Origin of the sequence: Nonomuraea indica, assembly GCF_002850745.1 — a bacterium.
GTDB classification, from domain to species: Bacteria; Actinomycetota; Actinomycetes; order Streptosporangiales; family Streptosporangiaceae; genus Nonomuraea; species Nonomuraea indica.
Window position 1 is genome coordinate 1 of sequence record NZ_KZ559467.1, and the last position, 54497, is coordinate 54497.

67 protein-coding genes are annotated in these 54497 nt (G+C 70.3%); 56 read left to right on the plus strand and 11 right to left on the minus strand.

The window, feature by feature from the left end; all coding sequences use genetic code 11:
* Positions 1-83 precede the first annotated feature (83 nt).
* The 40 genes from CXR44_RS04060 to truA all read left to right on the plus strand — a co-directional run bounded on the left by CXR44_RS04060 (position 84) and on the right by truA (position 28817).
* Positions 84-3959, plus strand: coding sequence for a DNA-directed RNA polymerase subunit beta' (locus tag CXR44_RS04060; RefSeq protein ID WP_101783536.1), 3876 nt, complete (start codon positions 84-86; stop codon positions 3957-3959).
* Between the two features lie 164 nt (positions 3960-4123).
* On the plus strand, positions 4124-4360 hold the full coding sequence (locus CXR44_RS04065) for a hypothetical protein (RefSeq protein ID WP_101783537.1): 237 nt from the start codon (positions 4124-4126) through the stop codon (positions 4358-4360).
* Between the two features lie 381 nt (positions 4361-4741).
* Entirely contained in the window at positions 4742-5116 is a 375-nt protein-coding gene (rpsL, locus tag CXR44_RS04070) for a 30S ribosomal protein S12 (protein WP_020542315.1), read from the plus strand.
* A gap of 2 nt (positions 5117-5118) precedes the next feature.
* Positions 5119-5589: a 30S ribosomal protein S7 gene (gene rpsG, locus CXR44_RS04075; protein WP_020542314.1), complete on the plus strand. Its 471-nt coding sequence runs from the start codon at positions 5119-5121 to the stop codon at positions 5587-5589.
* Positions 5590-5679: 90 nt separating this feature from the next.
* Entirely contained in the window at positions 5680-7728 is a 2049-nt protein-coding gene (gene fusA, locus CXR44_RS04080) for an elongation factor G (protein ID WP_245898931.1), read from the plus strand.
* A gap of 163 nt (positions 7729-7891) precedes the next feature.
* Positions 7892-9085, plus strand: coding sequence for an elongation factor Tu (gene tuf, locus CXR44_RS04085; protein ID WP_101783539.1), 1194 nt, complete (start codon positions 7892-7894; stop codon positions 9083-9085).
* A 271-nt stretch (positions 9086-9356) separates the two neighbouring features.
* On the plus strand, positions 9357-9665 hold the full coding sequence (rpsJ, locus tag CXR44_RS04090) for a 30S ribosomal protein S10 (RefSeq protein ID WP_012887830.1): 309 nt from the start codon (positions 9357-9359) through the stop codon (positions 9663-9665).
* 14 nt (positions 9666-9679) lie between these two features.
* Positions 9680-10333: a 50S ribosomal protein L3 gene (gene rplC / locus CXR44_RS04095; protein ID WP_101783540.1), complete on the plus strand. Its 654-nt coding sequence runs from the start codon at positions 9680-9682 to the stop codon at positions 10331-10333.
* On the plus strand, positions 10330-10992 hold the full coding sequence (rplD, locus tag CXR44_RS04100; RefSeq protein WP_101783541.1) for a 50S ribosomal protein L4: 663 nt from the start codon (positions 10330-10332) through the stop codon (positions 10990-10992). Before rplC ends, rplD begins: the two co-directional genes overlap by 4 nt.
* 5 nt (positions 10993-10997) lie before the next feature.
* On the plus strand, positions 10998-11300 hold the full coding sequence (rplW, locus tag CXR44_RS04105; protein ID WP_219601697.1) for a 50S ribosomal protein L23: 303 nt from the start codon (positions 10998-11000) through the stop codon (positions 11298-11300).
* A 105-nt stretch (positions 11301-11405) separates the two neighbouring features.
* Positions 11406-12242 carry a 50S ribosomal protein L2 gene (rplB, locus tag CXR44_RS04110; protein WP_101783543.1) on the plus strand — a complete coding sequence of 279 codons (837 nt, stop codon included), beginning with the start codon at positions 11406-11408 and terminating at the stop codon, positions 12240-12242.
* A gap of 11 nt (positions 12243-12253) precedes the next feature.
* Entirely contained in the window at positions 12254-12532 is a 279-nt protein-coding gene (gene rpsS, locus CXR44_RS04115; protein WP_101783544.1) for a 30S ribosomal protein S19, read from the plus strand.
* Between the two features lie 28 nt (positions 12533-12560).
* Positions 12561-12914 carry a 50S ribosomal protein L22 gene (rplV, locus tag CXR44_RS04120; RefSeq protein WP_101783545.1) on the plus strand — a complete coding sequence of 118 codons (354 nt, stop codon included), beginning with the start codon at positions 12561-12563 and terminating at the stop codon, positions 12912-12914.
* Complete coding sequence (rpsC, locus tag CXR44_RS04125) at positions 12914-13756, plus strand: 30S ribosomal protein S3 (RefSeq protein ID WP_101783546.1); 843 nt, start codon at positions 12914-12916, stop codon at positions 13754-13756. The genes rplV and rpsC overlap by 1 nt, the downstream gene beginning before the upstream one ends.
* Before the next feature lie 2 nt (positions 13757-13758).
* On the plus strand, positions 13759-14178 hold the full coding sequence (rplP, locus tag CXR44_RS04130) for a 50S ribosomal protein L16 (RefSeq protein ID WP_101783547.1): 420 nt from the start codon (positions 13759-13761) through the stop codon (positions 14176-14178).
* Positions 14178-14414 (plus strand): 50S ribosomal protein L29, encoded by a 237-nt coding sequence (gene rpmC, locus CXR44_RS04135; protein ID WP_080047279.1) that lies wholly within the window; start codon positions 14178-14180, stop codon positions 14412-14414. The genes rplP and rpmC overlap by 1 nt, the downstream gene beginning before the upstream one ends.
* Complete coding sequence (rpsQ, locus tag CXR44_RS04140) at positions 14407-14712, plus strand: 30S ribosomal protein S17 (RefSeq protein WP_101783548.1); 306 nt, start codon at positions 14407-14409, stop codon at positions 14710-14712. The genes rpmC and rpsQ overlap by 8 nt, the downstream gene beginning before the upstream one ends.
* Positions 14713-14901: 189 nt before the next feature.
* Positions 14902-15273, plus strand: a complete 372-nt coding sequence (rplN, locus tag CXR44_RS04145; protein ID WP_043623452.1) for a 50S ribosomal protein L14 — start codon at positions 14902-14904, stop codon at positions 15271-15273.
* Positions 15273-15575 carry a 50S ribosomal protein L24 gene (gene rplX / locus CXR44_RS04150; protein WP_101783549.1) on the plus strand — a complete coding sequence of 101 codons (303 nt, stop codon included), beginning with the start codon at positions 15273-15275 and terminating at the stop codon, positions 15573-15575. The genes rplN and rplX overlap by 1 nt, the downstream gene beginning before the upstream one ends.
* Complete coding sequence (rplE, locus tag CXR44_RS04155; RefSeq protein ID WP_101783550.1) at positions 15575-16150, plus strand: 50S ribosomal protein L5; 576 nt, start codon at positions 15575-15577, stop codon at positions 16148-16150. The genes rplX and rplE overlap by 1 nt, the downstream gene beginning before the upstream one ends.
* Before the next feature lie 2 nt (positions 16151-16152).
* Positions 16153-16338, plus strand: a complete 186-nt coding sequence (locus CXR44_RS04160; RefSeq protein ID WP_020542298.1) for a type Z 30S ribosomal protein S14 — start codon at positions 16153-16155, stop codon at positions 16336-16338.
* Between the two features lie 189 nt (positions 16339-16527).
* Complete coding sequence (rpsH, locus tag CXR44_RS04165) at positions 16528-16926, plus strand: 30S ribosomal protein S8 (protein WP_080043229.1); 399 nt, start codon at positions 16528-16530, stop codon at positions 16924-16926.
* A gap of 16 nt (positions 16927-16942) precedes the next feature.
* Complete coding sequence (gene rplF, locus CXR44_RS04170; protein WP_101783551.1) at positions 16943-17485, plus strand: 50S ribosomal protein L6; 543 nt, start codon at positions 16943-16945, stop codon at positions 17483-17485.
* A gap of 2 nt (positions 17486-17487) precedes the next feature.
* Positions 17488-17871: a 50S ribosomal protein L18 gene (gene rplR / locus CXR44_RS04175; RefSeq protein WP_101783552.1), complete on the plus strand. Its 384-nt coding sequence runs from the start codon at positions 17488-17490 to the stop codon at positions 17869-17871.
* A gap of 25 nt (positions 17872-17896) precedes the next feature.
* Positions 17897-18526: a 30S ribosomal protein S5 gene (rpsE, locus tag CXR44_RS04180; RefSeq protein ID WP_091090115.1), complete on the plus strand. Its 630-nt coding sequence runs from the start codon at positions 17897-17899 to the stop codon at positions 18524-18526.
* A 2-nt stretch (positions 18527-18528) separates the two neighbouring features.
* Positions 18529-18711, plus strand: coding sequence for a 50S ribosomal protein L30 (gene rpmD / locus CXR44_RS04185; protein WP_020542293.1), 183 nt, complete (start codon positions 18529-18531; stop codon positions 18709-18711).
* Positions 18712-18713: 2 nt separating this feature from the next.
* Positions 18714-19169: a 50S ribosomal protein L15 gene (gene rplO / locus CXR44_RS04190; RefSeq protein ID WP_101783553.1), complete on the plus strand. Its 456-nt coding sequence runs from the start codon at positions 18714-18716 to the stop codon at positions 19167-19169.
* A gap of 171 nt (positions 19170-19340) precedes the next feature.
* Positions 19341-20651: a preprotein translocase subunit SecY gene (secY, locus tag CXR44_RS04195; RefSeq protein WP_101783554.1), complete on the plus strand. Its 1311-nt coding sequence runs from the start codon at positions 19341-19343 to the stop codon at positions 20649-20651.
* Positions 20651-21301: an adenylate kinase gene (locus CXR44_RS04200; protein ID WP_101783555.1), complete on the plus strand. Its 651-nt coding sequence runs from the start codon at positions 20651-20653 to the stop codon at positions 21299-21301. Before secY ends, CXR44_RS04200 begins: the two co-directional genes overlap by 1 nt.
* A 111-nt stretch (positions 21302-21412) precedes the next feature.
* Complete coding sequence (gene map / locus CXR44_RS04205; protein ID WP_101783556.1) at positions 21413-22222, plus strand: type I methionyl aminopeptidase; 810 nt, start codon at positions 21413-21415, stop codon at positions 22220-22222.
* Between the two features lie 16 nt (positions 22223-22238).
* Positions 22239-22670 (plus strand): DUF1707 SHOCT-like domain-containing protein, encoded by a 432-nt coding sequence (locus CXR44_RS04210; protein WP_101783557.1) that lies wholly within the window; start codon positions 22239-22241, stop codon positions 22668-22670.
* Between the two features lie 100 nt (positions 22671-22770).
* The gene (locus CXR44_RS04215) at positions 22771-23184 is read left to right on the plus strand and encodes a hypothetical protein (RefSeq protein ID WP_101783558.1); all 414 of its coding nucleotides are present in this window, start codon (positions 22771-22773) and stop codon (positions 23182-23184) included.
* 723 nt (positions 23185-23907) lie between these two features.
* Complete coding sequence (gene infA / locus CXR44_RS04220) at positions 23908-24129, plus strand: translation initiation factor IF-1 (RefSeq protein ID WP_012887858.1); 222 nt, start codon at positions 23908-23910, stop codon at positions 24127-24129.
* Between the two features lie 24 nt (positions 24130-24153).
* A complete protein-coding gene (gene rpmJ, locus CXR44_RS04225) occupies positions 24154-24267 on the plus strand; it encodes a 50S ribosomal protein L36 (protein ID WP_003956441.1) in 114 nt (37 codons plus the stop codon).
* A gap of 235 nt (positions 24268-24502) precedes the next feature.
* Positions 24503-24883 carry a 30S ribosomal protein S13 gene (gene rpsM, locus CXR44_RS04230; RefSeq protein WP_080043219.1) on the plus strand — a complete coding sequence of 127 codons (381 nt, stop codon included), beginning with the start codon at positions 24503-24505 and terminating at the stop codon, positions 24881-24883.
* A 45-nt stretch (positions 24884-24928) separates the two neighbouring features.
* A complete protein-coding gene (gene rpsK / locus CXR44_RS04235; protein WP_020542285.1) occupies positions 24929-25333 on the plus strand; it encodes a 30S ribosomal protein S11 in 405 nt (134 codons plus the stop codon).
* Positions 25334-25353: 20 nt separating this feature from the next.
* Positions 25354-25980, plus strand: coding sequence for a 30S ribosomal protein S4 (gene rpsD, locus CXR44_RS04240; RefSeq protein ID WP_101783559.1), 627 nt, complete (start codon positions 25354-25356; stop codon positions 25978-25980).
* Positions 25981-26080: 100 nt separating this feature from the next.
* Entirely contained in the window at positions 26081-27097 is a 1017-nt protein-coding gene (locus tag CXR44_RS04245) for a DNA-directed RNA polymerase subunit alpha (protein ID WP_101783560.1), read from the plus strand.
* Positions 27098-27241: 144 nt separating this feature from the next.
* Entirely contained in the window at positions 27242-27793 is a 552-nt protein-coding gene (gene rplQ / locus CXR44_RS04250) for a 50S ribosomal protein L17 (RefSeq protein WP_101783561.1), read from the plus strand.
* A gap of 115 nt (positions 27794-27908) precedes the next feature.
* Entirely contained in the window at positions 27909-28817 is a 909-nt protein-coding gene (gene truA / locus CXR44_RS04255; RefSeq protein WP_101784172.1) for a tRNA pseudouridine(38-40) synthase TruA, read from the plus strand.
* Here truA and CXR44_RS04260 read toward each other — a convergent pair.
* Positions 28782-30188 (minus strand): hypothetical protein, encoded by a 1407-nt coding sequence (locus CXR44_RS04260; RefSeq protein WP_144069854.1) that lies wholly within the window; start codon positions 30186-30188, stop codon positions 28782-28784. The two genes, truA and CXR44_RS04260, sit on opposite strands and share 36 nt — an antisense overlap.
* Before the next feature lie 340 nt (positions 30189-30528).
* On the opposite strand from CXR44_RS04260, the gene CXR44_RS04265 reads away from it, so the two are divergent.
* A complete protein-coding gene (locus tag CXR44_RS04265; protein ID WP_101783563.1) occupies positions 30529-30822 on the plus strand; it encodes a hypothetical protein in 294 nt (97 codons plus the stop codon).
* Between the two features lie 959 nt (positions 30823-31781).
* Here the strand turns inward: CXR44_RS04265 and CXR44_RS39270 are convergent.
* Positions 31782-33608 (minus strand): hypothetical protein, encoded by a 1827-nt coding sequence (locus CXR44_RS39270; RefSeq protein WP_101783564.1) that lies wholly within the window; start codon positions 33606-33608, stop codon positions 31782-31784.
* 23 nt (positions 33609-33631) lie between these two features.
* Entirely contained in the window at positions 33632-34390 is a 759-nt protein-coding gene (locus tag CXR44_RS04275; protein ID WP_144069855.1) for a CAP domain-containing protein, read from the minus strand.
* A gap of 309 nt (positions 34391-34699) precedes the next feature.
* Here CXR44_RS04275 and rplM point away from each other — a divergent pair, with 309 nt between their 5' ends.
* The 3 genes from rplM to glmM are packed head-to-tail and all read left to right on the plus strand — an operon-like array spanning position 34700 to position 37039.
* On the plus strand, positions 34700-35143 hold the full coding sequence (gene rplM / locus CXR44_RS04280) for a 50S ribosomal protein L13 (RefSeq protein WP_101783566.1): 444 nt from the start codon (positions 34700-34702) through the stop codon (positions 35141-35143).
* A 26-nt stretch (positions 35144-35169) separates the two neighbouring features.
* Complete coding sequence (gene rpsI / locus CXR44_RS04285) at positions 35170-35691, plus strand: 30S ribosomal protein S9 (protein ID WP_101783567.1); 522 nt, start codon at positions 35170-35172, stop codon at positions 35689-35691.
* A 1-nt stretch (position 35692) separates the two neighbouring features.
* Complete coding sequence (glmM, locus tag CXR44_RS04290; RefSeq protein WP_101783568.1) at positions 35693-37039, plus strand: phosphoglucosamine mutase; 1347 nt, start codon at positions 35693-35695, stop codon at positions 37037-37039.
* A gap of 62 nt (positions 37040-37101) precedes the next feature.
* Here glmM and CXR44_RS04295 read toward each other — a convergent pair whose 3' ends face one another.
* From CXR44_RS04295 to coaA, 6 genes are read right to left on the minus strand one after another with little or no spacing between them, the layout of a single operon-like run.
* A complete protein-coding gene (locus CXR44_RS04295; protein WP_101783569.1) occupies positions 37102-37818 on the minus strand; it encodes an ABC transporter permease in 717 nt (238 codons plus the stop codon).
* 1 nt (position 37819) lies between these two features.
* On the minus strand, positions 37820-38734 hold the full coding sequence (locus CXR44_RS04300; protein ID WP_101783570.1) for an ABC transporter ATP-binding protein: 915 nt from the start codon (positions 38732-38734) through the stop codon (positions 37820-37822).
* Positions 38731-39588, minus strand: coding sequence for an ABC transporter permease (locus CXR44_RS04305; protein WP_101783571.1), 858 nt, complete (start codon positions 39586-39588; stop codon positions 38731-38733). Before CXR44_RS04305 ends, CXR44_RS04300 begins: the two co-directional genes overlap by 4 nt.
* A complete protein-coding gene (locus CXR44_RS04310) occupies positions 39581-40489 on the minus strand; it encodes an ABC transporter ATP-binding protein (protein ID WP_101783572.1) in 909 nt (302 codons plus the stop codon). Before CXR44_RS04310 ends, CXR44_RS04305 begins: the two co-directional genes overlap by 8 nt.
* A gap of 39 nt (positions 40490-40528) precedes the next feature.
* On the minus strand, positions 40529-41455 hold the full coding sequence (locus tag CXR44_RS04315) for a DUF389 domain-containing protein (RefSeq protein ID WP_101783573.1): 927 nt from the start codon (positions 41453-41455) through the stop codon (positions 40529-40531).
* 17 nt (positions 41456-41472) lie between these two features.
* Positions 41473-42375 carry a type I pantothenate kinase gene (gene coaA / locus CXR44_RS04320; protein ID WP_101784173.1) on the minus strand — a complete coding sequence of 301 codons (903 nt, stop codon included), beginning with the start codon at positions 42373-42375 and terminating at the stop codon, positions 41473-41475.
* A gap of 176 nt (positions 42376-42551) precedes the next feature.
* Between coaA and CXR44_RS04325 the strand changes: the two genes are divergently transcribed.
* The 12 genes from CXR44_RS04325 to tsaD all read left to right on the plus strand — a co-directional run bounded on the left by CXR44_RS04325 (position 42552) and on the right by tsaD (position 53097).
* Complete coding sequence (locus CXR44_RS04325) at positions 42552-43961, plus strand: alkaline phosphatase PhoX (RefSeq protein WP_101783574.1); 1410 nt, start codon at positions 42552-42554, stop codon at positions 43959-43961.
* A gap of 23 nt (positions 43962-43984) precedes the next feature.
* Positions 43985-44335 carry a holo-ACP synthase gene (locus CXR44_RS04330; RefSeq protein ID WP_101783575.1) on the plus strand — a complete coding sequence of 117 codons (351 nt, stop codon included), beginning with the start codon at positions 43985-43987 and terminating at the stop codon, positions 44333-44335.
* A gap of 10 nt (positions 44336-44345) precedes the next feature.
* Positions 44346-45803, plus strand: a complete 1458-nt coding sequence (locus CXR44_RS04335) for an NAD(P)H-hydrate dehydratase (protein ID WP_101783576.1) — start codon at positions 44346-44348, stop codon at positions 45801-45803.
* A 59-nt stretch (positions 45804-45862) separates the two neighbouring features.
* A complete protein-coding gene (alr, locus tag CXR44_RS04340) occupies positions 45863-46981 on the plus strand; it encodes an alanine racemase (protein ID WP_101783577.1) in 1119 nt (372 codons plus the stop codon).
* Positions 46982-47047: 66 nt separating this feature from the next.
* Positions 47048-48103, plus strand: a complete 1056-nt coding sequence (locus CXR44_RS04345) for an alpha/beta fold hydrolase (RefSeq protein ID WP_101783578.1) — start codon at positions 47048-47050, stop codon at positions 48101-48103.
* Complete coding sequence (gene tsaE, locus CXR44_RS04350) at positions 48100-48567, plus strand: tRNA (adenosine(37)-N6)-threonylcarbamoyltransferase complex ATPase subunit type 1 TsaE (protein ID WP_101783579.1); 468 nt, start codon at positions 48100-48102, stop codon at positions 48565-48567. Before CXR44_RS04345 ends, tsaE begins: the two co-directional genes overlap by 4 nt.
* A gap of 166 nt (positions 48568-48733) precedes the next feature.
* Positions 48734-49423, plus strand: a complete 690-nt coding sequence (locus CXR44_RS04355) for a hypothetical protein (protein WP_144069856.1) — start codon at positions 48734-48736, stop codon at positions 49421-49423.
* A gap of 3 nt (positions 49424-49426) precedes the next feature.
* Positions 49427-49960: a class F sortase gene (locus CXR44_RS04360; RefSeq protein ID WP_101783581.1), complete on the plus strand. Its 534-nt coding sequence runs from the start codon at positions 49427-49429 to the stop codon at positions 49958-49960.
* A gap of 32 nt (positions 49961-49992) precedes the next feature.
* Complete coding sequence (locus CXR44_RS04365) at positions 49993-50943, plus strand: phosphotransferase (protein WP_219601671.1); 951 nt, start codon at positions 49993-49995, stop codon at positions 50941-50943.
* A gap of 42 nt (positions 50944-50985) precedes the next feature.
* A complete protein-coding gene (tsaB, locus tag CXR44_RS04370; protein WP_101783582.1) occupies positions 50986-51630 on the plus strand; it encodes a tRNA (adenosine(37)-N6)-threonylcarbamoyltransferase complex dimerization subunit type 1 TsaB in 645 nt (214 codons plus the stop codon).
* An 11-nt stretch (positions 51631-51641) separates the two neighbouring features.
* Positions 51642-52073 carry a ribosomal protein S18-alanine N-acetyltransferase gene (rimI, locus tag CXR44_RS04375; protein WP_101783583.1) on the plus strand — a complete coding sequence of 144 codons (432 nt, stop codon included), beginning with the start codon at positions 51642-51644 and terminating at the stop codon, positions 52071-52073.
* A complete protein-coding gene (tsaD, locus tag CXR44_RS04380) occupies positions 52066-53097 on the plus strand; it encodes a tRNA (adenosine(37)-N6)-threonylcarbamoyltransferase complex transferase subunit TsaD (RefSeq protein ID WP_101783584.1) in 1032 nt (343 codons plus the stop codon). Before rimI ends, tsaD begins: the two co-directional genes overlap by 8 nt.
* Here the strand turns inward: tsaD and CXR44_RS04385 are convergent.
* On the minus strand, positions 53078-54022 hold the full coding sequence (locus CXR44_RS04385; RefSeq protein WP_101783585.1) for an NAD-dependent epimerase/dehydratase family protein: 945 nt from the start codon (positions 54020-54022) through the stop codon (positions 53078-53080). The genes tsaD and CXR44_RS04385 overlap by 20 nt on opposite strands.
* Positions 54019-54411, minus strand: a complete 393-nt coding sequence (locus tag CXR44_RS04390; protein WP_101783586.1) for a hypothetical protein — start codon at positions 54409-54411, stop codon at positions 54019-54021. The genes CXR44_RS04385 and CXR44_RS04390 overlap by 4 nt, the downstream gene beginning before the upstream one ends.
* Positions 54412-54497 lie beyond the last annotated feature (86 nt).

Genomic DNA, 54497 nt, shown 5'->3' on the forward strand with positions numbered 1-54497 from the left:
CGCGCCGCGGAGGAGCTCGGTATCGACCTGTCCCGGCGTGAGCCGAGCAGCGTGGAAGAAGTCTGAGGGGGAGATCGCAAACAATGCTGGACGTCAACTTCTTCGACGAGCTCAGGATCGGTCTCGCGACGGCCGACGACATCCGTCAGTGGTCGCACGGTGAGGTGAAGAAGCCGGAGACCATCAACTACCGGACTCTCAAGCCGGAGAAGGACGGGCTCTTCTGCGAGAAGATCTTCGGTCCGACCCGCGACTGGGAGTGCTACTGCGGCAAGTACAAGCGCGTCCGCTTCAAGGGCATCATCTGTGAGCGCTGCGGCGTCGAGGTGACCCGCGCCAAGGTGCGCCGTGAGCGGATGGGCCACATCGAGCTGGCCGCGCCCGTCACGCACATCTGGTACTTCAAGGGCGTCCCGTCCCGCCTCGGCTACCTGCTCGACCTCGCCCCGAAGGACCTGGAGAAGGTCATCTACTTCGCGGCGTACATGATCACGCATGTCGACACCGAGCTGCGTGAGCGTGACCTGCCCTCGCTGGAGGCGAAGATCTCCGTCGAGCGGCAGCACATCGAGCAGCGCCGTGACGCCGACATCGAGGCCCGGCAGAAGAAGCTCGAGTCCGACCTGGCCGAGCTGGAGGCCGCCGGCGCCAAGGGCGACCAGCGCCGCAAGGTCCGCGAGGGCGCCGAGCGCGAGATGCGCCAGCTCCGTGACCGGGCCCAGCGCGAGCTGGACCGGCTGGAGGAGGTCTGGAGCCGCTTCAAGAACCTCAAGGTCCAGGACCTCGAGGGCGACGAGCTGCTCTACCGCGAGATGCGCGACCGCTTCGGCCGCTACTTCAAGGGCGGCATGGGCGCGCAGGCGATCCAGGACCGGCTGATCAGCTTCGACCTGGACGCCGAGGCCGAGAACCTCCGTGAGACCATCCGCAGCGGCAAGGGCCAGAAGAAGGCCCGCGCCCTCAAGCGGCTCAAGGTCGTCTCGGCGTTCCTCAACACCACCAACTCGCCGCGCGGCATGGTGCTCGACTGCATCCCGGTCATCCCGCCGGACCTGCGCCCGATGGTGCAGCTCGACGGTGGCCGGTTCGCGACCTCCGACCTCAACGACCTCTACCGCCGGGTGATCAACCGCAACAACCGGCTCAAGCGTCTGCTCGACCTCGGCGCGCCCGAGATCATCGTGAACAACGAGAAGCGGATGCTGCAGGAGGCCGTCGACGCGCTGTTCGACAACGGCCGTCGTGGCCGCCCGGTCACCGGTCCCGGCAACCGGCCGCTGAAGTCCCTCAGCGACATGCTGAAGGGCAAGCAGGGCCGCTTCCGCCAGAACCTCCTGGGCAAGCGAGTCGACTACTCCGGCCGTTCGGTCATCGTCGTCGGCCCGCAGCTCAAGCTGCACCAGTGCGGCCTGCCCAAGCAGATGGCGCTGGAGCTGTTCAAGCCGTTCGTGATGAAGCGGCTCGTGGACCTCAACCACGCGCAGAACATCAAGTCGGCCAAGCGGATGGTCGAGCGCGCCCGCCCCGTGGTGTGGGACGTGCTCGAAGAGGTCATCACCGAGCACCCGGTGCTGCTCAACCGTGCTCCGACGCTGCACCGTCTGGGCATCCAGGCCTTCGAGCCGCAGCTGGTCGAGGGCAAGGCCATCCAGATCCACCCGCTCGTCTGCACCGCCTTCAACGCGGACTTCGACGGCGACCAGATGGCCGTGCACCTGCCGCTGTCGGCTGAGGCCCAGGCCGAGGCACGCATCCTGATGCTCTCGACCAACAACATCCTCAAGCCGGCCGACGGCAAGCCCGTGACGATGCCCACCCAGGACATGGTCATCGGCCTCTACTGGCTGACCACCCAGAAGGAGGGCGCCCAGGGCGAGGGCCGGGTCTTCGGCTCGATCGCCGAGGCGCAGATGGCCTTCGACCGCCGCGAGCTGGAGATCCAGGCGAAGATCCAGATCCGGCTCAAGGACGTCCTGCCGCCGCGCGACTGGGTCGCGCCCGAGGGCTGGGAGCAGGGCGACCCGATCCGCCTGGAGACGACGTTCGGCCGGTGCCTGTTCAACCAGACGCTGCCGGCGAGCTACCCGTTCGTCAACTTCCAGGTCGGCAAGAAGCAGCTGTCCACGATCGTGAACGAGCTGGCCGAGACCTACCCCAAGGTCGAGGTCGCCAACTCGCTCGACGCGCTCAAGGACGCCGGCTTCCGCTGGGCGACCCGTTCCGGCGTCACGATCTCCATCGACGACGTCGTCGCGCCGCCCAACAAGTCCGAGATCATGGAGAACTACGAGCGCCGCGCCGACAAGGTGCAGCGCGAGTACGAGCGTGGTCTGATCACCGACGAGGAGCGCCGTCAGGAGCTCATCGAGATCTGGACCCACGCGACGGCCGACGTCGAGACCGACATGGTCAACGCCTTCCCGGCGACCAACCCGGTCTGGATGATGGTCAACTCCGGCGCCCGGGGCAACAAGATGCAGGTGCGCCAGATCGCCGGCATCCGTGGCCTGGTGTCCAACACCAAGGGTGAGACGATCCCGCGGCCGATCAAGGCCTCGTTCCGCGAGGGCCTGTCGGTGCTGGAGTACTTCATCTCCACCCACGGACAGCGCAAGGGTCTGGCCGACACCGCGCTGCGCACCGCCGACTCGGGTTACCTGACCCGTCGTCTGGTGGACGTGGCGCAGGACGTCATCGTGCGCGAGATCGACTGCGGCACCGACCGCGCGGTCCCGCTGCACGTCGGTGAGCGTGACGCGTCGGGCAACCTGGTCAAGGCCGAGAACGCCGAGTCCAACGTGCACGGCCGCATCCTGGCCGAGGACGTCGAGGTCGACGGCAAGGTCGTCGTGGCCAAGGGCGTCGACATCAACGACACCCACGTCACGAAGCTGGTCGAGGCCGGCGTCGAGACCGTCCGCACCCGCAGCGCGCTCGTCTGCGAGGCCAAGATCGGTGTCTGCGCGACCTGCTACGGCCGCTCGCTGGCCACCGGCAAGCTCGTGGACGTCGGCGAGGCGGTCGGCATCATCGCCGCCCAGTCGATCGGTGAGCCCGGCACGCAGCTGACGATGCGTACGTTCCACACCGGTGGTGTGGCCGGTGCCGACATCACCCACGGCCTGCCCCGTGTCCAGGAGCTGTTCGAGGCGCGCATCCCCAAGGGTGTCGCCCCGATCTCCGAGGCGGAGGGCCGGGTCCGCATCGACGAGACCGACAAGGCCAGGAAGATCGTCATCACTCCGGACGACGGTTCGGAGGAGATCGCCTACCCGGTCTCGATGCGTTCGCGCCTGCTCGTCTCCGAGGGGCAGCGCGTCGGCGTCGGCCAGCAGCTCGTCGCCGGTGCGGTCAACCCCAACGAGGTGCTGCGCATCCTCGGCCCGCGGGCCGTGCAGCTGCACCTGGTGGCGGAGGTCCAGCAGGTCTACCGCTCGCAGGGCGTGTCGATCCACGACAAGCACATCGAGATCATCGTGCGGCAGATGCTCAAGCGCGTGAACGTGCTCGAGTCCGGTGACACCGACCTGCTGCCCGGCGAGCTCGTCGAGCGTCCGCGCTTCGAGCAGATGAACCGCGAGACGGTGGCGGAGGGCGGCTCCCCGGCCGCCGGTCGCCCGGTGCTCATGGGCATCACCAAGGCGTCGCTCGCCACCGAGTCGTGGCTGTCGGCGGCCTCCTTCCAGGAGACGACCAGGGTCCTGACGGACGCGGCGATCCACGCCAAGTCCGACTCGCTCCTGGGCCTGAAGGAGAACGTCATCATCGGTAAGCTCATCCCGGCCGGCACGGGCATGCCCCAGTACCGCAACATCCGGGTCGAGCCGACCGAGGAGGCCAAGGCCGCCATGTACACGGTGGGCGGCTACGACGGCTCCGCGGCCGACTACACCTTCGGCACCGGCAGCGGCGAGGCCGTGCCGCTGGAGGAGTACGACTTCGGCCAGTACAACCGCTAGTTCGGGACCCGTCCCGTACGTGACGCGCCCGGGCGCCTCCACTGGAGGCCCCGGGCGCCTCCCGTTGTACGGGCAGCGGCATCGGTCGGCGCCGACGCGGCCTTCGCCAAGACGACGAGGGTGACCCCGAGGACGGCCCTGAGGACGCTCCAGGCGCGCGGGGCATGCTCGCAAGGCCGCTTGCCGTCCGGTACCACGGCCCGGCCGGCAGCACGGCGGTGGTGGCAGTGGAGGCGCTGGTGCGGCAGCCGGGTGGCGAAGCGGAGGCTCTGGTGCGGCAGCCGGATGGCAAGGCGGCGTCCGGCCGTGCAGAGGCGCGGCTCGGCCGGTGCGTCCCGGCGCCCTGGGCGGCGGGCGCGGGCCGCGGGTGTGCGGCCGAGGGGTTCGGGTTGCTGATGTGACGGGAAGCGCGACAAAACGCTGTGCGGGCCGGATATCATGGGCGCGGAGCAGTGGTAGTCCCGGGCCTTGATGAACGGCCTCTGCGATCCGGAGTGGTAAGGCTTGTCCGCTTTGCCGCGCCGCTTTGACGTGTCGCAGTGACCTGGGTAGTCTTGAGCATCGTGCCCGTTACTATGCGGGCTCTCGACCGTGCGCTCGATATGGGAGCGCGGGACGGCTTCCTGGCTCGCAGTCCTCGCGGATGTGTCTGTGCGAACAGCGCGACACGCCCGAGCGCGGGGGCGCGGGGGGAAGCAAAAATCAGCAGGTCATGACACCGGCAGCGCCTGCGAAATGCACGACATGACGTAACACCGGCCAAGGCACGAAACGGAGTGGCAGTGCCCACTATTCAGCAGTTGGTCCGCAAGGGCCGGCAGGACAAGGTCTCCAAGACCAAGACTCCTGCCCTCAAGGGGAGTCCGCAGCGGCGCGGCGTGTGCCAGCGCGTCTACACCACGACTCCGAAGAAGCCCAACTCGGCCCTGCGCAAGGTGGCCCGTGTCAGGCTCACCAACGGCATCGAGGTCACGGCTTACATCCCCGGTGTGGGCCACAACCTGCAGGAGCACTCCATCGTGCTCGTGCGTGGCGGTCGTGTGAAGGACCTGCCGGGTGTTCGCTACAAGATCATCCGCGGCTCGCTGGACACCCAGGGTGTCCGCAACCGCAAGCAGGCCCGTAGCCGTTACGGCGCGAAGAAGGAGAAGAGCTAACAATGCCTCGCAAGGGTTCTCCTGGCCGTCGTCAGCTCATGGCTGACCCGGTTTACAGCTCGCCGCTGGTGACCGCCCTGATCAACAAGGTGCTCCTGGACGGCAAGCGCTCCATCGCGCAGTCGATCGTCTACGGCGCCCTCGAGGGCTGCAGGGAGAAGACGGGCAACGACCCGGTCGTCACCCTCAAGCGCGCGCTCGACAACGTCAAGCCGACTCTCGAGGTTCGCAGCCGTCGTGTCGGTGGCGCGACCTACCAGGTGCCGGTCGAGGTGCGCGCCGCGCGCAGCACCACCCTGGCCCTGCGCTGGCTGGTGCAGTACTCCCGCGCCCGCCGCGAGAAGACCATGACCGAGCGCCTCATGAACGAGCTCCTGGACGCCAGCAACGGCCTCGGGGCGAGTGTCAAGAAGCGCGAGGACACCCACAAGATGGCCGAGTCCAACAAGGCCTTCGCCCACTACCGCTGGTAACCCCGGCGGGTTCGACGAGACGACGAGGACGCGAGAGAAGTGGCCACCACGACCGCTCTTGACCTGGCCAAGGTCCGCAACATCGGGATCATGGCCCATATCGACGCGGGCAAGACCACCACGACCGAGCGCATCCTGTTCTACACCGGCATCAACTACAAGATCGGTGAAGTCCACGAGGGCGCTGCCACGATGGACTGGATGGAGCAGGAGCAGGAGCGCGGCATCACGATTACGTCGGCCGCGACGACCTGCGAGTGGGCCGGTCACACCATCAACATCATCGACACCCCGGGTCACGTCGACTTCACCATCGAGGTGGAGCGTTCGCTCCGCGTCCTCGACGGTGCCGTCGCCGTGTTCGACGGTGTCGCGGGTGTCGAACCGCAGTCGGAGACGGTGTGGCGCCAGGCTGACCGCTACGACGTGCCCCGCATCTGCTTCGTGAACAAGATGGACCGGGTCGGCGCGGAGTTCCACCGCTGCGTCGACATGATGGTCAGCCGTCTGGGCGCGACCCCGGCGGTCATCCAGCTGCCGCTGGGTGTCGAGGCCGACTTCAAGGGCGTCATCGACCTCATCAAGATGAAGGCCCTCGTGTGGAGCGCCGAGGCGGCCAAGGGCGAGATGTACGACACCGTCGACATCCCGGCCGACCACGCCGAGGCCGCCCGCGAGTGGCGTGACCGGCTGGTCGAGACCGTCGCCGAGAACGACGACGAGCTGATGGAGCTCTTCCTCGAGGGCACCGAGCCCACCGAGGAGCAGCTGGTCGCGGCCCTCCGCCGCGCCACGCTGGCCAGCGCCATCAACCCGGTCCTGTGCGGCACCGCGTTCAAGAACAAGGGCGTGCAGCCCCTGCTCGACGCGATCGTCGCCTACCTCCCCGCGCCGACCGACATCCCGGCCTTCAAGGGCCACGCGGTCGGCAACGAGGAGCAGGTCGTCGAGCGGCACGCGGACCCGACCGAGCCGTTCTCCGCCCTGGCCTTCAAGATCGCCAGCGACCCGCACCTGGGCAAGATCACCTACATCCGCATCTACTCGGGCACGCTCGAGGCCGGTTCACAGGTCGTCAACTCTGTGAAGGGCAAGAAGGAGCGGATCGGCAAGATCTACCAGATGCACGCCAACAAGCGCGAGGAGCGCCCGACGGCGATCGCCGGTCAGATCGTCGCCGTGATGGGTCTGAAGGACACCACCACCGGCGACACCCTGTCCGACCCGGCCAACCAGGTCGTGCTCGAGTCGATGACGTTCCCGGCTCCGGTCATCAACGTCGCCATCGAGCCCAAGACCAAGGGCGACCAGGAGAAGCTGTCGACCGCGATCCAGCGGCTGGCCGAGGAGGACCCGTCCTTCCAGGTCCGCCGTGACGAGGAGACCGGCCAGACGGTCATCTGGGGCATGGGCGAGCTTCACCTCGAGATCCTCGTCGACCGCATGCGTCGCGAGTTCAAGGTCGAGGCCAACGTCGGCCGTCCGCAGGTCGCCTACCGCGAGACCATCCGCCGCAAGGTGGAGAAGGTCGACTACACCCACAAGAAGCAGACCGGTGGTTCCGGTCAGTTCGCGCGGGTCATCATCGACCTGGAGCCGCTGGGCGAGGGCAACGACGGCTACGAGTTCGAGAACAAGGTCACGGGTGGCCGTGTCCCGAGGGAGTACATCCCCTCGGTCGACGCGGGTGCCCAGGAGGCTGCCGAGTTCGGCGTGCTGGCCGGCTACCCGATGGTGGGCGTGAAGGTGACGCTGACCGACGGTGCGGCGCACGACGTCGACTCCTCCGAGATGGCCTTCAAGATCGCCGGCTCGATGGCCTTCAAGGAGGCCGCGCGCAAGGCTGACGCTGTGCTCCTCGAGCCGATGATGGCCGTTGAGGTCACCACGCCCGAGGATTACATGGGTGACGTCATCGGTGACCTCAACGGTCGCCGCGGGCAGATCCAGGCGATGGACGAGCGGGCCGGTGCCCGCGTCGTCAACGCGCTCGTGCCGCTGTCTGAGATGTTCGGCTACGTGGGTGACCTGCGTAGCAAGACGCAGGGGCGCGCGAGCTACAGCATGCAGTTCGACTCCTACGCGGAGGTGCCTCCGGGCATCGCCAAGGAGATCGTCGCGAAGGCCCGGGGCGAATAGTCTCGGGACCCTATGGCCGGACGCCGGGAGACCGGCGGCCGGCCGCAGATGGGGCCTCGGCCCCTGGCTGGGCGGTGTGAGCCGCCCCGCCGTTTAGGGATTCGGGATTACCCGGGCCCGAGTGTGTAGACGAAAGTCAGTCAGATTCTCAAGGAGAGAACCAGTGGCTAAGGCCAAGTTCGAGCGGACCAAGCCGCACATGAACATCGGCACCATTGGGCACATCGACCACGGCAAGACCACGCTGACCGCGGCGATCACCAAGGTGCTTCACGACCGTTTCCCGGAGCTGAACAAGGCTACGCCGTTCGACAAGATCGACAAGGCGCCCGAGGAGAAGGCTCGCGGTATTACGATCTCCATCGCGCACGTCGAGTACCAGACCGAGAAGCGCCACTACGCCCACGTGGACTGCCCCGGTCACGCTGACTACGTGAAGAACATGATCACCGGTGCCGCCCAGATGGACGGCGCCATCCTCGTGGTCGCCGCCACCGACGGTCCCATGCCGCAGACGAAGGAGCACGTCCTCCTGGCCCGCCAGGTCGGCGTCCCCTACATCGTCGTGGCCCTCAACAAGTCCGACATGGTCGACGACGAGGAGATCCTCGAGCTCGTCGAGCTCGAGGTCCGCGAGCTCCTGTCCGCTCAGGAGTTCCCCGGCGACGACCTGCCGGTCGTCCGCGTCTCCGCGCTCAAGGCTCTTGAGGGCGACGAGAAGTGGGCCGACAGCATCATCGAGCTGATGAACGCCGTCGACGAGAACGTGCCCGAGCCGCCGCGTGAGACGGAGAAGCCGTTCCTCATGCCGGTCGAGGACGTCTTCTCGATCACCGGTCGCGGCACCGTCGTCACCGGCCGTATCGAGCGCGGCATCGTCAAGGTCAACGAGCAGGTCGACATCATCGGCATCAAGCCGGAGAAGACGACCACCACCGTCACCAGCATCGAGATGTTCAACAAGATGCTCGACGAGGGTCACGCCGGCGACAACGCCGCCCTGCTGCTCCGCGGCATCAAGCGCGACGACGTCGAGCGCGGCCAGTGCATCATCAAGCCGGGCACGACCACCCCGCACACCGAGTTCGAGGGCCAGGTCTACATCCTGTCCAAGGACGAGGGCGGCCGCCACACGCCGTTCTTCAACAACTACCGCCCGCAGTTCTACTTCCGTACGACTGACGTGACCGGTGTCGTGCACCTCCCCGAGGGCACCGAGATGGTCATGCCGGGCGACAACACCGAGATGCGCGTTGAGCTGATCCAGCCCATCGCCATGGAGGAAGGCCTCAAGTTCGCGATCCGTGAGGGTGGCCGCACCGTCGGCGCCGGTCGGGTCACGAAGATCATCAAGTAGCACGATCGCGGGTCGGCGGTCGGCCCCGGAGACAGGGCCGGCCGCCGCACCACGACCGGGCAGGAGTTTCGGCTCCCGCCCCGGCTCCACGCCAAAGCCGTGATCTCGCAGTCACTTCGGACGTGACCGAAGTAACTGCCGGATCACGGAAGAAAAAGCAGATCGACTGCGTCTGCTACGTGGAGCTTCGCGAGCTCACGCTCGCCGCACTACAGCGGCACCATGCCGCACGATACTTTTTCAGACGACAGCGAAGGACACCGAGGCCACTATGGCGGGACAGAAGATCCGCATTCGGCTCAAGGCCTATGACCACGAGGTCATCGACAGCTCGGCCAAGAAGATCGTCGAGACGGTGACGCGGACTGGCGCGAAGGTCGCGGGCCCGGTGCCGCTGCCGACCGAGAAGAACGTGTACTGCGTCATCCGCTCGCCGCACAAGTACAAGGACAGCCGCGAGCACTTCGAGATGCGCACGCACAAGCGGCTGATTGACATCATCGACCCGACGCCCAAGACCGTCGACTCGCTCATGCGGCTCGACCTCCCCGCGGGCGTCGACATTTCGATCAAGCTCTGAGGGATCACACTGACATGGCTAAGACGATCAAGGGCGTCCTGGGCAAGAAGCTCGGCATGACCCAGGTCTTCGACGCGGACAACCGGATGGTCCCGGTCACCGTGGTCGAGGCCGGTCCGTGTGTGGTGACCCGCGTCCGCACGGCCGAGAAGGACGGCTACTCCGCCATCCAGCTCGGCTTCGGGCAGGTCGACCCCCGGAAGGTCAACAAGCCGCTCGGCGACTACCTGCGCAAGCACGACATCACCCCGCGCCGTTACTTCGCGGAGATCCGCACCGACGACGCGAGCGACTACACCCTCGGCCAGGAGCTGCTGGCCGACACCTTCGAGGCCGGCCAGTTCGTCGACGTGACGGGCAAGAGCAAGGGCAAGGGCTTCGCCGGTGTCATGAAGCGGCACGGCTTCGGTGGTCTGGGCGCGTCGCACGGTACGCAGCGCAAGCACCGCTCGCCGGGTTCCATCGGTGGCTGCGCCACCCCGGGTCGCGTTTTCAAGGGTCTGCGCATGGCCGGTCGGATGGGTAACGTCCGCACCACCGTGCAGAGCCTCAAGGTTCACTCCGTTGACGCCGAGAAGGGCCTCATCCTGATCAAGGGTGCGATCCCCGGTGCCAACGGCAGCCTGGTCCTCGTTCGCACCGCTGCCAAGAAGGGGGCTGCCAAGTGACCACCATTGACGTCCTCGACGCCAGCGGCGCCAAGACCGGCACCGTCGACCTGCCCGAAGACATCTTCGGCGCCAAGGTCAACGTTCCCCTCATCCACCAGGTCGTCGTGGCCCAGCTCGCCGCTCGCCGGCAGGGCACCCACAAGGCCAAGACCCGTGGTGAGGTCCGAGGCGGCGGCAAGAAGCCGTACCGCCAGAAGGGCACCGGCCGCGCCCGTCAGGGCTCGACCCGCGCCCCGCAGTTCGCCGGCGGTGGCACCGTCCACGGTCCGGTTCCGCGTGACTACTCGCAGCGCACCCCCAAGAAGATGAAGGCCGCCGCCCTGCGCGGTGCCCTCTCCGACCGGGCCGGCAGCGGTCGCGTGCACGTGGTGAGCAGCCTGGTCACCGGCGAGACGCCGAAGACGCAGGCCGCCCTGCAGGCCCTTCGCAAGATCACTCAGGCCAAGACCGTGCTCGTCGTGGTCGACGAGGCCGACGAGCTGACCTGGATGAGCCTGCGTAACGCTCCCGAGGTCCACCTGCTGGACGCGGGGCAGCTCAACACCTACGACGTGCTCGTCCACGACGACGTGGTCTTCACCCAGGAGGCGTACGACCAGGTCGTGGCGCGTCTGTCGGCGGGGTCGGCCGAGCAGAGTGAGAAGGAAGACGCCTGATGAGCATGGAGAGGGTCGTCGACCCGCGCGACATCATCATCAAGCCCGTCGTCTCCGAGAAGAGCTACGGCCTGATCGATGAGAACAACAAGTACACGTTCCTGGTGAAGAAGACCGCGAACAAGACCCAGGTCAAGATCGCCGTCGAGCAGATCTTCGGGGTCAAGGTCACCAGCGTGAACACCATCAACCGGCAGGGCAAGCGCAAGCGCACCCGCACCGGCTTCGGCAAGCGTCCCGACACCAAGCGCGCGATCGTGAGCCTGGTCGAGGGCGATCGGATCGACATCTTCGGTCAGATCGGCTAGCAGCCATAGATGCACAGCGGGCCGCATGGTCCGTAGCGGGCAGAGACCGTCGCACTCGCGTGCGGCGGGCTCACCCATGTAACCGACGAAGGATGAACGAAAAAGATGGGCATCCGTAAGTACAAGCCGACGACTCCCGGTCGCCGTGGCTCGAGTGTCTCGGACTTCTCCGAGATCACGCGCAGCACGCCCGAGAAGTCGTTGCTTGCGCCCCTTCACAACAAGGGCGGCCGCAACGTACACGGCCGGGTCACCGCACGCCACCAGGGCGGCGGTCACAAGCGCGCCTACCGGATCATCGACTTCCGGAGGCATGACAAGGACGGCATTCCGGCGAAGGTCGCTCACATCGAGTACGACCCCAACCGCACCGCCAACATCGCTCTGCTGCACTACGCCGACGGCGAGAAGCGCTACATCATCGCGCCGACCGGCCTCAAGCAGGGCGACCGCATCGAGAACGGCCCCGCGGCCGACATCAAGCCGGGCAACTGCCTGCCGCTGCGCAACATCCCGACCGGTACCTTCATCCACGCGGTGGAGCTCCGTCCGGGCGGCGGCGCCAAGCTCGGCCGCTCCGCGGGCGCCCAGATCCAGCTGCTCGCGAAGGAAGGCCAGTACGCCACGCTGCGTATGCCGTCCGGCGAAATGCGCATGGTCGACGTGCGCTGCCGGGCCTCGGTCGGCCAGGTCGGCAACGCCGAGCAGGCCAACATCAACTGGGGCAAGGCCGGCCGTATGAGGTGGAAGGGCAAGCGCCCGACCGTCCGCGGTGTCGCGATGAACCCCGTCGACCACCCGCACGGTGGTGGTGAGGGCAAGACCTCCGGTGGTCGTCACCCGGTCAACCCCAAGGGCAAGCCTGAGGGCCGTACCCGCCAGGCGAACAAGGCCAGCGACCGGCTGATCATCCGACGTCGGAGCAAGAGGAAGAAGCGGTAGGAGCAGCCGAAATGCCACGTAGCCTTAAGAAGGGTCCCTTCGTGGACGACCACCTCGCCAAGAAGGTGGACGCCCAGAACGAGAAGGGCACCAAGAACGTCATCAAGACGTGGTCGCGGCGCTCCATGATCGTGCCTGACATGCTCGGGCACACGATCGCCGTTCACGATGGCCGCAAGCACGTCCCGGTGTTCATCACCGAGGCGATGATCGGCCACAAGCTGGGAGAGTTCGCCCCCACGCGCACCTTCCGCAGCCACGTCAAGGAAGACCGCCGCAGCCGGCGATAGCAGCCTTCAGAAGTAAGAGGAGTAAGCGATGGAAGCCAGGGCTCAGGCGCGGTTCGTCCGCGTCACGCCCCAGAAGGCCCGCCGCGTGGTGGACCTTATTCGCGGGCTGCCCGCTTCGGAGGCGCAGGCCGTGCTGCAGTTCGCTCCCCAGACGGCGAGCGAGCCGATCTACAAGGTGCTCTCCAGCGCCATGGCGAACGCAGAGCACAACTTCAACCTCGACCCCCAGACGCTGGTCGTCAGCCGCGCGTGGGTCGACGAGGGCCCGACGCTGAAGCGGTTCCGTCCGCGTGCCCAGGGTCGTGCCTATCGGATCAACAAGCGGACGAGCCACATCACCGTGATCGTGGAGTCCCGCGAGCCGAAGGGAAGGACCCGATAGTGGGCCAGAAGGTTAACCCGCACGGGTTCCGCCTCGGCATCACGACCGACTTCAAGAGCCGGTGGTACGCCGACAAGCTGTACAAGTCGTACGTCGCCGAGGACGTGGCGATCCGCCGCATGCTGCAGAAGGGCATGGAGCGGGCCGGCATCTCCAAGGTGGAGATCGAGCGCACGACCGACCGCGTCCAGGTCGACATCCACACCGCGCGTCCGGGCATCGTCATCGGCCGACGCGGCGCGGAGGCCGACCGCATCCGCGGTGACCTGGAGAAGCTGACCAAGAAGCAGGTCCAGCTCAACATCCTCGAGGTGAAGAACCCCGAGATCGACGCCCAGCTCGTCGCGCAGGGCGTCGCCGAGCAGCTGTCCAGCCGTGTCTCGTTCCGGCGTGCCATGCGCAAGGCCATGCAGTCGGCCATGAAGAGCGGCGCCAAGGGCATCCGGGTGCAGTGCGCGGGTCGTCTGGGCGGCGCCGAGATGTCGAGGTCGGAGTTCTACCGCGAGGGCCGCGTGCCGCTGCACACGCTCCGCGCGGACATCGACTACGGCTTCTACGAGGCCCGCACCACCTTCGGCCGCATCGGCGTGAAGGTGTGGATCTACAAGGGTGAGGCCGCGACCAGCCGCGCCGAGCGTGAGGCGGCCGCCGCCGGTGCTCGTGCCGGCCAGCGTCGCGAGCGTGACGACCGTAGGGGTGGCGGCGACCGTCCCCGTCGCGGTGGCGCCGGTGGCGCCCGCCGTGGTGGCGGCCGCGGTGACCGCGCCCCCAGGACCGAGGCGGCCGCGCAGGCCGCCCCCGAGACCGGCCCGGCTGCGCAGCCGGGTGCTGAAGGGAGCTGACCATGCTGATCCCGCGCAGGGTCAAGCACCGCAAGCAGCACCGGCCTGACCGCAGCGGAGCCGCCAAGGGCGGCACGAGGGTCGTGTTCGGCGAGTTCGGCATCCAGGCGCTTGAGCACTCGTACGTGACCAACCGCCAGATCGAGTCCGCCCGAATCGCGATGACCCGTCACATCCGCCGTGGCGGCAAGGTGTGGATCAACATCTACCCCGACCGTCCGCTCACCAAGAAGCCTGCCGAGACCCGCATGGGTTCCGGTAAGGGTTCGCCCGAGTGGTGGATCGCCAACGTCAAGCCCGGACGCGTGATGTTCGAGCTGTCCGGCGTGGCGGAGCCGATCGCGCGCGAGGCGCTTCAGCGCGCGATCCACAAGCTGCCGATGAAGTGCAAGATCGTTAAGCGTGAAGTGGGTGAGGCGTGATGGCTAAGGGCCTGACCGCCGGCGAGCTGCGAGTGGAGGACCAGGACACCCTGGTCCAGAAGCTGAAGGAAGCCAAGGAGGAACTGTTCAACCTCCGCTTCCAGGCGGCGACCGGTCAGTTGGAGAGCCACGGGCGGCTGCGTGCTGTCCGCCGCGAGATCGCCCGTATCTACACCGTGATGCGCGAGCGTGAGCTCGGCATCGTCACGGTCGAGAAGGAGACGAGCGATGGCTGAGACCGAGACCACCGAGACCACCCAGGCCGCTGAGGAGACCGCCGAAGGGCGTCACTTCCGCAAGGTCCGCGAGGGCCTGGTCGTCAGCGACAAGATGGACAAGACCGTCGTCGTCGCCGTCGAGGACCGGGTGAAGCACCGGCTGTACGGCAAGGTCATCCGCCGTACGACCAAGTACAAGGCGCACGACGAGTCCAACGCCTGCGGCGTGGGCGACCGTGTGCTTCTGATGGAGACTCGGCCGCTGTCGGCCACCAAGCGGTGGCGGGTCGTCGAGATCCTCGAGAAGGCCAAGTAGGCCTTCCCGGATATACCGCGCCTCGTGGGGGGTGGAGACACCCCCCATGACGGTGTCCAAGGACGTGAGACCTCTCGCGTCGCCTGCGGTGCGGCCCCCTTCGGGGGGCTGTGGCCGGAGGACCAAGACAACAGCAGGTTCCGCCAGGCTCACGTGAGTGAGAACCGGCGCGACTAACAGGAGTTGAACGTGATCCAGCAGGAGTCGCGGCTCAAGGTCGCCGACAACACGGGTGCCAAGGAGATCCTCTGCATCCGTGTTCTCGGTGGCTCGGGCCGACGCTACGCCGGTATCGGCGACGTCATCGTCGCCACTGTCAAGGACGCGCTGCCCGGCAGCACGGGCGTCAAGAAGGGCGATGTGGTCAAGGCCGTCGTCGTCCGCACGGTCAAGGAGCGCCGCCGGCCCGACGGCTCCTACATCCGTTTCGACGAGAACGCCGCCGTCATCATCAAGGACAGCGGTGACCCTCGCGGCACCCGTATCTTCGGCCCGGTCGGCCGTGAGCTGCGTGACAAGAAGTTCATGCGCATCATCTCGCTCGCGCCGGAGGTGCTGTGATGTCGAAGCTGCACGTCAAGAAGGGTGACCTCGTTCAGGTCATCGCCGGCAAGAACAAGGGCGCCAAGGGTCGCGTGATCGCCACCCACCCGGGCGACGAGCGCGTGGTGGTCGAGGGCGTCAACATGATCACCAAGCATGGCAAGGAGACCCACCAGGGTCCGCGCGGCGCCAAGACGGGCGGCGTGCAGACCATGGAGGGCCCCATCCATGTGAGCAACGTGAAGAAGCTCAAGGACGACAAGCCCGCCGACAAGAAGGCCGACGACAAGAAGGCCGACGAGACGGGTGAGGACAGCTGATGACCGCCACGACCACAGAGACCGAGCGCCCGACGCCGCGCCTCAAGACGAAGTACCGCGAGGAGATCGCGGCCCAGCTTCGTGAGCAGTTCGGCATCGAGAACGTCATGCAGATCCCCGGCCTGGTGAAGATCAAGGTCAACATGGGTGTCGGCGAGGCGGCTCGTGACTCCAAGCTCATCGAGGGCGCCGTTCGCGACCTGACCGTGATCACGGGCCAGAAGCCGGCCGTCGTCCGCGCCCGCAAGTCCATCGCCCAGTTCAAGCTGCGCGAGGGCATGCCGATCGGCGCGCACGTCACGCTCCGTGGCGACCGCATGTGGGAGTTCCTCGACAGGCTGCTGTCGCTGGCGCTGCCCCGCATCCGGGACTTCCGCGGCCTGTCGCCCAAGCAGTTCGACGGCAACGGCAACTACACCTTCGGTCTGACCGAGCAGGTCATGTTCCATGAGGTCGACCAGGACAAGGTGGACCGGCCGCGAGGCATGGACATCACGATCGTGACCACCGCGAAGAACGACGACCAGGGCCGGGCGCTGCTGAAGCTCCTCGGGTTCCCCTTCAAGGAGGCCTGATCATGGCGAAGAAGTCGCTGATCGCCAAGGCGGGGCGCAAGCAGAAGTTCGAGGTCCGGGCCTACACGCGGTGCTCGCGCTGCGGCCGGCCGCGCGCCGTCTACAGGAAGTTCGGCCTGTGCCGCGTCTGCTTCCGTGAGATGGCGCACCGGGGCGAGCTGCCTGGCATCACCAAGTCCAGCTGGTAGCTAGTCTTGGGGGCGGCGCCACGTCGCCCCCGAGCGGTCGCTGCTCAGCGGGCCGTACATATTCACTGTCAAACCCCGGGCGCTCCGACGCGGAGCGCCCATGACCACGCCGAAGGTCCACCGGCAGAGCAGTGCTGAGGCACTGGAAGCTTGGCCGACTGGAAACCGCGGCGAGGAAGGCCACTGGCCATGACGATGACCGACCCGATCGCAGACATGCTCACGCGTCTGCGCAACGCGAATTCGGCGTACCACGACAGCGTGTCGATGCCGTACTCGAAGATCAAGGCGCACATCGCCGAGATCCTCCAGCAGGAGGGTTACATCCAGGCTTGGACCGTCGAGGACGCCAAGGTTGGCAAGAACCTCGTGGTGGAGCTCAAGTTCGGGCCGACCCGTGAGCGGTCGCTCTCGGGCCTGCGCCGGGTGTCGAAGCCCGGTCTGCGGGTCTATGCGAAGAAGGACAACCTGCCCCGCGTCCTGGGAGGGCTGGGCGTCGCGATCATCTCGACGTCCCACGGTCTCATGACGGACAAGCAGGCCGGCAAGCGTGGTGTGGGCGGGGAAGTCCTCGCCTACGTCTGGTAGAGGGGAGGAACACAGCATGTCGCGAATCGGACGGCTGCCCATCCCTGTGCCCAACGGCGTAGACATCACGATCGACGGCCGGGATGTCCAGGTCAAGGGCCCGAAGGGCACGCTTTCTCACACGGTCGCCGAGCCCATCACGGTGGCTCGGGACGACGACGGCTCCATCGCCGTCACCCGCCCCAACGACGAGAACAAGGTCCGTGCGCTGCACGGCCTGTCCAGGACGCTCATCGCCAACATGGTGCAGGGCGTCACCCAGGGCTACTCCAAGACCCTGGAGATCGTCGGTGTCGGTTACCGCGTCCAGGCCAAGGGCCCGACGCAGCTGGAGTTCGCGCTGGGCTTCAGTCACCCGGTCATCGTGGACGCCCCCGAGGGCGTCACCTTCCGTGTCGAGAAGCCGACCCTGTTCCACGTGGACGGCATCGACAAGCAGAAGGTCGGCGAGGTCGCGGCCAACATCCGCAAGCTGCGCAAGCCCGACCCGTACAAGGGCAAGGGCGTGCGCTACCAGGGCGAACAGATCCGCCGCAAGGTCGGAAAGGCTGGTAAGTAGGCATGGCTCCGAAGACTGCGTTCAGCAAGCACACGGCTGCCCGCACCGTCTCGCGGGCCCGCCGTCACCGCCGCGTCCGCAAGAACGTCGTCGGCACGACCGCGCGCCCGCGCCTGGTCGTCAACCGTTCGACCCGTCACATGTTCGTCCAGATCGTGGACGACACCGTCGGCCACACGCTGGTCAGCGCGTCCACCATGGACCCCGCGCTGCGCTCGCTCGAGGCCGACAAGACGGAGAAGGCCAAGAAGGTCGGCGAGCTCCTCGCTCAGCGGGCCAAGGAAGCCGGGATCACGGCGGTCGTCTTCGACCGCGGTGGCAACCGCTACGCCGGTCGCATCGCGGCCCTGGCGGACAGCGCCCGCGAAGGCGGGCTCGAGTTCTGATGGCAACTGAGAAGAGGAACCACTGATGGCTGCAGCTCCGCGTCGCGGTGGCGGCACCGGTGGCGAGCGGCGGGACCGTCGTGACGATCGCCGCGGTGGCGCCGCCGACAAGGGCGTCTCGTACATCGAGCGCGTAGTGAAGATCAACCGAGTGGCCAAGGTCGTGAAGGGTGGTCGTCGCTTCAGCTTCACCGCCCTCGTCGTCGTCGGTGACGGCAACGGCCTGGTCGGCGTCGGCTACGGCAAGGCCAAGGAAGTCCCCGCGGCCATCGCCAAGGGCGTCGAAGAGGCGAAGAAGCACTTCTTCAAGGTGCCTCGCATCCAGGGCACGATCCCGCACACCGTGCAGGGCGAGGAGGCGGCCGGTGTCGTCTTCCTGCGTCCGGCCTCGGCCGGTACCGGCGTCATCGCCGGTGGCCCGGTGCGCGCGGTCCTGGAGTGCGCCGGCATCCACGACGTGCTCTCCAAGTCGCTCGGCTCCGACAACCCGATCAACATCGTGCACGCCACCGTGGCGGCTCTGAAGGGCCTGTCCCGGCCCGAGGAGATCGCCGCCCGCCGTGGCCTGCCGATCGAGGACGTCGCGCCGGCCCGGATGCTCAAGGCTCAGCGTGAGGGCCTCGCCGAGGCCGCCGCGGCGAAGGCGGTGAGCTAGTCATGGCACGCCTGAAGATCACTCAGGTTCGCTCGAAGATCGGTGGCAAGCAGAACCAGCGTGACTCGCTGCGTTCGCTTGGCCTGAAGCGAATCGGCGATGTCGTCGTCAAGGAGGACCGGCCCGAGATTCGCGGGATGGTCGCCGTGGTGACGCACCTCGTCGAGGTGGAAGAGGTCGACTAGTCATGACTGACAAGGCTCCGCTCAAGATTCACGACCTGCGTCCCGCCCCTGGCGCCAACAAGGCCAAGATCCGCAAGGGTCGCGGCGAGGCGTCCAAGGGCAAGACCGCCGGTCGCGGCACCAAGGGCACGAAGGCGCGCACCGGCGTCCACCTCGGGTTCGAGGGTGGCCAGGTGCCGCTGCAGAGGCGTCTGCCGAAGCTCAAGGGCTTCTCCAACGCGCTGTTCAAGACGACCTACCAGGTCGTCAACCTGGACAGGCTCGGCGAGCTGTTCCCCGAGGGTGGCGACGTCACCGTCGAGACGCTGGTCGCCAAGGGTGCTGTTCGCAAGAACCAGCTCGTCAAGGTGCTGGGCACCGGCGAGATCTCCGTCGCGGTCAACGTGCAGGCGCACGCCTTCTCGGCCGCCGCGAAGGAGAAGATCGCCGCTGCTGGTGGCTCCGTTACCGAGCTGTAGTTTCGCTATGACGAGGCGTGGAGGCCCTGACAATGGGCCTCCACGCCCGTAGTGCGTTAGAGTTCGCGAGACGGCAGGATTCTGTCCTGCTCGTTTGTACCTGAGACTTCAGATGGCAGATCCCCGCTCCATCGCATACTCACATCGCCGTAAAGGCGCGCAGGAGGGACCGTGCTGACCGCGTTTACCCGGGCGTTCCGGACGCCGGACCTGCGCAAGAAGTTGCTCTTCACTCTGGGCATCATCGCGCTGTTCCGCCTTGGCTCGGTGCTTCCGACTCCAGGCGTTCACGTCGAAAATCTCGCCGCCTGTTACGACCAGGCCCGCAGCGGCGCGGCCGGCAGCGTTTACGGAATGGTCCAGCTGTTCAGCGGCGGCGCGCTGCTGAAGCTGTCGATCTTCGCTCTCGGCATCATGCCGTACATCACCGCGAGCATCATCCTCCAGCTGCTCGTCGTCGTGATCCCACGTCTTGAGGCGTTGAAGAAGGAAGGGCAGTCGGGCCAGGCCAAGATCACGCAGTACACGCGTTATCTGACGATCGGCCTCGGCGTCCTGCAGTCCACCGCCTTCATCGCGCTCGCGCGCTCCGGTCAGCTCTTTCCCGACTGTCAGCAGAGCGTGCTGATCAACCCCGACGACGTCTTCCAGATCGTCACGATGGTCATCATCATGACCGCCGGCACCTCCGTCATCATGTGGCTGGGTGAGCTCATCACCGACCGCGGCGTGGGCAACGGCATGTCGATCCTGATCTTCACCTCCGTCGTCTCGATCTTCCCGTCCGAGCTGGCCAACATCTTCCAGGCCAACAAGTTCACCTTCGCCGTGGTCATGGTGGTCGGCGTCTTCATGATCGCCGCCGTGGTCTTCGTGGAGCAGGCGCAGCGCCGCATCCCGGTGCAGTACGCCAAGCGGATGGTCGGCCGCAGGATGTACGGCGGCACGTCCACCTACATCCCGCTGAAGGTCAACCAGGCCGGCATCATCCCGGTCATCTTCGCCTCGTCGCTGCTCTACCTGCCGCAGCTGGTGACCTCGCTGTTCGCCAACGCCGAGAACCCCAACGTGGTCGTGCAGTGGCTCTCGCAGAACCTCGCCACGGGCGACACGCCGATCTACATGGTCACGTTCTTCGTGTTGATCGTGTTCTTCACGTACTTCTACGTGTCCATCACGTTCAACCCCCCTGAAGTGGCCGACAACATGAAGAAGTACGGTGGGTTCATTCCGGGCATCCGTCCGGGCCGGCCGACGGCTGAATACCTGAACTTCGTGCTCACCCGTCTGACCGCGCCCGGCGCGCTCTATCTGGGTCTCATCTCCATGGTCCCGATCGTGGCGCTCTCGGTGGCCGGTGCGAGCCAGAACTTCCCGTTCGGAGGGACGAGCATTCTGATCATGGTTGGTGTCGGCCTGGACACGGTCAAGCAGATCGAGAGCCAGCTTCAGCAGCGTAACTACGAAGGCTTCCTGCGGTAGTGCGCCTCGTTCTGGTCGGGCCCCCCGGAGCGGGAAAGGGGACGCAGGCCCAGTACATCGCATCCAACCTGTCCATCCCGAAGATCTCGACAGGTGACATTTTCCGTGCCAACGTCTCTGGCGGCACGGAGCTCGGCAAGTTGGCCAAGACCTACATGGACCGCGGCGACCTGGTGCCCGACAAGGTGACCATCGCCATGGTCCGTGACCGCCTCTCGGAGGACGACGCGCAGGACGGTTTCCTGCTCGACGGCTTCCCCCGCAACGTGCCGCAGGCCGAGATCCTGCGCGACATGCTCAAGGAATGGGGCCAGGCCCTCGACCTGGTGCTCGAACTCGTGGTCGACGACGACGAGGTGGTCAGGCGGCTGGCCGGCCGGCGCACCTGCAGCCAGTGCGGGCGCATCTGGCACGTCGAGTTCGACGACAAGCAGGACGACCTGTGCGACGCCTGCGGCGGGTCGCTGTTCCAGCGGGACGACGACAAGGAAGAGACCATCCGGCACCGCCTGGAGGTCTACCAGGAGCAGACGGCGCCCCTCGTCGCCTACTACGCCGACGAGGGCATCCTGGTCGGGGTCGACGCGACGGGCCCGGTCGAGGAGGTCACCCAGCGGGCCATGGAGGCCATCCGTCCGTTCATGGGCTAGCTGTAAGAATCGACTGTCCGAGGTGGCACGAGTTTTCGTGCCACCTCGCGGCTATTGTGGGGGAATTGGGCTCCCGCGTCCGCCCGTTGCATACCCTGGGGGTGCCGAGACGTGTTCAAGAAGAACAGGCATGGAATTCAGATCAAGACGGCCGAGCAGCTCGACAAGATGCGCGCTGCCGGCCTCGTCGTCGGGCGCACGCTGGATCTGCTGAAGCGGGTGGTCGAGCCCGGGATGACTCCGCTCGACCTCGACGTCATCGCCGAGAAGGCCATCAGGGACGAGGGGGCCGTCCCGTCGTTCAAGGGCTACCAGGGGTTCCCGGCGACCATCTGCGCCTCGGTCAACGACGAGGTGGTCCACGGCATCCCGACGAACGCCCGCAAGCTTCGCGAGGGCGACATCATCTCCATCGACTGCGGCGCCATCCTCGACGGGTGGCACGGCGACTCCGCGGTGACGGTGCCCGTCGGAGAGGTCGATCCGCAGCTCACCGAGCTGATGCGGGTCACCGAGGAGGCGATGTGGCGGGGCATCGCCGCGCTCACGGCCGGCCGGCGGCTCTCCGACATCGGCCACGAGATCGAAAAGTACGTCCGGTCGCAGGGCCGCTTCGGGATCCCCCCGGAGTACGGCGGCCACGGCATCGGCACCGAGATGCACATGGAGCCGTGGATCGCCAACCACGGCCGCCCGGGGCGGGGCCCCACCCTGGAGGAGGGCATGTGCCTGGCCATCGAGCCCATGGTCAACCTGGGCACGGAGCGGACACGCGTCCTGGCCGACGACTGGACGGTCGTGACGATCGACGGCAAGCACTCCGCGCACTTCGAGCACAGCGTCGCCGTGACACATAATGGACCTTGGGTGCTGACCGCCCTGGACGGCGGCGCGGAGCGCCTGGCGCAACTGCATAACTAGCCGGGGAGTGGTGGGCATGTCGCAAAGCCCCGAGATGCGGGCCTCCGACGTCGAGCGCGACCGGGTCGCCGCCGTGCTCCGGGAGCACACCGCGGTGGGGCGCCTCACCATGGACGAGTTCAACGAACGGCTGGAGCTGCTCTACAAGAGCAAGACGCGGGGCGAGCTGGCCCGGCTGACCGCCGACCTGCCGGACGTGGACCTGAGCCGGCACCAGGTCGCGAAGGTGCCGGAGGCGTCGGTCCAGAAGAAGCAGCACGCCGGCATGCGCGCCGCGTGGGGCGCCTGGGCGATGGCCAGCTCGATCAACTGGGCGATCTGGCTGATCATCAGCGTCACGTCCGGCGACATGGTCTACCCGTGGCCGCTGTGGGTGATGGGGCCGTGGGGCGTCATTCTGCTCGTCAGCAGCATCTTCGGCGGGGACGACGACAAGAAGAAGTCCTGAGTGCGTACAAGTGCATTCTGCGCATTCCTCCACAGAACGGCGCGGCGAATCTTCCTAACGTGAGCGGTGTCCGAACAGACACCCCTCATCGGAGGAAGACATGCGTAAGATCCTCGCCGCCGCCGCCCTCGCCGGCTCGGTGCTCACCGGCCTCGCGCTCACGGCCCCCGTCGCCCAGGCCGCCACCGCTCCCGTCGCCGCCGCCTCCCAGACGGCGCCCGTGCACAAGTGGGGCAAGTTCTACTCGGCCGACCATAAGGCCTACACCTACGGCTACACCTGGAAGTCGAAGGGCAAGGTCCACACCAAGTGGTACGGCAAGGAGTTCACGAAGCGGGCCGGCTGGGTCTGGTTCCGGTACGAGCTCCACGGTGGGGGCGGCGGGAAGTTCGCCCTGAAGTGGGACGGCTCGCACACCGGCACCTGGTCCAAGAAGGGCATCAAGAAGCTCTACACCTACACCTGCTGGGGCGGGAAGTTCACCGCGTGCGGCAAGGTGCACCGCATCTACTGACGTGGGGTGACCGTGCCGGCGGGCGTCCGGCCGGGGCCGTCGAGCCCGGGGTTCCTCCCGTAGCGTCGCACTGCCGGCTCCCGCGAGCGGCGGGGAGCCGCACGGGGGCGCAGTGCGGGGGCTCGGCAGGATGTGGCCATGGCGCGTCACGGTGGCGCGGCGCGGTGACCCGTCACAGTGGCCGCAGGGCGCACAGGCTCGAAGTGACCGCAGGGCGCACAGGATCGAGGAGCGAAGGCCCGCCGGGCGTCCCGGCGGGCCTTCGCCCGTCCGGCCGGTCGCGTGCGACGCCCGCTCCGGAGCCGTGTGGCCGCGTGCCACACCCGCTCCGGCGGTGCACCGGTCACGCGGGGCACTCCGCTCCGGCGGTGCACCAGTCGCGCGACACTCCGCTCCGGTGGCGCGCCCGTCGCGTGCGACGCCCGCTCCGGCGGCGCGCCCGGCCACGCGCGACACCCGCCCAGAGTGCCGCGCGCGCGGCCGCAGCCGCGGGCGGATGGGCCGGGCGGGCGGCGGTGTGGGGTAAACTGGCTCATGGTTGTGTCAGGACACCTGGCACGCGTTTCGCGTTTTAGGCTCAGGTGTCGTACACTCCTTAGTCGGCTCACTATGACCATCGCGCGTCGGCGGTCTTTGCCGGTCGCCGCTCTCTTCGAAGCGCGAGGTCGCGGCTGCTTAGTGAACCGGAGCCTCAGACGATCGATCAGTGAAACGCGAGGGATTTTGGCCAAGAAAGACGGCGCCATCGAGATCGAGGGCACTGTGGTCGAGTCGCTCCCGAACGCCATGTTCCGGGTGCAGCTCGACAACGGCCATAAGGTCCTGGCCCACATCAGCGGACGGATGCGGATGCACTACATCCGGATTCTGCCTGACGACCGGGTGGTCGTGGAACTGAGCCCCTACGACCTCAGTCGTGGGCGGATCGTCTACCGATACAAGTAAGACGTCTGAGGAACACGAAGGACAATGAAGGTAAAGCCGAGCGTCAAGAAGATCTGCGACAAGTGCAAGGTGATCCGCCGGCACGGTCGCGTCATGGTGATCTGCGACAACCTGCGCCACAAGCAGCGCCAGGGCTAGTCGCCGCACGGCTCCTCCGAGTCCGCCCCAGCAGGGAGCGGGCTCGACGCATGAGGAGCCTGAGTCAGTAATAGCGCGTCACACCTGAGCAGGCGGCGTCACCGGGTTCCGGCCCGGCGGCAGCGGGCCGTACCACTCAGGAGACCCCCGGTCGGAGGCCGGGGCCCTCACCCCGGGCATGGGGAGGGGTAGTGAGGCGCAAGACCTCCGCCACACCGAAGGAGAATGCCCGACCATGGCCCGCCTGGTTGGCGTCGACCTCCCCCGCGAGAAGCGGCTGGAGATCGCTCTCACCTACATCTACGGAATCGGCCGCACCCGCGCCAAGGAGATCCTTGAGGCGACGGGCGTCAGCGGCGACCTGCGCGTGCACCAGCTCAGCGACACCGAGCTCGTCCCGATGCGTGACTACATCGAGGCGAACTTCAAGATCGAGGGTGACCTGCGCCGCGAGGTCCAGGCCGACATCCGCCGCAAGATCGAGATCGGTTGCTACCAGGGCATCCGGCACCGTAAGGGCCTGCCCGTCCACGGCCAGCGCACGCAGACCAACGCGCGCACCCGCAAGGGCAAGAAGAAGACCGTGGCCGGCAAGAAGAAGCCCGGTAAGAAGTAGTCCGCGCAGCCGCGAGACCGAACACCTCAGGAGTGAAGGCAAAGGATGCCTCCTAAGAGCCGTCAGGGTGCGCCGAAGAAGGTGCGCCGCAAGGAGAAGAAGAACGTCGCTCACGGGCACGCCCACATCAAGAGCACGTTCAACAACACGATCGTCTCGATCACGGACCCCAACGGCAACGTGATCTCCTGGGCCAGCGCGGGCCACGTCGGGTTCAAGGGCTCCCGTAAGTCCACCCCGTTCGCCGCTCAGATGGCCGCCGAGAACGCCGCCCGCCGCGCCATGGAGCACGGCATGCGCAAGGTCGACGTCTTCGTCAAGGGTCCCGGCTCCGGCCGTGAGACCGCGATCCGCTCCCTCCAGGCCACCGGCCTCGAGGTGGGTTCGATCCAGGACGTCACCCCGGTTCCGCACAACGGCTGCCGTCCGCCGAAGCGCCGCCGCGTCTGAATTCCAGGAGAGATTGAGAAATGGCTCGTTACACGGGCGCGGACTGCAAGCTCTGCCGTCGTGAGAAGACCAAGCTCTTCCTCAAGGGCAGCAAGTGCGAGTCCGCCAAGTGCCCCATCGAGATCCGCCCCTACCCGCCGGGTGAGCACGGCCGCGGTCGTCCCAAGGAGACCGAGTACCAGCTCCAGCTTCGCGAGAAGCAGAAGACCCGTCGCATCTACGGCGTCCTCGAGAAGCAGTTCCGCAACTACTACGAGGAGGCTGCGGGCAAGAGCGGCAAGTCGGGTGAGGTGCTGCTCCAGATCCTGGAGAGCCGTCTCGACAACGTCGTCTACCGCGCCGGCTTCGCCCAGTCGCGTGACGCCGCTCGCCAGCAGGTCCGTCACGGTCACATCACCGTGAACGGCAAGAAGGTCGACATCCCGTCGTACCGCGTGCGCGAGCACGACATCATCGAGGTCCGCGAGAGCAAGCGCAACCTCATGCCGTACGAGGTGGCCCGCGCCACCGCCGGCGAGCGCACGGTCCCGGCCTGGCTGGGCGTCGTGCCCGACAAGCTCCGCATCCTGGTGCACCAGCTGCCCGTCCGGCAGCAGATCGACACCCAGGTCCAGGAGCAGCTCATCGTCGAGTACTACTCCAAGTAGTCCTCGCTTCCAGATGGCGTACGGTCCGCCGTACGCCATCTAAGCTTGTACATCGGAGTGGCGTCATATGGCGGGCGCCACACGAACAGGGGAGACCCGCATGCTGATCGCTCAGCGCCCGACTCTTCTCGAAGAGTCGATCGACGAGACCCGGTCCCGGTTCGTCATCGAGCCGCTGGAGCCGGGCTTCGGCTACACCATCGGCAACTCTCTGCGCCGCACGCTGCTGTCGTCCATTCCGGGCGCGGCCGTGACGAGCATCCGCATCGAGGGCGTGCTGCACGAGTTCTCGACCGTTCCCGGGGTCAAGGAAGACGTCACCGACATCATCCTCAACCTCAAGGAGCTCGTCGTCTCCTCCGAGCACGACGAGCCGGTCGTGATGTACCTGCGCAAGCAGGGCCCGGGTGAGGTCACCGCCGCCGACATCGCGCCGCCGGCCGGTGTCGAGGTGCACAACCCCGAGCTGCGCATCGCCACGCTCAACAGCAAGGCCAAGCTGGAGATGGAGCTGACCGTCGAGCGCGGTCGCGGCTACGTCTCCGCCGCCCAGAACAAGCAGCCGGGCCAGGAGATCGGGCGCATCCCGATCGACTCGATCTACTCCCCGGTGCTCAAGGTCACCTACAAGGTCGAGGCGACCCGAGTCGAGCAGCGCACCGACTTCGACCGTCTGATCCTCGACGTCGAGACCAAGGCGGCGATGAAGCCCCGCGACGCGGTGGCCTCCGCCGGCAAGACCCTCGTCGAGCTGTTCGGCCTGGCCCGTGAGCTCAACGTCGAGGCCGAGGGCATCGACATCGGCCCGTCGCCGACCGACGCGGCCCTGGCCGCCGACCTGGCGCTGCCGATCGAGGAGCTCAACCTGACGGTCCGCTCCTACAACTGCCTCAAGCGCGAGGGCATCCACACCGTGGGTGAGCTCGTCGCCCGCAGCGAGCAGGACCTGCTGGACATCCGCAACTTCGGTGCGAAGTCCATCGAAGAGGTCAAGCAGAAGCTGCACGAGATGTCGCTGGCGCTCAAGGACTCCCCGCCCGGGTTCGACCCGAGCGCGGTGGCCGGCGCCGGTTACGACGACGACGACAGCGCGTACGTCGAGACCGAGCAGTACTGAACCCGGTGAGGGCCCTCGCGGCCCTCACCTCTCCCCGTGCCGCACGGCGCGGACGACACTAACGGACCGCGGGAGCGACGGCGGTCCGGCCCGACTCCGGTACCTGGCACGGCCGGGGCGGGTTGACCCACAAGGAGAAGTTCCATGCCCAAGCCCACCAAGGGCGCACGTCTTGGCGGCAGCCCGGCCCACGAGCGGCTGATCCTGGCCAACCTCGCCACGGACCTGTTCCGCCACGGCAAGATCCGCACCACGGTCGCCAAGGCCAAGCGCCTCCGTCCGCTGGCGGAGCGTCTGATCACCAAGGCGAAGAAGGGCGACATCCACAACCGTCGCCAGGTGCTCACCGTCGTCAAGGACAAGGGCGTCGTCCACCACCTCTTCACCGAGATCGCGACGACCTTCGCCGAGCGTCCCGGCGGCTACACCCGCATCACCAAGGTCGGGCCGCGCAAGGGCGACAACGCTCCGATGGCCGTCATCGAGCTGGTGACCGAGCCGCTGAACACGGTCCGCGTCTCGCGTACCGACGCTCCGGCCGCCGCGGCCGCCCCGGCGAAGGCCGAGGAGACCGAGGCCCCCGCCGAGACGACCGAGGCGCCCGCCGCCGACGAGGCTCCGGCCGCCAAGGCCGACGAGTCGGCCGAGGCTCCCGCCGCCGAGTCCAAGGACGAGGCGAAGAAGGACGAGGCCTGATCTTCCAGGCAGTCCGAATCGGGTCCGGTTCCCCGTACGGGGCGCCGGGCCCGTTTCTCGTTTCCGGCCCCGTCGCGTGACCGGGCCGGTGTCGCGCAGCGTGTGGAGGAAGTTCGTGGTACGGCTCCGCCTCGACCTCGGGTACGACGGCACCGCATTCTCGGGCTGGGCCCGGCAGCCCGGGCGGCGCACCGTCCAGGGGGAGATCGAGCAGGCGCTCGGCCGGATCCTGCGGCTGGCCGAGCCGCCCGCGCTGACCGTGGCCGGGCGCACCGACGCCGGGGTGCACGCCCGCGGGCAGGTGGCGCACGTGGACCTCCCGGTGACGGCCCTGGCCGAACTCGCCCGCCGCTCCGCCCGCACGGTCGGCGAGGTGGAGGCGGAGTTGCCCGCGGACGTGGATGAGAGGCTCGCCACGCTCGTGCGGCGGCTGGGCGGTGTCCTGGAGCAGGATGTGCGGGTTCATCGGGTCTGCGTGGCTTCTGACGGCTTCGACGCGCGGTTCTCCGCTCTGTTCCGTCGTTACGCGTACCGGGTGAGCGACGCGCCCGGCGGTGGTGACCCGCTTCGCCGTCGGGAGGTCGTCTGGCACAACCGGCCGCTGGAACCGGACGCGATGAACGCGGCGGCCGCGCGGCTGCTCGGCGAGCACGACTTCGCGGCGTTCTGCAAGAAGCGGGAAGGGGCGACCACGATCAGGGAGCTGCAGCGGCTCAGATGGGCGCGCGACGCGGACGGCGTGCTGGTGGCCACGGTGGTGGCGGACGCGTTCTGCCACTCCATGGTCCGGGCGCTCGTCGGGGCGCTGCTGGCCGTCGGCGACGGGCGGCAGCTGGTCGAGTGGCCGGCGCAGGTGCTCACCCGGGCCGTACGCGACTCGGGCGTGCACGTGGCGCCCGCGCACGGGCTGTGCCTGGAGGAGGTCGGTTACCCGCCGGCGGAGGAGCTGGCGGCGCGCGCCGCGGCGACGCGGCGGGTGCGCACCGTCTCAGCCGTCGGCGATGCGCCGCTCCAGGACGAGTGACATCTCGTCGCGGAACGCGTCGCTCACCTTTCCCAGCGTCTTGTCCTTGGCACCCGGCGTGTGGCCGTCGGCGTAGGTCGCGTAGCTGAAGACGATGTAGCGACCCCAGACCACGCCGGCCGCGTAGCCGCCCGCGATGTGCAGGCGTTCGCCGCCGCTGCCGGCCGGGCCGGGGAGCGGGCGGAACCACACGTTGCGGCCCAGGTTCTTGGCCCTGTCGGCGCGCAGCGCGGCCTCCTTGGTGGGGAAGACGGCGATGCCGCTCGTCACGGCGTAGCGCCGCTTGGCGTCGACGTACGTCGCGCGCAGGACCCGGCTGCACTTGCCGTCGCGCAGCGCCTCCGCGAACGGGCCGGACGCCGCCTCATGGCAGGTCGCCTCGTTGTGCGTCTTGATCCGGGTGAAGTCGGCGCCCGCCGCCTCCACCTTCTTGCGCGGGAACGCCTCGGACAGTGACATCTTCTTCGGGTCGGTCCGGTCGGAGTCGATCACGGCCGCGGCGGGGACGTCGGGGGTGGCGGAGGGCGGCTCCTCGGTGGCGGACGGGGACGCGGACGGCTGGGTCGTCGCGGTCGCGGCCGTCGTGGCGCGGGGCGCGGGCGCGCTCAGCGAGCGATAGGCGAAGAAGCCACCGGTGGCGACACCTGCCAGCACGAGGACGCCCACCGTCGCGAGCAGGGCCCGCTTGCTCTTTCCGGGCTGCTCGGGCGATGGCCCGGCGGGAACGGGGAGCTGCTTGTAGGGGCCGTCCGGCAGGCTGGGGGCGCCAGGCGGGGGCTTGGGCAGGGGGAACGTGGTCGGCGGATGCTGGAGCGGCCTGCCGGTGGGGGGTGGCGTGGGGGGTTTGCCCCAGATGTCGCGAGTGAAGGGCAGCTCCGGAAGTTGCTCTTCCTGGCGCTGCTCCTCCGTCTGAGGCGGGGGCGGCATGGCCGTCGCCCCGCCGCCGGGCCGGGCGGCGGGGGGCTCCGCCGGGTGCCGCGTGCCACCCGGATCCGTCGCTGTGTGGGTGGCCGGGGTCGCCGGCGGCTCGATGCCGGGTCCGCCGGTGGGAGGCGTGGTGTCGCCGGGCCGAGGTGCGGGCGCGGCGTCGCCGGCGGGAACCTGCCGCACCGCCGACTGTCCGGTGGCGGCCTGCGGGCCAGGCGGCTGTGAGTCGGTGGGCTGTCCGGTTACGGCTTGCGGGTGGGCCGGTTGTGCGGTGGCGGGCTGTGGGTCGGTGGGGTGGGCGGCGGCGGGCTGCGGGCTCGCTGTGCTGGGCTCCGGGCCGGTCGGGTGCTCGGTGGCAGAGTGCGCGGGCGGGTGCGCGGCGGCGGCCTGGAGGGTGGCGGGCCAGACCGGGACGTCGCCCGGTTCGGCCGGACGCGCCCCCACTGGCGGGGTGCCCGGTTCGGCTGGGCGTGCCGCGACCGGCGGGGTTTCCGGTTGCGCGGGGCGTCCCCCCACTGGCGGGGTACCCAGGCCTGCTGGGCGTGCCGCCACCGGCGGGGTGTCCGGTGCGTGGACGGGCTGCGCCGGGGACGGTGAGCGGGTGTCGGGCCTGTCATTCGGTGCCGCAGGCGGGCCTGCGGTGTGCTCGGTGGCGGGCTGGGGCGTCTGCGGTGTCGGGTGGGGGGCGGTCTCGACGGCGTGCGGCGTCGTCGCCTGGGGGGCTGCGCCCTGGGTGGCCGGGTCGGCGCCGGCGGGGGGCCGGGGAACGGCGGGTGGTGCGGGTGTGTTCGCGGTGGGAGAGGGCGGGGTCGCCGAGTCCGGGCGGGGCCCGGCGGGTGAGGTGTCGTCACTGTCCAGGCCGGGCACGGGCTCGCCGGTCGCGGCCGGCCACGGGGGCATGGCCGGCGTGTCGGAGACGGGGGCCGGCCACACCTGCATGCCGGCCGCGGCGGCCGTGAACCCTGGCGGCGGCTCCCAGCGCGGGGTGCCGGGCGCGGGTTCGGTGGGCGGCTCGTCGGCGTACCAGTCGTATGGTGCGGCGTCGGCCGCCGGGACTTCCCAGGGGTGGGCGGCGTGACCGGAGTAGGCAGGTGACGGTCGGTTCGCGAGGGGAGGGGTCGGCGCCGGGAGGGGGCCCGTCGGCCGGCCGCCTTCGTGCGCCCCATGAGGGGCCGAAGGAGGGAGGCCGCTCGGCGAGGACTGCGGGGGCCATACCTGGGCGGTGGGAGGAGGCGTCGAAGTGCGGGCGGCGGCTCCGGGCACCGCGGGCGGCTCGACGCCACCTGAACCGGCGGCTGACCCCGCTGCCGGACCGGCCGCCGCGCCATGCGGCGGGGTGGGCACGGGGCCAGGTGCCGTCGGGCCGACCGCCTGGCCAGGCGTGGGGCCGTGGGCCGGGGGAGGCGTGGGACCGTGCGGCGGGGCGGGTGTGGGGCCATGCGCAGGGCTGGGGGTGGGGCGGTGTGCCGTGTTGTCGCCTGAGGGGAGGCCCTGCGTCGCGGGGCCCGCGGGTGGCATGGCGGGAGCCGCCGGAATGGGGGGCTGGGAGGAGCCTGCGTAGGCGGAAGGCGGGGTCTGGAGCCCATGGGGCGGCGGGACCGGCGCGTCGGGGGTGCCCGTCACACCCGGCCGCGGAAACGGCGCGTGGGGGGTGCCCCCTGCGTCCGGCTGTGGGAACGGCAGGTGTGGGGGCGTCGCGTCCGGCTGTGGGAACGGCAGGTGTGGGGGCGTCGCGTCCGGCTGTGGGAACGGCAGGTGTGGGGACGTCGTGTCCGGCTGCGGCGGATCGTCGGGCGACGTCGCGTCCGGCGGGGTGTCCTGCGACGCCGGGGTGTGGCGTGGGAAGGGGCGGCCGAAGCTCGGCGGTGGCGTCGCCGCTGCCGAGCCGTCGGCTTGCCCACGATCGTGCTCAGACCCGGGTTCCTGGCCACGCATAAGGGGAGCCTAGCGAGAGACGGGAGATCGTCACGGCGGTATGGGCGTTCCCGGTCGGGCAGAACGTGTGGTTCGTACCTTTTTCTCGCTAGAAGAGGGGATTCAGCTCGCCGGGAAACCTGTCATCGAACGGGCGTCCAGCGCCTTGAAGACGGTCGCGCCGGTGATGTCCTTGACGGCGCTCGTGATCGCCTTCTGGGACTTCTTGTCGGGCTTGCTGCCGTCCTTGTTCTGGAACCAGATCATGACCGCGTAGTGGCCGTGCATCCAGACGTTGGCGCCACCGCTGCCCGAGCCGACGAGCTTGGTGACCTCGTCCTTGCCCGGCAGCGGCTTGACGTAGTTGGTCTCGCTGCCGACGGAGGCGACCTTGGTGGCGGCCTTGCTGGTGCTGAGGTTGGCCACGCCGACCGTGCCGATGACCTTGCCGGCCTTGTCACGGAAGCTGGCGCGGATGAGCTGGGTGCACCTGCCGTCCTTGAGCGCCTTCTGCATCTTGTCGCCCATGGCCCCGTCGGCGCACTTCTTGAGCTTGCTGGTGATCGTCATCTGGTACGAGCGTCCGGAGACGGTGATCTTCTTGGCCGGGAAGAGCTCCTTGACCGTGAGCGGCTCGGGATCCGTCTTGCGGCTGCCGGCGTAGGCGTACTTGCCGGGCGGGGCCGACGGCAGCGGGGCCGAGGTGCGGCGGGTCGTCTGGGCGACGGTGGACTCCTCCTCGCCCGCCTTGAACATCATGACGAGACCGCCCACCAGCAGGCCGAGCACCGCGACGCCGCCGAGGACGAACCAGAGCGGCCCACGGGAACGCGGCCCCTCGGCGTACGGGCTCCACGTCTGGCGCTGGGTGGTCCTGGCGCCGTCGTCGCCCTTTCCGTCCCCGGCCGCTTCTGTCTCCTGGGAGGCCGCGCCTGCCGCTCCGGGCTTGTCCGATCCGGCGCCGAAGGGCGCCCGCCTGCGGGAGCCGGCGCGGGAGGGGCCGGATCCGGCGGACGGGGCGTCGAACGGGTCGCGCCCGCGGGCGCCCGGCTCCGCGGGGTCCGCACCGGGGGCCGCGGTGTCGAAGGGGTCGCGTCCGCGCGTGCCGGGGCCGTTGGCGTCGGAGCCGCGGGAGCCGGGGTCGGAGCCGCGGGAGCCCTGGCCGGCGCCGGGCTCACCGGGGGCGCCGGTGTCGAAGGGGCCGCGGGCGCCCGGACCGGGGGCTCCTGGTCCGGACGGTCCGGCGTCGAACAGGCCGCGGGCCGGGCCCGATCCGGGGGCTCCGGTGTCGAAGGGGTCGCGCTGGGGGCCGCCCTGCGCGAAGGACTCGCGACGCGAGGGGCCGTCGCCCGGTCCCGGTGTCCCCGCGCCGGGCCCCCCTGCGCCCGGCCCGCCAGTGCCCGGCCCACCTGCACCAGGTGCGCCGCGCCCGGGCCCGCCGGGGCCGTTGAAGCCGCCGGGACCGGAACCGGGGCCGCCGGGGCCGCCGGGGCCGTTGAAGCCGCCAGGACCGCCGGGGCCGCCGGGGCCGTTGAAGCCGCCAGGATTGCCAGGACCGCCGGGTCCGCCGGGGCCGTTGAAGCCTCCGGCGTCGTGGGAGCCGCCGGGACCGCGAGAGCCGCCGGGCCCGTGGGGGCCGCCGGGCCGGGAGGCGGCGGTGTCGAAGGGGTCGCGGGCGGACGGGGCGCCGAAGAAGTCCGTGTCGCTGCCCCCCGCGCCGAAGGAGCCCGGAGCGCCGGGGCCGCCGCCGAAGGGGTCGGACGAGCCCGCGCCGAAGGGGTCGGCGCCGAAGGGGTCGGTCATGCCGAACGTGTCGTCCGTGTCGGCGGCCTTCTTGCGATCCTTGCGCGAACGCGGAGCGGCACCGCCGGTGTCGTCGCCGCGCTTCTTCCTCAGGAAGCGGCGCGGCGCGCTCTCCGTGTTGTCTTCGCGGTCGTCGGGGAAAGCCATGCGGGTGACATTACCGCGACGCCTCAGGAGTATCCGAAGTCCTGAGTCCACCACGGCCCGCCCGGGCCGTGGACCACGCCGACGCCGATGGCCCTGATCCTGCAGTTGAGGATGTTCTGGCGGTGGGCGGGATTGCCCAGCCATCCGCTGACCGCCTCCTCGGGGCTGGTGTAGCCGCGGCCGATGTTCTCGGCGGCGCCGGCCTGGTAGCCGGCCCGCTCCATCCGATCCCACGGCGACGATCCGTCGGGGGAGTCGTGCGCGAAACGGCCGCTCCTGGCCATCTCCAGCGAGTGCGCGCGGGCGGAGCGGGTCAGCCCGCGGTCGACGCGCAGCGGCCTGCAGCCCTTCTTGGCCCGGGCGGAGTTGGTGAGCGAGACGACCTTGGACGCCATGTCCGGCACGGACCGGATCTCCTCGCCGCCGAGCGTCCGGGCCGGGTCGTCGACGGTGAAGCCCCGCACCTCGTCCGTCGGCGAGGCCGACGGCCTGGTGCTCCGGCTCCGGGACGACTGGCCGCGGGGCACCTCGGTCGTCTCCTCGCGCTCGATCCGGCCCACGTGCGACTGCGCCTTCCTGGGCGAGGGGGTGGTGGCCTTGGCGGCGGCGGGCGGCGCGGTCTCGTTGAGGTAGATGTGCCCGGCCGGGGCGGCGTCGTCGCTCAGCCTTCCGAGCAGCACGCCGGTGAAGAACAGGGCCGCCATGAGGCAGACCACGACACCCAGGTGACTCCGGCGCCGGGCGCTTCGCTGGGTGTGCCGGGTGTGAGAGGTCTGCCGCATACCGCGGTCAACGATAGAGAGGTCGGGTCCTGGTGAAGAAGGGGTTGCCGGGAACCGAAATAGAACCGTTCTGTGGTCGGGTAGACTCGCTCAGGGTTACCGGTCTTTTGACCTGCGCCCGCCAGGGCGGGTAACCTAATCGTTCGTTGTGTGCATAGGTCCAGCGTGACCGATGCGCGGCGCGTCCGGCGTCATCTCCCATCTGTGCGGAGACGGAAGGTCCGGGCCGTCGTGTGCCCGCACCGACCGACCCCAGCGCTGCCGCATCCGGCAGCGCGCCGAAGACGCGAGCAAAAGAAGGCTACGACCGTGCGCACGTACTCACCGAAGCCCGCCGACGTCCAGCGTCAGTGGTACGTCATCGATGCGACCGATGTCGTGCTGGGCCGGCTGGCCAGCCACGTCGCGACCCTGCTCCGCGGCAAGCACAAGCCGATCTTCGCCCCCCACGTCGACGCCGGTGACTTCGTCATCGTCATCAACGCGGGCAAGGTCGCGCTCAGTGGTAACAAGCTTGAGCAGAAGAAGGCCTACCGCCACTCGGGCTACCCGGGCGGTCTGCGCTCCGTGAGCTACGGAGAGCTCATGGAGAAGCGGCCGGAGAAGGCCGTCGAGAAGGCCGTCAAGGGAATGCTGCCCAAGAACTCCCTCGGCCGGAAGATGGCCAAGAAGCTGAAGGTCTACGCGGGTGCCGAGCACCCGCACCAGGCTCAGCAGCCGGTGCCGTTCGAGATCACCCAGATCGCCCAGTAGTAGTTCGAAAGATTCAGAGGAGAACCGTGGCTGAGCCCACCGGTGTCGAGACGGCCGTCGAGGCCGAGCTGGAGGACTTCTCCGGCGAGGAGTTCCCTTCCGAGTACACCACCGAATCCGCCGCCAGCGCTGACGCTCCCGTGCGCAAGCCCGTGACCACGGGCAACTCGTACGGCACCGGCCGCCGCAAGGAGGCGATCGCCCGCGTGCGCATCGTCCCCGGCACCGGCAAGTGGACGATCAACGGTCGTTCGCTGGACACGTACTTCCCCAACAAGGTTCACCAGCAGATCGTCAACGAGCCCTTCGTGGTCCTCGGCGCCGAGGAGGCGTTCGACGTCATCGCGCGCATCGACGGCGGCGGCGTGACCGGCCAGGCCGGCGCGCTGCGCATGGGCCTGTCCCGCGCGCTCGCGATCCTGGACGTCGAGGTCAACCGGCCGCCGCTGAAGAAGGCCGGCTTCCTCACCCGTGACGCCCGCGCCACGGAGCGGAAGAAGTACGGCCTCAAGAAGGCCCGCAAGGCTCCGCAGTACAGCAAGCGCTAAGTTGGCGCGTCTTTTCGGCACCGACGGGGTACGTGGGGTCGCGGGACGCGACCTCACGGCTGAGCTCGCCATGGACCTCGCGGTCGCGGCGGCTCACGTCCTCGGCGATGCAGGCGCGTTCACCGCTACCGGACGCCGTCCGATAGCGGTCGTAGGCCGGGACCCGCGTGCCTCGGGAGAGTTTCTCGAGGCCGCCGTGGTCGCCGGCCTCGCGTCGTCCGGAGTGGATGTGCTGCGCCTTGGCGTGCTGCCCACCCCGGCCGTCGCCCACCTCACCGCCGCGCTCGGCGCCGACCTCGGCGTCATGCTGTCGGCCTCGCACAACCCGGCTCCCGACAACGGGATCAAGTTCCTGGCCCGCGGCGGTTTCAAGCTGTCCGACGCGGTCGAGGACGAGATCGAGCGGCGGCTGGGCGAGGACTGGAGCTTCCCCGTCGGCTCGGCCGTGGGCCGGGTGCGCGACGCCTACGGTGAGGCCGACCGCTACATCACCCACGTGCTGTCCACGGCGCGTGGCGGGCTCGACGGGCTGCACGTCGTCGTCGACTGCGCCCACGGGGCCGCGCACATGGTGGCGCCGGAGGCGCTGCTGCGGGCCGGGGCCTCGGTCGAGGCCATCGGGGCCAGGCCCGACGGGCTCAACATCAACGCCGGTCACGGCTCGACCCACCTCGACAAGCTGAGTCAGGTCGTCGTCTCGCGCGGCGCCGACGTCGGCATCGCCTACGACGGCGACGCCGACCGCTGCCTGGCGGTCGACCACACCGGCGCGGTGGTCGACGGCGACCAGATCATGGCGATCCTGGCCGCCGCCATGCACGCCGGGGGCGAGCTGGCCAAGGACACCGTGGTCGCGACCGTGATGTCCAACCTGGGCTTCAAGCTGGCGATGCGCGAGGCGGGCATTCACGTGGTCGAGACCGCCGTGGGCGACCGCTACGTGCTGGAGCGGATGAAGGCCGACGGCTACAACCTGGGCGGTGAGCAGTCGGGCCACGTCATCATGCTCGACCACGCCACCACCGGTGACGGGCTGCTGACCTCGCTGCACCTGCTGGCGGTCGTCGCCTCCTCGGGCCGGTCGCTGCGCGAGCTGGCCGCCATCATGACGCCGCTGCCGCAGGTGCTCATCAACGTCACGGACGTCGACAAGGGCAAGGCCAGGTCGGCCGCGCTGGCGTCGGCGGTCGCCGAGGCCGAGACGGAGCTGGGCGACACGGGCCGGGTGCTGATCAGGCCGAGCGGCACGGAGCCGATGATCCGCGTCATGGTCGAGGCCTCCTCGGAGGACCAGGCCACCAAGGTGGCCGAGCACCTCGCCGGCGTGGTGCGCACCGTCTGCGTCTGACGCTCTCCGACCGGGTACGGCCCGCGCTCCGCGTGCCGTGCCCGGTCGGGGCGTTCTCCGGCCTACTCGTCGCCGGTGAGGGAGAAGGCGCGCAGCCGCAGGCCGGCCCAGACGACGGCCACCACGGTGGCGATGACCAGGGCCGGGGCCGCGAAGCCGAGCGCGATCTCGGCCTTGAGGTAGACCGAGGTGGAGATCTGGTCGGCGACCGTCCGCCCCCACTGCTGGATCGAGAACTTGCGGGCTCCCGGGACGAAGTTGCCGACGAGGCTCTCCCAGACCAGGGCGTACACGACGCCGATCGTCACCGCGTGCCGGGTGACGACGCCGAGCAGCAGGAACACCGCCGCGTAGGCGACGCCGGCGACCAGCGACCCGGCGGCGAACCCGGCCGCCATGCCGTCCTCGTTGCGCACCAGCAGCCAGACGGCGAGGTAGGTCGGCAGCGCGGCGAACACCACCAGCAGCGACGCCGCCACCAGGAACTTGGTCTGCGCGATGACCGGGCGGGAGATCGGCTTCGACATCAGGTGGATGACGGTGCCGTCGTCGATCTCCGGGGCGATGACGCCGGTGCCGACGATGAGGCCGAGCAGCGGCAGCATCGTGCCGAGGGCGAAGTTCTCCATCAGCAGCGTGGCGTAGCGCTGGTCGGCGTTGCCGGTCAGGCGCAGCAGCACGGCCAGGCCGAGCAGGCCGAGCGGCAGCAGGAGCAGCAGCACGATCCGCCGCCGCCCGAGCAGCGCCCGGTAGGTGATACCGGCTACGACGGGGTTCATGTCAGGCGCTCCGGTTGATCAGGTAGGAGAACACGCTTTCCAGGTCCTCGTCGGCGGGGGAGACCTCGTGCAGGCGGATGCCTTCGGTGCGGGCGACCTGGGGCAGGAGCCGGGCGAACCGGCGGAACTCGACGGCCTGCACCTCCAGCCCGTCGGGCCGGAGGGTGACGCCGCCCGCGGAGCTGTCGAGCATCAGCCTGGCGGCGAGCCTGCGGTCGTCGCTGGAGCGGATCCTGAACAGGTGGGGCCGGTCGGTCATCAGCCGGCGGATGTCCCGGAAGTCGCCCGAGGCGGCGTGCCGGCCCGCGACGAGGACCTCGATGTGCTGGGCGACGCGCTCGACCTCTTCGAGGATGTGCGAGCTGAACAGGATCGTCCTGCCTCCGGCGCCCATCGTCCGGATGAGGTCCATCAGGTGCATCCGCTGGCGCGGGTCCATGCCGTTGAACGGCTCGTCGAGCAGCAGCACCGCCGGGTCGTGGACGAGCGCGGCGGCGACCTTCACCCGCTGGCGCATGCCCTTGGAGTACGTCTCGACGCGGCGGTCCTTGGGCTCCTCCATCTCCACCGTGGCCAGCGCCTTGCGGGCGGCCTCGACCGGGTCGGGCAGGCCCTGCAGCTTCGCCGCCGACAGGACGAACTGCCAGCCGGTGAGGAAGCCGTACACGCCCTCCCGTTCAGGGACGAGACCGATATTTCGATAGATGTGGTGGTTCTTCCAGACGGGGGTGCCGTCCAGGGTGACCGTTCCGCCCGACGGGGCGAGGAAGCCGGCCATCATGTGCAGGAGCGTCGACTTGCCCGCCCCGTTGGGGCCGAGCAGCCCGGTGACGCCGGGCCCGATGGTCATGGTCACGTCGTTGACCGCGACGACGTTGCCGTACCACCGGGAGGCCTGGGAGAGCACGATCTTCACCGCGAGGCCGCCTTCCGGTAGCGGAGCGCGAGGGCCGCCAGCGCGGCGGCGATGAGCGCGACGACGAGGACGCCGGAGACCGGCCCGGCGGGGTAGCCGTCGCCGTCGGCGTTGGGCACGGAGCCGAACAGCCACGCCTGCACGGCGTCGACCAGCCAGAACGGGTTGAGCAGCCAGGCCCAGCGGGCGGCCGCGTCGTTGCCGGAGGACTCGAGCATGGCGTAGACGATCGGGACCGAGGCGGAGGACAGCAGGTAGACGGTGATCACCGAGGCCACGCCCAGCCCGCGCCGCGGCGTGAACGAGGCCAGGGCCAGGCCGAACGACGACAGCAGCAGCGCGAGCAGCAGCCCGGTCGCCAGGGCGCCCAGGTACTCCTTGGTCGCGGGCGGCCCGTCGAGGTCGACGAGCAACTCGCCCACGTACATGAGGGTCAGCGGCACCGCGACCAGCGCGAACAGCGCCGCGGTCATCGCCACGACCTTGGCGGTGACGTACTCGGTGATCGTGACCGGCCGCGACAGGTAGAGCGGCAGCACCCGGAAGCGCAGGTCGGGCGCCACCGCGGTGGGCGCCTGCGCGGCCAGGAAGATGGCCACCACGGCCTGCATGACCACCGCGAACGAGCTGTAGGACAGGCCCCGCTGCCCCAGCAGGGCCATCATCGCGATCGACACGATGGCGGGCAGCAGCATGATGGCGACCAGGCCGAACGGCACGATCTTGCCGCGGGCGGTGCGGCCGAGCCCGAAGACGCCCCGCAGGGTGTGGACCGTGAGCGCGCGCGTGGCGTGCCCCCGCCCCAGGCGCGGGCCGTCGTAGTGGCGGTAGCCGATGTCGTAGATCTCAGACATGCGCGGCCTCGTCCTTGAAGACGTCCTCGATGCGGTGGCGGCCCTGCTCCAGCCGGATGAGGCAGAGGTCGAGGTCGGCGGCGGCGTCGCGGATGGCGTCGAGCGTCTCGGGGCCGCCGACCTGGACCAGCAGCATCCGCCCGTGCGGGGTGACGCCGTGGCCCAGCTGCGTCAGCCGCTCGGCCAGCGCTCCGGTGCCCTCGTCCACCTCGACGGTGACGCTCTGGGTGGTCTGGGTGAAGTCGGCGATCGCGGAGGAGCGCAGCAGCCGGCCGCCGTCGATGACGATCACGTGGTCGCAGATGCGTTCGAGCTCGCCGAGCAGGTGGGAGGTGACGAGCACGCTGATGCCGAACTCGGTGCCGATGCGCCGGATCAGGGTCAGCATCTCGTCGCGCCCGCGGGGGTCGAGCCCGTTGGTCGGCTCGTCCAGGAAGATCAGTTTGGGGTCGTGCACCAGGGCCTGGGCCAGCTTCACCCGCTGTTTCATGCCGGTGGAGTAGCCGCCGACGGCGCGGTAGCGCTCCTCGGCCAGCCCGACGTGGCGCAGCACGTCGGCGGCCCGCTCGCGGGCGGCCGTGCGCGGCAGCCCGGACATGCGGGCGAGGTGGACGACCAGCTCGGTGGCGGAGACGTCGGGCGGCAGGCACTCGTGCTCGGGCATGTAGCCGACGAGCCCGCGGATCTGCGCGCCCTTCGTCGTGACGTCGAGGCCGAGCACCCGCGCGCTGCCCGAGGTGGGCGGGAGCAGGCCGAGCAGGATCTTGATGAGCGTCGACTTGCCCGCCCCGTTGGCTCCCACGAGGCCCGTCACGCCGGGCCCGGTGGTCACCGTGAGCCCATCGAGCGCCGTGACGGTCGGGAAGCGTCTGGTCAGCCCCTCGGTGTCGAGGATGTGCATGATCCGGACCCTACCCGCGGGTCCGGGCCGCCGCATCGGTCAGACGGATGAGCCGCGTCCTACTTGAGGCCAGAATCGGCGCTGGACCGCGAGGGTGACGGTGCCGGCGACGAGCATGCCGGCGACGTTCAGCGCGAGCTGCGCCACCGAGCCGGCCACCTCGGTCCACTCGCGCAGCGCCAGCGCCACCGCCACGTAGCCGGCGGCGGGCACCGTGGTCACCGAGATGAAGACGCCGATCAGGGCCGACGACTTGCCGCTGGTGATCGACAGCACCCCCGCCACCCCGGCGAGCATGGCCACGATGAACGACCACCGGTCCGGCTTGACGATGAACTGCACCTCCTCGTTCACCCGCAGGCTGTCGGCGTCGATCCAGCCGAGCCAGACGGACACCAGCGCGCAGACGAAGGTCACCGCGATGGCGAGGGCGAAACCCGTGACCAGTGTCCGGAAGGCGCCGACCGCCAGCCGCCACCGGCCGCCCAGCACCCCGAAGCAGATGGCCGCGATGGCCCCGAACTCCGGCCCGAGCACCATCGCACCCACGATCAGCACGATGGAGTTGAGCACCACGCCGATGCCGGCGAGCTGGGTGGCGATCGCCAGGAACACCAGGAACGCCCACGTGATCTTCGACTCGCCGGAGACCCGCTGGGCCAGGTGTTCCCAGACCACCGCGTCGTCGGGGGCGCCCGGCGCCTCCTCGACGGCCTCCTCGGCGGCCTTCGACAGGGCCAGGTCGATCTCCTCCAGGGCGATCGAGCCCTCCTCGTGCAGCCAGGACAGCGCGCCGATCACCTCGTTGGCCGACTCGCGCGCCAGGTCGGCCTGGACCAGGTCGCCCTGGGGGGTGACGGCGACGCCGGGGAACACGACGATGTTCGTGGCCCCCGGACACCGCTCCAGCACCTCCAGCACGTCGTGGGTGCGGGCGGCCGGGCTGATCAGGCGTAGATGGAGCACCGGGCCATTGTGCTCGATCAGGTGCGGCGCAGGCGCACCCGGCTGACGCTGTGGTCGGGGCCCTTCTTGAGCACCAGGTCGGCGCGCCCGCGGGTGGGGGCGATGTTCTCGACGAGGTTGCGCTCGTTGATGTCGCGCCAGACGTTCACCGCGAAGTGCGTCGCCTCCTCGTGCGACAGCTCGGCGATGTGGCGGAAGTAGGACTTCGGGTCCTCGAACGCCGTCCGGCGCAGCTTGTGGAAGCGCTCGACGTACCAGGTGCGGATGTCCTCGACCTTGGCGTCGACGTAGATGGAGAAGTCGAAGTAGTCGTTGACGGCGAGGGAGGTGGGCGGGGCCGGCTGGAGGACGTTCAGCCCTTCCATGATCAGGATGTCCGGGCTTCTCACGGTCTGGTGGGCGCCGGGGACGATGTCGTACTCCAGATGGCTGTAGACCGGCGCCCGCACCTCCGCCGCCCCGGACTTCACCTCGGCCACGAACCTGACCAGCGCCCGCCGGTCATAGCTCTCCGGGAAGCCCTTGCGGTGCATGATGCCCCTGGCCTCCAGCACCGCGTTCGGCAGGAGGAAGCTGTCGGTGGTGATCAGCTCCACGTGCGGATGCTCGGGCCAGCGGGCCAGCAGGGTGTGCAGCAGCCGGGCCGTGGTCGACTTGCCGACCGCGACGCTGCCCGCGATGCCCAGCACGTACGGCACACGCCGCTCCTCGTGGCCGAGGAAGGCGCTCAGCACGCTGCTGCGCTGCTTGGATCCGGTGTAGTGCAGGTTCAGCAGCCTCGTCAGGGGGAGGTAGATGTCGGTGACCTCGACGAGATCGATGGGATCGTCGACGCCGCGCAACTCTTCCAGCTCGTCTGCGGTGAGAGTCAAGGGCGTGTTCTTGCGGAGATCGCTCCACTGCTCCCTGCTCAGTTCCACGTAGCCGTTGTTCACCTAGGCAGCGTAGCGACGCGCGGCGAACCACCTCCGGCCGGGTGGGGTGAGTTGTCCACAGGCTGTGGACAAGATACGGGGATTACCGACACTCAGTTCGGGGAAAGAGCGTCCGCCCACGCCCCACCGGCGGCTACTGTCGGGTGAGGAAGGAGGGCGCCGTGGACCGTCGTCGCTTCCTCGTCACCACCGCCGTGGCCGGCATCGCCGGCCCCTTCGCGGGCGTCGCCTGCGCCGGCCGTACGGGCGGCGCCAAGCCGGTGCCCGGTTACGGGCCGCCGCGCCCGGCGCGCGACCTGCGCGACGGCGAGGTCAGGCTGCACCTGCCCGACGGTTTCTCCTACCGGTCCTTCAGCGCCGTCGGCGACACCTTCTCCGACGGCTCGCCCGTGCCGGGGCGGCACGACGGGATGGCCGCCTTCCCGGGCCCGCGTGACACCGTCCTCCTCGTGCGCAACCACGAGGTCAACGGTCCCGTCGGCGCGTTCGGCGACAGGGCCCGTGCCTACGACGAGATGGCCGGCGGCGGCACGGCGACGCTCCAGGTGACCCGGCACGGCGAGGTGCTGGACAGCCGGCCGTCGCTCACCGGCACCATGCTCAACTGCTCCGGCGGCCCCATGCCGTGGAACGCCTGGTTGTCGTGCGAGGAGACCGTCAACGGACCCGACGTGGGCGACGACGCCACCGGCGGCGACAACTCCAGGCTCACCCGCCGGCACGGCTACGTCTTCGAGGTGCCGGTCCGCGGCACCGCCACCGCCAGGCCCGTCAAGGCCGCGGGCCGGTTCGCGCACGAGTCGGCCGCCTTCGACCCGGCGTCGGGCGCGCTCTACCTCACCGAGGACTGCTACAAGTTCCCGTCCGGCTTCTACCGCTACCTGCCGCCCCGGCACCCCCTCAGGGCCGGCCGGCTCCTCGACGGAGGCCGGCTGCAGATGCTCGCCGTCGAGGGCTCGCCCCGTGAGGACCTGTCCGCCGGGCAGCGCCCCGGCGCCGCCTACCGTACGACCTGGGTGGACATCGACGACCCCGACCCCCGTTTCACCGGCCGGCCCGCCAACGACGAGGCCGTCCAGGCGGTCGGCCGGCAGGGCCGGGCCGCCGGGGCCGCGATCTTCGCGCGGCTGGAGGGCGCCGTCTTCCACCAGGGCACCGTCTACTTCGTCTCCACCCAGGGCGGCGCCGCCTCACCCGGCGACCCGCCGCCCGGGGGATTCGGCGACGGCCGGGGCCAGGTGTGGGCGTACGAGACGTGGAGCGGGCGGCTCCGGCTCGTCTACGAGTCGCCCCGATCGGCGGTGCTCGACCTGCCCGACAACGTGACGGTCAGCCCGCGGGGCACGCTCGTGCTCTGCGAGGACGGCGACGGCGCCAACCACCTGCGCGGCCTCACCAGGCGCGGCGAGATCTTCGACTTCTGCCGGCTGGCCCCCGTCCCGGGCGACCCGGGCGCGGAGTTCGCCGGCACGACGTTCGGTCCGGGCGGCCACACCCTCTACGTCAACGTCCAGTCCACGCGCGGCGCGTCGTTCGCCATCTGGGGGCCGTGGCAGCGCGGCGCGTTCTGACCGCCCGCCGTTAGCCTGGGGGGATGATCCTGGGCATCGGGGTGGACGTGGTGGACATCCGGCGGCTGGAGGAGGCGCTGCGGCGCACCCCGAGCCTGCGCGCGAGGCTGTTCACCGAGGGGGAGCGCGACCTGCCCGCGCACTCGCTGGCCGCCAGGTTCGCCGCCAAGGAGGCGGTGGCCAAGGCCCTGGGCGGCCCCAGGGGCGTGACCCACCTGGAGGCCGAGGTGCGCCGGAAGGAGAGCGGCCGCCCCGAGCTGCACATCACCGGCAGGGCCGCCGAGGTGGCCTACGAGCTGGGGGTCAAGCGCTGGCACCTGTCTCTCAGCCACGACGGGGGCGTCGCCGTGGCCTACGTGATCGCCGAGGGATAGCTTCGGACCCATGCGCACCGCCTACACCGCCGACCAGATCCGCGCAGCCGAGCACGCGCTGATGGCGCGGCTGCCCGAGGGCACGCTGATGCTGCGCGCCGCCGCCGGGCTCGCCGCCGTCTGCGCCACCGCCCTGGGCAGGGTGTACGGCAGCCGCGTCGTGCTGCTCGTCGGCAGCGGCGACAACGGCGGTGACGCCCTGTACGCCGGGGCCCTGCTCGCCAGGCGGGGGGCCAGGGTGGAGGCCGTGCTCGCCGGGTCCAGAACCCACGAGCGCGGGCTGCGGGCCTACCTGCTGGCCGGCGGGCGGGTCGCGGGAGGCGCCGCCGCCACGGCCGTCGAACGGGCCGACCTGGTGGTCGACGGGCTCGTCGGCATCGGCGCGACCGGCGCGCTGCGCGCGCCCTACGACGAGCTGGCCCTGGCCGCCAACGCCGCCCCGGCGCTCACCGTCGCGGTGGACGTGCCGAGCGGCGTGGACGCGAGCAGCGGCCGGGTCGCGGGAGCGGCCGTAGAGGCGCAGATCACCGTGACCATGGGCGCGGCCAAGACCGGGCTGCTCGTCGATCCCGGCGCCGCCCGCGCGGGCACGGTGGAGCTGGTCGACATCGGGCTCGGGCCCCACCTGCCCGGCCCCGACGTGGTGGCGCTGACCGGCGCCGACGTGGCGGAGCTGCTGCCGCGACCGGGCAAGGAGTCCGACAAGTACCGCAGGGGCGTCGTCGGCGTCGCCGCCGGCAGCGACCTCTACACGGGGGCCGCCGTGCTCGCCGTGGGCGGCGCGCTGCGGGCCGGCGCCGGCATGGTCCGCTACGCCGGGCAGCACGCGCCCGTCACCCAGGTCCGCACCCACTGGCCCGAGGCGGTCGTCACCGAGCTGTCGCGGCCCGGCGTCGAGGAGGTCGGCCGGGTCCAGGCGTGGGTGCTGGGCCCCGGCCTCGGCACGGGCGAGTGGGCCCGCGAGCTGGCCGCCTCGGTGCTGGCGAGCGACGTGCCCGTGCTGGTCGACGCCGACGCGCTCACCCTCGTCTCCCACGACCCCTCGCTGCTGCGCCGCGCCGCGCCCGTGCTGGTCACCCCGCACGCGGGCGAGCTGTCGCGGCTGACCGGGGCCGCCCGCGACGAGATCGAGGCGGCCCGGCTGGAGCATGCCCGCGCGGCGGCCGCCGAGCTGGGCGTGACCGTCCTGCTCAAGGGCTCGACCACCCTGGTCGCCGCGGCCGGCCGGCCGGTGCGGGTCAACGCCACCGGCACCTCTTGGCTGGCCACCGGCGGCACCGGCGACGTGCTGGCCGGGGTCGCCGGGGCGCTGCTCGCCCAGGGGCTCGACTGCTACGACGCCGCCTCCTGCGCCGCCCACCTGCACGGCCTGGCCGGCCGGATCGCCGCCGAGGGGGCGCCGCTGGCCGCCGGCGACGTGGCCGCGGCCGTGCCCGAGGCCGTCCGGCGGGTGCACGACGGGCGGTGAACCCGAAACCCTGCTCGGCGGCCCGAGTCACCTGCCAAAATGAGGAGATGGATTTCCGGATGGCGACGCCCGCGACCGCGCGGGTCGACCTCGCCGCGATCAGGCACAACGTGGCGCTGCTCGGCGAACGGGCCGGCGGCGCCGAGGTGATGGGCGTGGTCAAGGCCGACGCCTACGGCCACGGCCTGGTGCCCACCTCCGAGGCCGTCCTGGAGGGCGGGGCGAGCCGGCTCGGCACGGCCTACATCAGGGAGGCGCTGGCACTGCGCGAGGGCGGCGTCACGGCGCCGCTGCTGTCATGGATCATCGGCCCCGGCGAGCCGATCGACGAGGCGCTGGAGGCCGGCGTCGAGCTGTCGGCGGCGGACGTGCCGCTGCTCGACGAGATCGCGGCGGCGGCCCGGCGCACCGGGCGCGCGGCCCGCGCGCACCTGGAGGCCGACACCGGCATGAGCCGGGGCGGCGCGCCGCTCGCCGCCTGGCCCGCGCTGCTGGCCAGGGCCGCCGCGCTGCACGCCGAGGGCGCCGTCGAGATCGTCGGGCTCTGGTCCCACTTCGCCTGCGCCGACATCCCCGGCCATCCCTCGATCGAGGCTCAGCTCGACGCGTTCGAGACGGCGCTCCGGCTGGCCGAGAAGGAGGGCGTCGCCGGCTCCCACGTCATCCGGCACCTGGCCAACTCCGCCGCCGTCATGACCCTGCCGCGCGCCCGCTACGACATGGTGCGTACGGGCATCGCCATGTACGGCCTGAGCCCCATCCCCGAGCTGGGCGACTTCGGGCTGCGGCAGGCGATGACGCTCACCGCGCGCATCGCGCTGGCCAAGCGGGTGCCCGCCGGCTCGGGCGTCTCCTACGGCCACCTGCACGTCACCGACCGCGAGACCACGCTGGGCCTGGTCCCGATCGGCTACGCCGACGGCATCCTGCGCCACGCGACCGGGCGGGCCGAGGTGTGGGCGGGCGGGCGGCGCCGGCCGGTCACCGGGCGGGTGTGCATGGACCAGTTCATGATCGACATGGGTGACGACCCGCTGGCGGCGGGCGACGAGGTCGTGCTCTTCGGCCCAGGCGAGGAGGGCGAGCCGACCGCGCAGGAGTGGGCGGATAACCTCGGCACCATCACGCATGAGATCGTGACCAGGATCGGTTCGCGGGTTCCGCGCGTTCACGGGTAAAGCCGTTCGCGGGCAGGGGCCCCGGGTGGCGGAACGGGCGTGGGCATGAGCGGAGAAGGGTCGGACATGACGACAACACGGCGCAGGTTCGGCATCGCCGGCGCCATCGTCGGCGCCGCGTCGGCGGGCGTCGCGGCGGCGGCGCTGGCCAAGCGTTACGCGGTGGGCCGGATCAGGCTGCGCCCCGACGCCGACGCGGACGAGCCGTTCGGCGAGCTGCGCGGCAGGAGCAGCACGTTCACCACCTCCGACGGCGTGGAGCTCAACGTCGAGCTCGACGGCCCCGACGACGCCCCGCTGACGGTCGTGTTCTGCCACGGCTACTGCCTGAGCCTGGAGTCTTGGCACTTCCAGCGCAAGGACCTGCGCGAGGAGCACCGCCTGCTGCTGTGGGACCAGCGCTCGCACGGCCGCTCGCAGCGCGCCGGGGCCGACGACAGCACGATCGACCGGCTGGGCGAGGACCTGGCCGAGGTGATCGAGACGTTCGTGCCGGGGCCGTGCGTGCTGGTCGGCCACTCCATGGGCGGGATGACGATCATGGCGCTGGCCGACCGCCGTCCCGAGCTGTTCGGCGACCGGATCAAGGGCGTGGCGCTCATCGGCACCTCGGCGGGCCGGCTCGCCGAGATCACCCTCGGCCTGCCCGCGCTGGTGTCGAAGGTGGTGCACAAGATCGCCCCGACGACGGTCTCGATGCTGGGCCGCAGGGGCGCGCTGGTCGACCGCACCCGCCACGCGGGCAGCGACATCGCCTTCCTCATCACCCGCTACATGGGCTTCGGCGACTCCAAGAACGTCAGCCCGACGCTGGTCGACTTCGCCGAGTCGATGATCAGGGCGACCCCGACCGAGGTGGTCGCCGACTTCTACCCGGCGCTGATGAACCACGACAAGCTGTCGGCCCTGCACGTGCTCGACCCGGTGCCGACCGCCATCATCGTGGGCGACAAGGACTGGCTGACCCCGCCCGACCACAGCAGGGCCATGGCGGCCGCGCTGCCCAAGGCGCAGCTCACCGAGGTGCCCGACACCTCCCACCTGATCCAGCTGGAGCGTCCCGGGGTGATCAACGACGCGCTGCGCGACCTGGTCAAGCGAGCGATGGGAGAGGAACGATGACCGCCGAACGGCTGCCCACGGCCGAGGACATGCGCGCCTACGGGACCCGCCTGGCGGCCCGGCTGCGCCCCGGTGACCTGGTCGTCCTGTCCGGAGCCCTCGGGGCGGGCAAGACCACCCTCGTGCAGGGCATCGCCGAGGGGCTCAAGGTGCGTGGGCCCATCACCTCGCCCACGTTCGTCATCGCCCGGGTGCATCCGTCGCTGCGCCAGGGCCCTCCGCTGGTCCACGTGGACGCCTACCGGCTGGGCGGCGACCTGGAGGTGGACGACCTCGACCTCGACGCCTCCCTGGAGGAGTCGGTCACGGTCGTCGAGTGGGGCGAAGGCCTGGTCGAGGGACTGTCGGAGGACCGGCTGGAGATCCACATCGACCGCGAGGCCGGCGACGACGCCCGCGTGGTGACCGTGCGCGGGGTCGGGGCCCGCTGGGCCGACACGCCGCCTGATCGCGGACAAGAGTAAAGTCCCCACCTTCGCCGGTTGACGCTGTCACCCTGGACGTATCCCGCCAAAGTCAAAAACATGATCGTTGGCTGTGGATTCCCCCAGATTTTCTGGGTATCAGGAGGGAAAGCATCCCCAACCATGGCGGATGCTTGGTGAAAGTCAGGCGAAGTGGGGTGCGCTGGTGCTCAGTGTCAGACTCAGGGCCGGACGAGTCGCGTGCGCGGGAGCCATCCTCATGCTCGGCGCGCTGGGCTGCTCGGCGGAGGCCTCGCCGAGCCCGTCACCCTCGGGCACCGCCACGACCACCACCACGGCCACCGCCACCACGACGGCCACGGCCACCGGAAAGCCGGTGCCCACGGCGACGGCGACCCGGGCGGCCATCAACGTGCGGCTCAACCCCGACCGCGTCCCCGCCGGTGAGACGTCCACGGTGTGGATCCTGGCCAACTGCCCCGTCCCCTCCGGCGGCCCGGCGCACACCGGCACCGCCACCTCCCGCGCGTTCCTGTCCGGCGTCACGCTCGACCCCGCGCCGACCTCGTCGGCCTCGCCCGGCTCCACCGCCGCGCCGGTCACCCCGTGGGTGCGCGGCGAGGCCCAGGTGTCCGGCACGGTCGCGCGCGGCTCGTACCGGGTGGACGTCAAGTGCGACGGCACCAACGACGTCGGCCGGGCCACGCTGCGCGTCACCCGGCCGGACCCGCTGCCCAGCGACGTGCCCACCAAGGCGCCCCGCGCGGGCGGCGGCGGCACGTTCGCCCAGGACGTCCAGGAGGACTCGTCGCTGCCGCTCGCCCCGGCCGGGGTGGTGCTCGGCCTCGCCCTCGTCGGCGTCGCGATCGTGCTCAGGCGCCGCGGCCGGGCCTGAGCCATGGCGCGTACGGGACAGGTGGTGCTGGCGGGCGCCGCCACGGGGCTGGTGCTCGTCATGTTCGGCAAGATCGAGACCGCCGCGCCGCCGGCCGGGAAGGTCGTGCCGGAGAGCATCGACATCCCGTCGATCGACGTGGAGGCGCCGCTGATGAAGCTCGGCCGCACCGACGACGGCGAGGTCGAGCTGCCGCCGTACGAGAAGCCGAAGATGGCCGGGTGGTACACCGGCAGCGCGGTGCCCGGCGACAAGGGCGCCTCGGTGATCGTCGGCCACGTCGACACCAAGACCGCGCCCGCCGTCTTCTACAAGCTCAGGCAGGTGCGCAAGGGCGACCGCGTGAAGGTGGAGCGCAGCGACGGCAAGGTGGTCACCTACAAGGTCGACGAGGTCGAGCAGGTGCACAAGGACCGCTTCCCGCTGCGCCGCGTCTACGTGGAGGACGGACTCAAGCTGGTCACCTGCGGCGGCCGGTTCGACCGGGCGAAGGGCGAGTACGTCGACAATGTGATCGTCTACGCCTCCCGCGTCTGAAAACCGGTTGAGCCCCACGGGACTATGGAGACATGACCGTGGACATGAGCGGGGACGGCGACCCGCACGGCCCACCCGCCTGCGGAGCCCGAGTCCCGTGGGAGCGGGTGCACTCTGACGCCCGCGCGGGCGTCGAGGAGTTCCTCGGCGCTCCCGTGGCCGAGGCCGTCACCCAGTCCGGCGGCTTCTCGCCCGCCGCCGCCGTACGGGTGCGCGCCGCGAACGGGCGGCGCGCGTTCGTCAAGGCCGTCGGCCCGGAGCCCAACGCCCGGGCGGTCGCCATCTACCGGGCCGAGGCGCGCATCGCCGCCGCGCTGCCTCCGTCGGCGCCCGCGCCGCGGCTGCTGACGAGCTTCGAGGCCGGGGGCTGGGTGGTGCTCGTCTTCGAGGACGTGGACGGCCGGCATCCGGCGACCCCCTGGCGGCGCGACGAGCTCGACCTCGTCCTGGCGGCCGTGCGGCGGATGTCCGTCGAGCTCACCCCCGCTCCGGTGGCCGCGCCGGCCGTCGCCGAGGCGTTCGCGGAGTCGTTCACCGGCTGGCGGAGCCTGCTCGGCGAGGACACCACCGGCCTGGACCCGTGGGCGCTGCGTCACCTCGACGAGCTGGCCGGCCTGGAGTCCGGCTGGGCCGAGGCGGCCGCCGGCGACACGCTGCTGCACGCCGACCTGCGCGCCGACAACATCCTGCTCGCCGGCGGGCGCGTCCACGTGGTCGACTGGCCGTGGGCCTGCGTCGGCGCCTCCTGGTTCGACCTGGTGTGCATGCTGCCCTCGGTCGGCATGCAGGGCGGGCCGCCGCCGCACGAGCTGCTGCCCGACCCCGACCCGGCCGTCACCGCCGTCCTCGCCGCGCTCGCGGGCTACTTCGTGCGCCACGGCCGGCTGCCGGCGCCGCCGGGGCTGCCGACGCTGCGGCCGTTCCAGCGCGCCCAGGGCGTCGTGGCCCTCGACTGGCTGCGGCGGCGCACCGGCTGGGCCTGACCCGGCCTGGTAGGAGGCGCGTGGCGGGTAGGCTAATCAGTCGTGCTGGTCCTGGCCTTTGATACCGCGACTCCCGCCGTCACCGCCGCCCTCCACGACGGCGCGCGGGTGGTCGCCGAGTCGACCACGGTCGACGCCCGCAGACACGGCGAGCTGCTCGCCCCCGCTGTCGAGACCGTGCTGAGCGAGGCCGGGGTTTCGCTGCGCGACGTCACCGCCATCGTCGCCGGCAGCGGCCCCGGCCCCTACACGGGGCTGCGCGTGGGGCTGATGACCGCGCAGGCGCTCGCCACCACGCTCGGCGTCCCCGCGTACGGCATCTGCACGCTCGACGCCGTCGCCTACGGCAGCGGGCTCACCGGCCCGTTCATCGCGGCCACGGACGCCCGGCGCAAGGAGGTCTTCTGGGCCCGCTACGCCGACGCGCGCACCAGGGCCGACGGGCCGTTCGTCGACCGGCCGGCAGACGTGCCCGTCGGGGGGCTGCCCGTGGTGGGCGCCGGGGCGGAGCTCTATCCCGACGTCCTCGGCGAGTCGAGCGCCCCGCCGTACCCGTACGCGGGGTCGCTGGCCGCCCTGGCGGCCGAGCGGCTGGCGGTGGGCGCGCCGCTCGACCCGCCGCGCCCCATCTACCTGCGCCGGCCCGACGCGGTGGCGCCCGGCGCGCCCAAGCGGGTGACGGCGTGAGACTCCGGCAGATGACCGCGGCCGACCTGCCGGCGGTCATGGCGATCGAGCGGGCCACGTTCCCGCTCGACGCGTGGAGCGAGGGCATGATGCGCGGCGAGCTCGACGAGCAGCCGCGCACCCGGCACTACGTGGTCGCGGTCGTCGACGGCGAGATCGTCGGCTACGCGGGCCTGGCCGCCGCGGCCGACCAGGCCGACGTGCAGACCATCGCCGTGCTGGAGACCCACCAGGGCACCGGCATCGGCGGCGCCATGCTGGCGGAGCTGCTGGGGGAGGCGCGCAGGCGCGGGGCGCGCGAGGTGTTCCTGGAGGTCCGCTCCGACAACCCGCGGGCCCGCGCCGTGTACGAGCACTTCGGGTTCGAGGAGATCGGCACCCGCCGCCGCTACTACGACGACGGCACCGACGCGATCATGATGAGGAAGAAGCTGGATGGCTGACGCACCGCTGGTCCTGGGCATCGAGACCTCCTGCGACGAGACCGGTGTCGGCATCGTCCGCGGGCACACGCTGCTGGCCAACACGATCGCCTCCAGCATGGACGAGCACGCCCGCTTCGGCGGCGTGGTGCCCGAGGTGGCCTCCCGCGCCCACCTGGAGGCCATGACGCCGACCGTCGAGGCCGCGCTCGCCCAGGCGGGGCTCAGGTTCTCCGACATCGACGCCGTCGCCGTGACCGCCGGGCCGGGCCTGGCCGGGGCGCTCCTGGTGGGCGTCGCCGCGGCCAAGGCCTACGCCCTCGGCCTCGGCGTGCCGCTCTACGGAGTCAACCACCTGGCCGCGCACGTCGCCGTCGACCAGCTCGAGCACGGCCCGCTGCCCAAGCCGTGCATCGCCATGCTGGTCTCGGGCGGCCACTCGTCGCTGCTGCTCGTGCCCGACGTGGCCAAGGACGTCGTCTCGCTCGGGTCCACCGTGGACGACGCGGCCGGCGAGGCCTTCGACAAGGTGGCCCGGGTGCTCGGCCTGCCGTTCCCCGGCGGCCCGCACATCGACCGGGCGGCGGCCGCCGGCTCCGGCACGGCCGTCTCCTTCCCCCGGGGCAAGATCGACGACGGCACGCTCGACTTCTCCTTCTCCGGGCTCAAGACGGCCGTGGCCCGCTGGGTGGAGGCGCGCGAGGCGGCCGGCGAGTCGATCCACGTGCCCGACGTGGCCGCCTCGTTCCAGGAGGCCGTGGTCGACGTGCTGACCCGCAAGGCGCTGCAGGCGTGCAAGAGATACGACGTGCACGACCTGCTCATCGGCGGTGGCGTGGCGGCCAACTCACGGCTGCGCGCGCTGGCGCAGGAGCGGTGCGACGCGGCGGGCGTGCGGCTGCGCGTGCCCCGGCCCGGACTGTGCACCGACAACGGGGCCATGGTCGCCGCCCTCGGCTCCGACCTGGTGGCGGCGGGGATCACCCCGTCCGCGCTGGAGATCCCGGCCGACTCGTCGCTGCCCGTCACGACCGTCCACGTCTGACCCCGTCGCCCAGGGCGGCGAGACCGTCCCGCAGCGTCGGGTAGGCGGGCGACCAGCCCAGCTCCCGCTTGGCCCGCTCGCAGCCGAGCCGGATGCGGGTGCGCACCATCAGCGCGCGCAGGTACGGCGTCGCGGCGAGCGGCCAGGCCGGGACCCGCGGCGGCGGGGGCGCGCCGGCGGCCGCCGCCAGCGCCGTGACGTAGGCGTCGAAGCCCACCGGCTCGTCGTCGGCGATGTTGTACGCCTGCCCGGGACGCCCCCGGTCGAGCGCGGCCACCGCGGCGGAGGCGGCGTCGTGGACGTGGACCAGCGAGACCACCCCCGCCGGGCGCACCACGGGCATCAGGCGCCTGCGGGCCAGGTCCATGAGCCGGTACGTGGACACCTCGGGCCCGTAGAACAGCCCGTACCGCAGCGCGATCCCGTCGATCCCCGGCGTGGTGAGCGCCTGCCGCTCGTTGGCCCGCATCGACCTCATGTGCACCTCGAACGCGCCGCGGCCGGGCGGCGCGAACGGGCGGTCCTCGGTCACCGGGCCGGTGCCGTGGTCGCGGTAGCCGTATCCGAGGAAGAACGACTGCGTGACGAACCTGCGCGCGCCCACCGCGGCGGCGGCCCGCAGGAGGTTGGCGGTGCCCCGGTCGCGCAGCGCGTCGGTGGCGTGCAGGTCGCGGTGGAACAGCGGCATGCGGGTGAGCGCGGTCGCCTGGTGCACGACGGCGTCGGCCTCGTGGCCCCGTACCGCGCCGAGCAGCGCGTCGCCGTCCATGAGGTCGGCGACGACGGGGGTCACGCCGGCGGCGGTGAGCCGCCGTGCTCCCGTCTCGGTCCTGGTCAGGCCGAGCACCTCGTGGCCGGCCCGCAGGAGCTGGGAGACCAGCTCCGTGCCGAGCGTGCCGGTCGCTCCCGCCAGCAGCACCCTCATGCCCGCCGCCCCTCCGCGTCGTGCGCCCGCAGGGCGCTCAGCCGGGCGACGAGGGCCGCGCCGGCGAGCAGCGAGAAGATCGCCAGGGTCCACCAGTCGGAGTCCCTGCCGCCGAGGTGCCGGTCGAGCCAGTGGTTGACGGCGTGGAAGGTGTTGGTGAACACGAACCCGGCCAGCACGACCGCCACGACGTCCCGCCACCACAGCGCGGAGAGCATCGTCAGCCCGATGCCGAGCTGGAACACCCCCGCGTCGTGCAGGAAATGCTGGTGCTCGGGCCAGCCGGCCCACCTCGCGAAGCCGGCCGGGTCCAGCCGCGCCCACCCGCCGGACACCAGCATGAGCGCCGCGGCCATGACGACCGTGGCCTTGATGAGTCGTTCTCGCACGTCGAGCCTCCTCGGATCGTGTCTGTGCGCCTTCGCACAACGGACAGATGAGGGCTGCGCGAACGTGACATCCCGGGTACGTGACA

Bases quoted from the DNA above. Each gene is read 5' to 3' on its own strand.
- CXR44_RS04060 (WP_101783536.1), top strand. From the start codon at position 84: ATGCTGGACGTCAACTTCTTCGACGAGCTCAGGATCGGTCTCGCGACG.
- CXR44_RS04065 (WP_101783537.1), top strand. From the start codon at position 4,124: ATGCTCGCAAGGCCGCTTGCCGTCCGGTACCACGGCCCGGCCGGCAGC.
- rpsG (WP_020542314.1), top strand. From the start codon at position 5,119: ATGCCTCGCAAGGGTTCTCCTGGCCGTCGTCAGCTCATGGCTGACCCG.
- fusA (WP_245898931.1), top strand. From the start codon at position 5,680: ATGGCCCATATCGACGCGGGCAAGACCACCACGACCGAGCGCATCCTG.
- rpsJ (WP_012887830.1), top strand. From the start codon at position 9,357: ATGGCGGGACAGAAGATCCGCATTCGGCTCAAGGCCTATGACCACGAG.
- rplC (WP_101783540.1), top strand. From the start codon at position 9,680: ATGGCTAAGACGATCAAGGGCGTCCTGGGCAAGAAGCTCGGCATGACC.
- rplW (WP_219601697.1), top strand. From the start codon at position 10,998: ATGGAGAGGGTCGTCGACCCGCGCGACATCATCATCAAGCCCGTCGTC.
- rplB (WP_101783543.1), top strand. From the start codon at position 11,406: ATGGGCATCCGTAAGTACAAGCCGACGACTCCCGGTCGCCGTGGCTCG.
- rpsS (WP_101783544.1), top strand. From the start codon at position 12,254: ATGCCACGTAGCCTTAAGAAGGGTCCCTTCGTGGACGACCACCTCGCC.
- rplV (WP_101783545.1), top strand. From the start codon at position 12,561: ATGGAAGCCAGGGCTCAGGCGCGGTTCGTCCGCGTCACGCCCCAGAAG.
- rplP (WP_101783547.1), top strand. From the start codon at position 13,759: ATGCTGATCCCGCGCAGGGTCAAGCACCGCAAGCAGCACCGGCCTGAC.
- rpmC (WP_080047279.1), top strand. From the start codon at position 14,178: ATGGCTAAGGGCCTGACCGCCGGCGAGCTGCGAGTGGAGGACCAGGAC.
- rpsQ (WP_101783548.1), top strand. From the start codon at position 14,407: ATGGCTGAGACCGAGACCACCGAGACCACCCAGGCCGCTGAGGAGACC.
- rplX (WP_101783549.1), top strand. From the start codon at position 15,273: ATGTCGAAGCTGCACGTCAAGAAGGGTGACCTCGTTCAGGTCATCGCC.
- rplE (WP_101783550.1), top strand. From the start codon at position 15,575: ATGACCGCCACGACCACAGAGACCGAGCGCCCGACGCCGCGCCTCAAG.
- CXR44_RS04160 (WP_020542298.1), top strand. From the start codon at position 16,153: ATGGCGAAGAAGTCGCTGATCGCCAAGGCGGGGCGCAAGCAGAAGTTC.
- rpsH (WP_080043229.1), top strand. From the start codon at position 16,528: ATGACGATGACCGACCCGATCGCAGACATGCTCACGCGTCTGCGCAAC.
- rplF (WP_101783551.1), top strand. From the start codon at position 16,943: ATGTCGCGAATCGGACGGCTGCCCATCCCTGTGCCCAACGGCGTAGAC.
- rplR (WP_101783552.1), top strand. From the start codon at position 17,488: ATGGCTCCGAAGACTGCGTTCAGCAAGCACACGGCTGCCCGCACCGTC.
- rpsE (WP_091090115.1), top strand. From the start codon at position 17,897: ATGGCTGCAGCTCCGCGTCGCGGTGGCGGCACCGGTGGCGAGCGGCGG.
- rpmD (WP_020542293.1), top strand. From the start codon at position 18,529: ATGGCACGCCTGAAGATCACTCAGGTTCGCTCGAAGATCGGTGGCAAG.
- rplO (WP_101783553.1), top strand. From the start codon at position 18,714: ATGACTGACAAGGCTCCGCTCAAGATTCACGACCTGCGTCCCGCCCCT.
- CXR44_RS04210 (WP_101783557.1), top strand. From the start codon at position 22,239: ATGTCGCAAAGCCCCGAGATGCGGGCCTCCGACGTCGAGCGCGACCGG.
- CXR44_RS04215 (WP_101783558.1), top strand. From the start codon at position 22,771: ATGCGTAAGATCCTCGCCGCCGCCGCCCTCGCCGGCTCGGTGCTCACC.
- rpmJ (WP_003956441.1), top strand. From the start codon at position 24,154: ATGAAGGTAAAGCCGAGCGTCAAGAAGATCTGCGACAAGTGCAAGGTG.
- rpsM (WP_080043219.1), top strand. From the start codon at position 24,503: ATGGCCCGCCTGGTTGGCGTCGACCTCCCCCGCGAGAAGCGGCTGGAG.
- rpsK (WP_020542285.1), top strand. From the start codon at position 24,929: ATGCCTCCTAAGAGCCGTCAGGGTGCGCCGAAGAAGGTGCGCCGCAAG.
- rpsD (WP_101783559.1), top strand. From the start codon at position 25,354: ATGGCTCGTTACACGGGCGCGGACTGCAAGCTCTGCCGTCGTGAGAAG.
- CXR44_RS04245 (WP_101783560.1), top strand. From the start codon at position 26,081: ATGCTGATCGCTCAGCGCCCGACTCTTCTCGAAGAGTCGATCGACGAG.
- rplQ (WP_101783561.1), top strand. From the start codon at position 27,242: ATGCCCAAGCCCACCAAGGGCGCACGTCTTGGCGGCAGCCCGGCCCAC.
- CXR44_RS39270 (WP_101783564.1), bottom strand. From the start codon at position 33,608: ATGGCTTTCCCCGACGACCGCGAAGACAACACGGAGAGCGCGCCGCGC.
- CXR44_RS04275 (WP_144069855.1), bottom strand. From the start codon at position 34,390: ATGCGGCAGACCTCTCACACCCGGCACACCCAGCGAAGCGCCCGGCGC.
- CXR44_RS04295 (WP_101783569.1), bottom strand. From the start codon at position 37,818: ATGAACCCCGTCGTAGCCGGTATCACCTACCGGGCGCTGCTCGGGCGG.
- CXR44_RS04305 (WP_101783571.1), bottom strand. From the start codon at position 39,588: ATGTCTGAGATCTACGACATCGGCTACCGCCACTACGACGGCCCGCGC.
- CXR44_RS04310 (WP_101783572.1), bottom strand. From the start codon at position 40,489: ATGCACATCCTCGACACCGAGGGGCTGACCAGACGCTTCCCGACCGTC.
- CXR44_RS04330 (WP_101783575.1), top strand. From the start codon at position 43,985: ATGATCCTGGGCATCGGGGTGGACGTGGTGGACATCCGGCGGCTGGAG.
- CXR44_RS04335 (WP_101783576.1), top strand. From the start codon at position 44,346: ATGCGCACCGCCTACACCGCCGACCAGATCCGCGCAGCCGAGCACGCG.
- alr (WP_101783577.1), top strand. From the start codon at position 45,863: ATGGCGACGCCCGCGACCGCGCGGGTCGACCTCGCCGCGATCAGGCAC.
- CXR44_RS04345 (WP_101783578.1), top strand. From the start codon at position 47,048: ATGACGACAACACGGCGCAGGTTCGGCATCGCCGGCGCCATCGTCGGC.
- tsaE (WP_101783579.1), top strand. From the start codon at position 48,100: ATGACCGCCGAACGGCTGCCCACGGCCGAGGACATGCGCGCCTACGGG.
- CXR44_RS04360 (WP_101783581.1), top strand. From the start codon at position 49,427: ATGGCGCGTACGGGACAGGTGGTGCTGGCGGGCGCCGCCACGGGGCTG.
- CXR44_RS04365 (WP_219601671.1), top strand. From the start codon at position 49,993: ATGACCGTGGACATGAGCGGGGACGGCGACCCGCACGGCCCACCCGCC.
- rimI (WP_101783583.1), top strand. From the start codon at position 51,642: ATGACCGCGGCCGACCTGCCGGCGGTCATGGCGATCGAGCGGGCCACG.
- tsaD (WP_101783584.1), top strand. From the start codon at position 52,066: ATGGCTGACGCACCGCTGGTCCTGGGCATCGAGACCTCCTGCGACGAG.
- CXR44_RS04385 (WP_101783585.1), bottom strand. From the start codon at position 54,022: ATGAGGGTGCTGCTGGCGGGAGCGACCGGCACGCTCGGCACGGAGCTG.